The sequence below is a fragment of the Paenibacillus sp. CR_12 genome (assembly GCF_041953985.1).
Classification (GTDB): Bacteria; Bacillota; Bacilli; order Paenibacillales; family Paenibacillaceae; genus Paenibacillus_AQ; species Paenibacillus_AQ lautus_A.
The window spans coordinates 691,632-749,302 of record NZ_JAVFHO010000001.1 but is presented as its reverse complement, the minus strand read 5'-3'; the positions used below and the strand labels follow the sequence as shown (position 1 = coordinate 749,302).

Here is a 57,671-nt window from a genome sequence, read left to right as displayed (position 1 = left end):
GGTTTCTCGGATTGGTCTCGATTTTGTCCCGCAGCCTGCTAATCTGCACCATAACGGCGTTATCGTCGGCCAGGTACATCTCGTCCCAGGCATGCTCAAACATTTGACGTTTCGTAAATACGCGCCCCGGTTCTCCCATAAACAGGTTTAACAATTTATATTCGATCGCGCTGAGCGAAATGGGCTTTCCTTGGATATACAGTATATATTCGCGATGATCCAGCACCAAATCCCCGATGCGGGTGACCGAAACCGGGTCAGGTTCCGACGGCTCATTGAATTCATAGGACCGTCTTAACTGGGCCTGAATTCTTGCCATTACTTCCATCGGGCTAAACGGTTTGGAAACATAATCGTCTGCTCCGAGCTTGAGACCCGTGATTTTATCAAGCTCCTGATTTTTGGCCGATACGAGAATGACCGGGATTTTATAATCCTGTCTAATCGTGCGGAGCAGCTGGTATCCGTCGATGACCGGCATCATGATATCGAACAGAGCGAGATCGACGCGTTGGCTTCGGAGATGCTCAAGCGCAGCAAGCCCGTCGAAGGCTGCCAAAGTCGTATATCCTTCTGCGTCTAAATAGAGTTTCAGCATGTCTACGATATCCGGATCATCATCGACTACAAGTATGGTTCTAGGCATAAAAAGCATCCTCCTTCAAGTAGTATATGGTTCTCCTTGGAAGGTTAATTTCCTTTTTTGAGTTGTCTCGTCAGCATTATTAAACAACAGAAATAACCTCTCACCCGATACGGCGGAGGTCATTTTATTATTGATTCATTAGCGTCCGATAAAACCAAACAAAAGAAGCTGGTTAAGTTCAGCCATCTTGTCGTTATAATTCCCGGCTCTTGCCCAGGAAGCTTGCAGCGTCCCGACGGCATTCAATAATTCCAACAGGGTCTCCAGCGAGACCGAAGAATGAATTGCCCCTTCCTTCTTCCCCAGCTCAATAAATTCCTGAATAAGCTCCAGTCTAATTTTATTGGTGCTTTCGCTGTATAAGCTAGCCAGCACCTGATCTTCGACCGCGCCTGGGGTACAAAGCAATTGATAGTCTTGGTCGGCGCAGATCGCAAGCACGCGGGATAACTTGTCTTTAAACTCGATATCTTGGTTTAACAGCTCCGTGGCCATACGGATGGTATTCTGCATCAGAACGTTTGCGCATTCTTTGACCACCCCTTCTTTGCTGCCAAAATAGTTATACAGCGATACGGACGACACTCCGGATTCTTCGGCAATGTCTTTGATGCTGACGTGGACGAAGCCTTTTTCTTTAAAAAGCTTTAAGGCCGCTTGAACGATCGCATCCTTCTTCTGCTGCGTTCTCACTTCGAATTTGTTCATCAAGATCCTCACTCGCTTCCGCATTCATCACTACACATAGTTTAACATAACCTGTGCAGTTTTTAAATTACACAAGAAATATTTAAAAACTTCTTGACAGTCTTAGCAAGATCCATATAGAATCAAGCTGTAATTTTTAAATATCAAGTCGATTATTTAAAAACTATGATCAATACATTCAATATGCGCTTGAGCAAACTCGTTTTGATCCAAGCGTTTAATCTACAATGGGGGACCTATTATGCGAATATTGGTTTACGGCGCAGGCGTTCTGGGTAGTTATTTAGCCCACGAGCTGGTGCGCGTAGGACACAACGTCACGATGCTGGCCAGAGGACAAAGAGCGGATGAGCTGGAGAAGAACGGCAATGTCATCCGTCATTATTTTCAATTCAAAACTACGGTTCATAACGTGAGGGTCATCCGCGAGCTAGAGCCGGACGATGTATATGACCTTATTTTTGTCGTGATGAAATATCCGGATTTCGAGGCCGTATTGCCTGCACTGGCTGCGAATCACAGCCGCCATGTCGTGATCATGGGCAACAATGCAAGCCCTCAGGATATGCAAACCTACTTGCAAGCCCATAGCCCCGTAACGAAACATGTGGCCTTCGCTTTTCAATCGATCGCCGGCTGGAGAGAGAACGGCCTTGTCATTAGCGTGCGCGGCCCAAGAACCAAAATCAATATCGGAGGTTTAGGCGAGGATCTGTCTTGGCGGCCGTTCATCGATCAGGCTCTGGCAAACACCAAATATGCATGGACCTACCAAAACAATATGAATGAGTGGCTGAAGAGCCATTATGTTATGATCTTGGCTTTGAATTCCATTGCTTCTACATATAACGGGAATTTGCGCAGAGCCGCCAAAGACAGGAAGCTTCTTCATCTTGTCATCCATGCTATGGATGAGGGGCATCAAGTATTGGAGAAAAACGGGTTCACGGTTACGCCTGCCGCTCAAAAGCAGTTCGCCCGCAAAAACAGAAAGCTCTTTTACGTTCTATTGAAGATGATGCTGTCTATCCCGATCAGCAGAATTCTGTTAAGTGATAAGGCGGTGTCGGCCAACGAGGTAACAGCGCTGCAGCAAGCTTTTGCCGAATTAAAGAAAAGCGCGAATATGGCGACGCCGCATTGGGATAAGCTTCAACAATATTCCCTGCCTGAGCGGCAGAGCTCATAGTTGATGGCTATGGATCGATCACGTAGCCAGTATAAGAAGCTTTAGAGTAATTCAAAAAGAATCTCTGCTCAACCAGCGAGCAGAGATTCATGAACCTTCAGGCGTACATTGCTAAACATCCCCTTCACTCTCCCTGATATGGCTGGTGTTTGAAGCAGCCAAGCCTCCTTTTCGCTCGTACGCGAAAATAACCATCATCATGCTTAACATTGCACAGATCATATACATGGTGGAGTAGGACAAATAATCGGCGATCGGTCCCATCGCGACCCCGCCCAAGGATACGCCTAAATCGGCCATCGCAATGAACAAACCGATTAACACGTTGCGGTTGGACGAGGGCAATACAAATGACAAATAAGTCGTTAACGTAGGGTACAGCAGCGCCTGGGCCATGCCCATAAGAATGGCGCCTGCGTACAGCAGCATGCTACCCAACTCTAAAGACAGGCTGATGCATGCCGAAGCCAGGGTGACAAGAAGCATGGTACCCATGATAAACCATGAATGCCATCTGCCATCGGACGGAATTCGTTTTCTCAGGACAAACCGCGAAGCGACTACGACCGCAGCCTGGAGCATCAAGTAAATGCCGGCGCTGCCGCTGTTCAGCTGCTCGCCGTATAAAGGCATAAACGTGGTGACCGCTCCGAATACGATGGATGCCGACAGCATCAAGATACTGCATCGGAACAGGAACCGATTCTTGACGATTTGCCCGAAGGAATGGAACACGCCTGAACGGCTTGTCGCTTGTTCCGGTGGGGCCTTCTCTTTGTCCATCTTGACGCTGTACCCGAATAAACCTGTACAAATGGCGATCGCAACAAGAATAAGCGTGAATGAATCCATGCCGCCCGTCTGCCAGAGGCCTAATGCGAGAACCGGACCGATCACGCCCGGGATATAAGTGAACAATGAATAAAACGAAATGCCTTGCGAACGCTCCTTCTCAGGCAGCGCATCAATGATGCCGATCTGTAATGCCATCGAAAAAAAAGCCGTGCATATGCCTTGCAAAATTCGAGCCATGAGGTATCCCCCTAATCCGGTACAAGTGTACAGAATCAGGGCAGTGCCGTTTACCAACAGAACCAGGCGCAGCACCTTAACGGGCCCATGCTTTTGGATCAAATGCCCGGCCCAGGGCCGAAAGAACATCGTTGTCAGCATGTAAGCCCCCATGACGAGACCGATGGTTGTGCTGCTGGCTCCCCATGCGGCTCCTTGAAGCGGAATGATGACGTTGAGTAAGGCATTGGCGCTGAAATAAAGCAGGGCCAGCATATATAAACGCAAAAACGGCCAAGACATCGCTCCACTCACTATATTTCTCCTCCTGCTTGCGTGTAAACGTTAGAACGCAATCAAATGCTCCAATAATTTTTTGGCATAATCCGACTGAACATGCTTTAATTGCTTGACGTCGATCGTCTCCTCCACCTTGCCGCTCCTGAAAATAAGTACCCTGTCGCAAATATAAGCAGCAGCTTGAATGTCGTGCGTGATGAAAACGTAACTCATCTGATAGATGTCTTTAAGCTCCTTCAATAAGCGGAGGACTTGTATCTGTACGGATACGTCCAAAGAGCTGATCGCCTCGTCGAGCACGATGCACTTGGGCTCCGTGGCAATCGCTCTGGCAATGCAAACTCTCTGCGCCTCTCCGCCGGATAACTCATGCGCATATTTCGTTTTGTAGGAAGCGTTCAACCCGACCTGATGCAGCAACCGATCGACTCGGGCGTCTTGGTCGGAACGTACCTGCCCCTGCGCCGTTAAGGGCTCCATAATGGCTTCCTTCACGGTATAGAACGGGTTGATCGAAGACGTATAATCCTGAAAAACGGCACTCATATTGCCGGAACGCACATGACGATTCCTCACATCGTTTCCTTCGAATAAGACGGCCCCTTGGTCCGGTTGTTCAATACCCAAAATCAATCGTCCAAGGGTAGATTTTCCGCTTCCGCTCTCGCCGATGATGCCAAGGCACTCGCCGCTTCTGCATTCGAAGCTTACATCGTGCAGAATTTGCTGCTTTTTCCTCGAAAACAGGCCGCCTACCCGGTAGGATTTATGTACGTTCTCTACCTTCAGCACGTTACTCCCCCCTCATAATCTCGTTGAAATGGCTGCTCAGCTCAAGACGGGTAGAAACCAGGTGCTGCGTATAGGGATGCCGCGGTGCCGATAATACCTCTTCAACGCTCCCGCTTTCTACAATGACGCCGTTTCTCATGACCATTACTTCATCGGCAATCTTCTTCACGACCCCCAAGTCGTGGGACACAAAAATCATGGAGCCTCCCATTCGCTCGCGGAGCTGGATGAATTGTTCAACGACCTCGTACTGCGAGATGGTATCGAGTGCCGTCGTCGGCTCGTCGGCGATCACGATGTCGGGCGAAAGAACCAGCGTGAGCGCAATCATCAAGCGCTGCAGCATGCCGCCCGATAGTTGGTAAGGGTACTTATTCATGGTTTCGATCGGATGATTGAGCATCACGCTCTCCATCGCTTTTTTCATCGTGGTTTCGACTTGGCTCTTGCTCCAGCCGAAATGCGCTTTTAACGTCTCTTGGAAATGAACGCCGACTACGGAAGATGGATCAAACGCTCCCATGCCGTTCTGCATGATCATCCCAATCTGTTTACCCCTTCTTCTTCTCATTTCTTTATCCGTAAGCTGGTTCAAATTTTCGCCTTTGAACAGAATCTCACCGGATTGACGAATCCAGGGCTTATGCAATCGGATGATCGATCTGCACGTAAGGGATTTTCCGCTCCCGCTTTCCCCTACGATTGCCAGGCAGGTTTGGGGCTTTAACCGAAAAGAGCTGTCACGGATGATCTCTTTGCCCTCATTCGCATCCCATACCCTCAAATGGTTAACCTCTAGCATATTCAACATTCGGTTTCTCCACCTCTGCAATTCGCGGCTGCTTGCCGGAGTTCATTCGTTTGGGATCCAGCGCGACCTGAAGCCCATCCGCCAGAAAATTAAATGCCGATACGGCAATGACGATCGCCAAGCCGGGCGCCAACATCAGCTCGGGATGTGAAAACATAACCTCTCTCGCTTCATTCAGCATCATTCCCCATTCGGCGTGAGGGGCCTTGATGCCCAGCCCCAAGAAGGATAATCCGGAGATTTGCAATATCATGGAACACATCGAACCACTGGCTATGACGGCAATATCCGAGAATGTTACGGGAACGATATGCTTCATAATGATTCTACGATTGCTGATACCGGCAGCTTTTGAAAACTTCACATAATCCATTTCGGCATACTGCTGGACCGACGTTCGGATGACGCGGGCAAACCACGCCCATTTCATGGCAACAAAGGCAATCAGGATGTTCTCAAGGCCTGCACCCAGAATGCCGACAACCGCTAACGTCATGACATACCCGGGAAAAGAAAGCATGATATCGCAAATTCTCATCAGAATCGCGTCCGTTTTGCCTCTGAAGTAGCCCGCCACGAATCCAACGGCCGCACCTACGCCTACCGATGCCAACAAGGCGGCCAGAACCCATAATATACTGGGACGTATACCATAAATCAGCCGGGACAGGATGCATCTCCCCAAATGGTCGTTGCCGAACCAATACGCCCAGGACGAGCCGGCATAGCGCAGCTTCATATCGACATGGTTCGGATCGTGCGGCGCGAATATAGGGGCGAACAGCCCCAAGATTACGATTGCGGCAATAAGGAGCAGTGACAGGCTGGCCAGCTTGTCTTTGCTCAGATTTTTCAGTGCTCTCATCAGATTTCCTTCCTTAATTTCGGATTGAACGCAGCATTGATCATGTCCGACAAGGTGTTGAATAAGACAAAGGCTACAGCCAGTATCAGGACATAGGCCTGAATGACCGGAAAGTCCCTGCTCAATATGGATTTCACGCTCAGTCGCCCAAGTCCCGGCCATGCAAATACATTTTCAATGACTACGGTACTGCCCAGTATAATAGGGATCGCCATGCAAAAGATGGATACGGCGACTTGCAGCGAATTTCTTAGAATATGTTTCGTAATCTTCTTCTCGGGCAAACCGCAAGCTCTCCCATAAACCACATAGTCTTCATGCAAGTGGCCCAGCATGGAGCTTCTTACGTTTCTGAAGTAAATGCCGACATAACTCACCGATATGACCGTTACGGGAAGAATATAGCTTTGATAGGAGTCCATGCCGCTGGTCGGCAGCAAGTCCAGCCGGACGGAGAAATACCAGATCATGATCGAAGCCAGCCAATAAGAAGGCATCGCCGTCAGAAAGAAGGAAACGCCTCTTACCGATCGATCCAGCATTTTACCTTCGTTTAATGCGCAGACAACCCCCAAGACGACGGACATGACGATGATGATGATCGACGAAACCAACGTTAGCTTTAACGTGTTGAGAAACGCCGGGCTGATCAAGGACCACACCGATTGTCCCGTGACGTAGGACTCTCCGAAATCCAATTGAAGACAGGCCATCACCCAGTCGGCATATTGCTTCAGGAACGGTTGATTCAGTCCCAGCTCCTCACGCGTCTTAGCGATCAGTTCCTCCGTGATTTCGGGAACTTCCTGGGCGCGGAGCACCACTTCGGCAGGATCCATGGGCGACAGGTTGATCAATAGAAAGGTCAAGAATGAAATCATGAGCAGAATCGGAACGGACAGCAATAATCGTTTAGCTATATAACTTCCCATAATGACTCCTTATCGATTGATGAGCACGCAGCCTATTCGAAATACATTTGTTCAAAAGGCAGCTCAAATTGGGTTTGCTTGAACGTAATGCCTTTCAAGTTCTTCGGTGCGAGAACCGTGACGCTCCCGCTCGAAATCGGGATAAATACGGCTTCATCGTGAACCGTCCGCATGATCTCGGCATACAACGCCTTTCTGGCTTCCTCGTCAGTCGATACCATAACCTGCTGTATCCGGTCATAGAGATGATCCGCTTCGGCGATCCCTTTGGTCGTATGCAGATAAGAAGCCTCGGAAGTGAACGCAGCGATGGTGCTTTGGGGGTCATACGCCAATCCCCAGGTCTGATTAAACAATAACTCGTAATCGCCCGTAGACCTTCGATTCGCGATGGAACTCGATTCTTCGCCGATGATATCCAGCTTTATCCCGATCTGCATTAGCGCATGCTGAATGTATTCCGCCTGTGTTTTTTGCGATGATGAATTGCTGTCATAATATAAGTTCATGGTCAGCTGCTGCCCGGACTTGGTCCTGGCCTCGTCGCCGCTGCCTTTTTTCCATCCGGCTTGTTCCAAGATTAACTCGGCCGCTCCCGGATCATAGCCGCGTTCCTTCAATTCGACATCCGCATAGTTCACGTTGGAGGAGAACAGCCTGTTCGCCTCGGCTTCGGTTCCTTCGAATATGTCCTTGCTGATCGTTTCGCGATCGATTGCATACCAGATTGCCTCACGCACCGCGGTTTCGCTTACCGGGCTGTCCGATTTGCTGCTGTTAGCGACTATCATTTTCGTATTCATGGCTTCGCTGCGAACAAGCTGATAGGTTCCGGCGTCAACCAGTTGATTCATCGCTTGCACGTCGATGCTGTCTGCCCCCCGATCATCGGTGAATACGAAGTTCACCTCTCCTTTCTGCATGGCCAGAAACGTCGTCTCGCCGGCAGGCAGCACCTTGGCCGTAATTTTCTTGATTTTCGGCGCACCGTTCCAGTATTCTTCATTGGCGGTAAAAACGGCATACTCATCGATTTTATGCTCCGTGAACTTGTAAGGACCTGTACCGTTATGGCCGTTAACGCCATCCTTCGTTTCCCCTTGAATGAAGTCCTTCGGCGATAGGAATACATACGGCCGCGTCATGGACAATTCGACCAGCGTTGGGTAATAAGCTTCGCTTAAGATCAATTGGACAGTGTATTCATCCACGACCTTCACGTTTTTGATTTTGCTCGACAGCTTAATCCAGGCATGTTTTTCGGCATTACGCTGCACGGCGTCGATGTTCAATTTGACCGCTTCGGCATTAAACGGTTCTCCATCATGGAACTTCACGTCTTTTCTTAAACGAAAGGTATAGGTCCGGCCGTCTTCGGAAAGGTCCCAGGATTCCGCAAGCAGCGGCTTGATGCCCTCCTTCGTGTTCTCCACCAGCGACTCGTATACCATGCCCTGAGCCGGCATGGACCCCGTGTACAAATGGGGGTTCATATCATGAATATCTTTTGCTGTCGCATAGATTAATTCTTCCTGGACAGCCGATGCGGATTTGTTTTCCTGATTCGTCTCTCCGCAGCCTGCCAAAAGCGCCATCGTGCATAAAAACATCCATATGATTACGGTTTTTCTTTTCACGGTTTCCCTCCTGTTACCCACTTGATTATGTTAACGTTCATGTATTGGTTAGGTCCTTGCATATCATGGCCAGTTCTTCTCCGAAACTCTGAACCGCGAAGGCGCCGGACAACGACCGGTCCTTATGAGCAAGTGCCACGCTGACGATTTTGCTTTCATATGCTGAAATGAACCGATCGATGGTTGGACATTCCACCTTTAAGAAGCCGGCGATGCCTTGTATGATCTTGATCCGATAATAGTCCTCCTTCGGCATTCTCGGGATATCCAGGCAGCCTTCCAGATTGATAAACAAACTCCGGATCGGCACCGCCGAGAAATCAAAGTACTTTCCTTCAGGATCCGGCTCAGAGAAGGGATCGATCAACAATGAGGCGTAACGGATATACAATAAATACTCTTGATGAATGCTTTCCAAGTGCTCGAAGCTGTCAATATCCCGGCGTGATAAACTCTCATTTCTCACCGGATAGTTATCATCCGTCATAAACTTCAGCAAATTGATGCTTCTCATCCCTAATCGACCCAAAATGTTCATCATTTCTTTCCACTGGGATAACATATTGCGGATTAGTTCCTGCGTAATAGGGCCTTCGGGGAATAGCTTATAGACATACTTGCGAGTACCCGATTCGTCAAAAATGGCGTTTAATGAGAAGTCATTCATGAACAAAGCGGGATGGACATATAACGAAATATTTCGCGCTTCTGCCTCCAGGGGCGTCCTCATGAATTCCACTTCAATGTCCGATTGCTTATACAGACCGCACAGCCTGTCAACAAGATCTGAGCGGCCCCGTGTCGAGCCGATATAGACTTTTTTCTTGACCCCCGTCGTTATGACATGATTGGAAACCCGGTCATCCACCCATCTGGTGTCCCCGATATATGTAGAAAAGCTTATGACTTCCGCACCCGGATTCAATTGCCCGATATAACCGGTTACCAAGCTGTTGGAACCGAACGTCGGGGAGATCAGCACCAAGCTGTTTACTTTTCGCAGAACGTCTTGGTCGATCTGTCGCATGACTTCCAAATATGCGTCGGTGGTTACTGCCAAAATCAGGGTATCCCACTGGCCTTCGATCGTCTCAATTCCACGAAATACGCCGTCCAAACGGTACTCGCCTTCCAAGGCATGATGTTTTTCGTTTTGGATGCTTACGCGAACCCTTTGACCGCTGGCCGAAAGCGATTCAAAGAAATCCGCGGAACGGACCGATTCCCGGCCCGCAATGCCCAAATGACAACGCTCCCCTTTCTTAAGGATCACTGCCAGCTGCAAGGCGGCTGGACCCGTTCCCAATATCAGGACTCGCTCCATATCTCTCATAAGAACACCTCACTTCGTTTAGCCATGTGTTATGGTGCCTTTTTTGTACAACGCGATGTCGAATATATCGTTTTGGCGCAATACCGTATCAACTAGTTTCCATTTGTCGTCATCCGTTTCTTTCATGGGGTAATTGAATAAAGACTTCAAACCGTTTCCGTGCCTCATGGCCACAACGACCTCTTCGTTCGTTAATGGATGTAACCGCTCCAACATGTCGTACTTTTCAGCAACCGTTGAACTGAAAATGATGTGGGTGACCTCTTGTATGTAATCAAGATTTTCTACTGGTGTATTTATCAGCCGGATCTTCAGCTCCGGGCCCAATGCCTCGATAACCTTGACCCCGAGCCCAATGGCCTCATCGTCAATGTCGATGCCGATCACCTCGGCTCCCGTTCGCTTGGCGATCAATAGAGCCGTCATCGGAAATGCGCCGGAGCCAACCAGCAGTACGATCGACTTCGAAGTCACTTGGAAGCTTCCGAACTCTTTCTCGATGCATTCTTCGATATTCCTGAAATAATCGGTGATCCCCGTGTCTCCCTTGATCAATTTCAATGCGCGATATTTCTCCAGGGTCGCTACGCAGCGTGCCGAATACGCTCTCAATTCCTCCGCAAGCCCGTTTAAACCTCCAGTTCCTTGCCGCTCCAGCCCATCCCATATATTGGAGTTGGACTCGTCGGTGATAAACGTTGAATAATCATCGACCAGACGTTCCAGCTCGGTTCGGTGACGGGAAATATGATCGAAGCGGTCTGCGAAGTACTTAAACCTTGTTAAATAATCAGCCAAGGATTGATCAAACATGGTTAGTTTCACGAATTCCCACCCCCGCGATATGGTCTTCATCCAGATCAATGAATGCGATGCCTTGAACCGCAATGCCAACGGCCCCTTCGATTTCCAGATGCGTCACCCGGTTTTGATCAAATAGTGCCTTTACATGAATCGTTCCGCCGGGCTGTTTGATGGAAGCCTCGACATCCCTCTTATGCTTCCAAGCTAAGTAGGCGCCTACGGAAGCCGTTCCGGATCCGCAACCTCTTTCCCACACCGCGCTATTAAGCTCCGGTACATAAATGAGCGGAGTCAGTTCCCTAATGCGGGAGTTGTATAACAGGATCCCGACCATTCTCGTATCGAGAGAGGGTCCGATGTGCTTGGCCATGGCCAACATGCTGCTGTTCATTTGCGCATCGAAACGCTCCACTTCAATCACGAAATGAACAAAATCGTTGTATCGAACGACAACCGCGTCAACAAGGGAGCACCCGTCTTGAAGGACCGTTTGATCAATTGTCACCGGAAGCGGCATGTTGACCCGGCAGCAATAATCCTCCTTGTTTTTTGTTACATAGCATGACACTAACCGCTCCGCGCCTGAAACCTCCAGTCGAAATTCAGTTGTTATATGACGTTTCATCCCTTGAACCTCTGCCAGGTATGCCGCTAAGGCCATGCAAGCATTCCCGCAAAATTCACCTCCTGCCATCCGCAGAAACGCATCCGCATGATCTATCTTGGATTGTTCGATAAAACCAACCTGCTCTGCATAAACATTGTCGTACGACATGATTTTAGCAGCGACGCGTTTATGTTCATCGGGCGGAAGCTTGGTGTTAATGAGAATCGTCATGTTCTGCGTGGGATTGCATTTCACAAAATCGATCTTCTGCTTCATCACGGGCTCCCTCTGTTCCAATGGATTGCCAGTTGGCTTGATATTCTTTATTCGTAATTTTTACGATTTAGAATGATGAGAATATAGCATGCCTTTTTGAAATAGTCAACATTTTTGCACGAAAAAACTCTTTCGACGTCATCATCGGAAGAGTTACTTATGCGTATATTGTCCGAATGCAGCGAATCGTTGAGTAGGATGACAGGCTGGAACAATAAAAATCCCTTCCTCATTCGGTGAGGAAGGGACGTTGTCGAAAGGTTATACCGCTTGTCGCAGCCGCGCAAACAATATGTTGTTTTCCAGATGGATATGCTCAAACGTGTCCTTTTCAAGCATGGCTAACCGTTGAAAGACAAGACGATACGTACCGCAGGCATCAGCCGGAAGCTCGAAATCGGATGTTACGTCCCGCAGCTCCTGCAGCAAGCTGCCGGCATGAGCATGTTCATGCTCCAGTTCGGACACGTGCGGCTTAAGCCCTGCTGCCGCTTGGTGGCTAGGGTCCGCCACAAATTTCAAGATGAGCGGAAATACACGTTCGTCCTCGTCCTTCGTATGCTCTAGCAGCTCCTTTTTCAATTCCGAGAAGAGCACCTGCACGCGAAGCAGCTCGGGATGATGCTCTCCATGCACACGGGCCAATTTCGTTACATAGGGCGTTAATGCCGGTAATTCATCACGGAGGAAGGCATGATGTTTTTGTTGGATGTGATCAATCAGTTCGGATTCCTTCAATGAAGCGGGACGGCTTTCCTGGTAATCGGCAAACTTGCTCTCTACGGACCGAACCTGCTCCAGAACGACGGCTGGATCCAAATGACGCTGCTTGGCTGCCTCTTCCAAAGGCACCTGTCCGCCGCAACAAAAATCGATGCGGAGGGATCGAAATAAATCCGCGGTTTGCGGGATGGATGTCACAATGTCGGATACTTGGCTCTGAAGCGTGAATGAACTCATTATTCAAACCTCCCTAGACTAAATACGTGTTTGTGAACTTTTTCACTCTTACAACTCAAGTATATGAAACTCCGATCCCCGCATATGTGATTGCAGTCATACTGAAATGTAACACTATGTGAACGATAGTACCGAAAGGACCACGGGAGCCAGGACAATAACAAACAGGGATGAAATCATCCCTGTTTTGTTCTCAAAGCTGCCCAGTTTCTTCGTCATCGTTCACATTACTCGGCCTTCTGACCGATGCCTGTCTTCGCCGAGATATTGACTATAAGCTTTAATTCGGGCTGGAAATTCCATTATTCTGCAGAGTCGGTAACCGCGCCTCTCGATGCTGAGGACACTAATTTTGCATATTTGTACAACACGCCCGTGGAAACTTTGAGTGGAGGCTGCTGCCATGCTTGTGCCCTTGCAGCCAATTCGGAATCCGATACGTCGAACGTCATTTCTTGCGTTTCGCTGTCGATCGTGATCATGTCTCCATTCCTCAGCAGCGCGATCGGCCCGCCTACCTGTGCTTCAGGCGCTACGTGACCGACAACGAACCCATGCGAGCCGCCCGAGAATCTGCCGTCCGTAATCAGCGCAACCTCTCCGCCAAGACCCTTGCCTACAATGAGTGCCGTGACCGACAGCATCTCCGGCATACCCGGGCCGCCCTTAGGACCGCAATAACGAATGACTAACACGTCGCCCTTGCATATTTCATCTCTCAAGATCGCTTCGGTTGCATCCTCCTCGCTGTCATACACCTTGGCCGGTCCGACAAAACGCAGCTTCTTCATACCCGACATTTTGGCGACCGCACCTTCTGGCGCGAGATTGCCTCTTAATACGACCAATGGCCCGTTCGGCTTCAGCGGCTTATCAATGGGGCGAATGATTTCCTGGCTGCCCTCTAACGGCGCAGCTTCCGCCAGATTCTCTGCCAATGATTTACCTGTGACCGTTAGACAATCACCATGCAGAAGCCCCTCGGCGAGCAATAATTTCATGACGCCCGGTACGCCGCCGACTTCGTTTAAGTCCTGCATGGCTTGTCGTCCGCTTGGCTTCAGGTCTGCAAGGTGGGGAACTCGCAAACGGATTCGCTCGAAATCGTCCAACGTCAAATCTACGCCAACCGAATGAGCGATCGCAAGCAAATGCAGGAACGCGTTGGTTGAACCGCCCAAAGCCATGACGACGGTTATCGCATTCTCAAACGCTTTTTTGGTCATGATGTCCCTGGGATAGATTTCTTGCTCCAACAAGGAGAGGACCTGCCTTCCAGCCGCAGCGCATTCCGCTGCTTTGTCTGGTGAAATAGCCGGCGTGGAAGAGGAACCGGGCAGGCTCATCCCCATGGCTTCTGCCGCAGCGGCCATCGTATTGGCTGTATACATGCCCCCGCAAGAGCCCGGTCCCGGGCAGACGCTGCATTCCACCTTATGTAACTGCTCCTCCGTCATTTTTCCGTCATGATATTGCCCGACCGCTTCGAAAGCCGTGACGATATCCACGTTCTTGCCATCGAGCTTCCCGGGCTGTATCGTACCGCCGTAAACATAAACCGCAGGAAGATTCATCCGTCCGATTGCCATCAGGCAGGCGGGCGTATTCTTGTCGCAACCGCCGATCGCCACCAGACCATCGAAACGTTCGGCCCCCGTCACGATCTCAATCGAATCTGCGATGGCTTCTCGGCTGGGCAGGGAGAACAGCATGCCTCCGTGCCCCATCGAAATGCCATCCGAAACCGTGATCGTGTTGAAAATAAGCGGAGCGCCGCCATGGTTGCGTACCCCTTGCTTGGCCTCTATGGCTAGCTTGTCGATATGCATATTACAAGGGGTCACTTCGCTCCAAGTGCTGGCTACGCCAATCATCGGTTTCTTAAAATCCGCATCCGTGAAACCAACAGCCCGCAGCATCGCCCTGTTCGGTACCCTGTTGACGCCCTCACTGATTACCTTACTGCGAATGCGTAAATCTTTTTTATTTGTCATCCTTCCTTCTCCCCTCTACTTAGAGTAACCCGTGTAGTTCCTGCATGGGACGCATGAAGTTTTGTTTCATCATAGCTTGAGCCCGATCACCGTCCTTCTGCTCGAAAGCGCTGATGATCGAGGCATGCTCATCGACTGAAGCCTGTGCGGCAGCAATCGGCTGTTTTAAGAACACGTACTTAAACCGCCGGATATGCATCTGAAGCGAGGCACTATATGCAGCGACATAAGGATTATCTGACAGCTCCACGATGAAATTATGAAACTGTTCATCCAACTCCATGGCTTGATAAGCTTGCCCGCTCTTCATGGCATTTTCAAAATCCAGATTCATCGCCCGCAATTGCTGGATCTGCTCCGGAACAATGATGGTAGTGGTCACTTCGGCAGCCAATGCTTGAAGAACGGCCATGGTCGAATACATCTTAAAGATATCTTCCCTTTCAATGGCCGTAACTTTTGTTTCTTTCCCGGGGTGCGTGGACACGAGTCCTTGTACTTCAAGCAGTTGAAAAGCTTCCCGGATGGGCGTTCGGCTTACGCCAAGCGATTCCGCCAATTCGGCGTCGAGCAATTTCTCGCCGGGCTGAAGCGTGCCATCGATAATCCACCGTTGAATTTGGGAGAAGGCTCTTTCTTTTGCGGTCATCCGTACGGGAGAGACATAATTCTTAGGAACTGGCATGGCTCATCATCCTTACTCTTTAAGTTTGTTATATGCAATATATCGCATTCATATATTAAATACAATACTTAGAGGGCTTCGTTTGATAAAAATAACAAACAGAGGAAATACTTAATCAAACTATCCAAACAGCTAAGGACCACCGTTTAAACAAGTGAGGTGTAAACAACAATGCCATTTTCCACATGGACGGGTTCAAACCAATCCCGTAACTCAAATAATGCGAGTTCAGATGGCCGTAACATATCGGAGAGCTTAGAAGAGACCACATCCGAAATCAAGAAAATTCTCGGCGATAACGACGATTTTATGATACATCCCTTCCATGTGTTCGGGCAGCATCCGGCCGTATTGTTTTATTTCTCCGATATGACGGATCACGCCGTCATTAATAATACTTTATTAAGACCGCTTAAATATGGCCCTCGCCATCTCGATGTTTCAGACCTCCCTCGCCATGCGTTGATGGACACTTTGATGAAGGATACGCTTTATCACAGCGAAGGATACGCGGAACGAAAAATCTCCGTGCTCACCGACAATCTTTTAAGGGGACAGTCTGTCGTAGCGATCGAAGGGCTGGACGAGGCCATTATCATTGATACACGAAAAATATCGCAGCGTTCAATAGAACAGCCGGCGACGGAACAGGTGATCCGCGGGGCCCGGGAAGGATTCATCGAGACGCTCGGCACCAACATTTCCCTGCTCCGCTACCGGCTGCAAACGCCGGATTTCCGCGTGAAATCCATGGAGATCGGAACGAAAACGAAATCCAAGGTTGCGGTCTGTTACATGGATGGCATCACCAATCCCGGCATCGTTAAAGAAGTGAATAAGCGCCTGGACGCCATTGAAATCGATGCCGTGCTGGATTCGGGGTATCTGGAACAGTTTATCGAAGACAATCATTGGTCTCCGTTTCCGCAAATCCAGTATACGGAGCGGCCCGACAAAGTCGTGGCGAATCTGCTGGAAGGCCGAGTGGCCATTCTGGTCGACGGTTCTCCGCTCGCCTTGATCGCTCCAACCGTATTCAGCCAGTTCTATCAAACAGTCGAAGATTATACCGAACGATTTCTATTGATGAGCGCAATTCGGCTGTCCCGCCTGGTGGCTTTGGTATTTTCCTTGGTTTTTCCCTCGTTGTATGTGGCGATTATCTCCTTTAATCCTGAGCTGATTCCCACGGAATTTGCGGTCGCCGTCGCAGGCGGACGTGCAGGCGTCCCTTTTCCGGCGATGGTCGAAGTGCTCGTTATTGAAATTTCGATGGAGGTTTTGCGGGAAGCCACGATCCGGTTGCCGCAGCAGGTGGGCGGCGCATTATCCATTGTCGGCGTGCTCGTCATCGGGCAAGCCGCGGTATCTGCCGGGTTCGCTAGTCCGATTACCATCGTCATCATTGCATTAACGACCATCGGATCTTTCGCAACGCCGGCCTACAACGCGGCGCTTGCGCTCCGTCTGCTGCGTTTTCCGCTGATCATATTGGCCGGGATCTTCGGATTGTACGGCGTCATGGTCGGCATCATCCTGATTGCCAATCATCTTTTGTCGCTTAAATCGTTCGGAGTTCCGTATCTAAGCCCATTCGTCCCAGGCAACTTTCAAGGCATGCGGGATCTTCTGACTCGCGGACCGCTGTGGAAGATGAAGAACAGGCCTTCCTTCCTCCACCCGCTTGACACATCAAGGCTCGGTGATCAAATGAAGGAGCAGGTGGATCATTCCTCAACCAATATCATGAATCCCGTCCAACCTAATGACGAGAAAGGTCGATAACCATGAATGAACAGCGCCAAATCACGGTTCTGCAAGCCTCTGCCATTACGATCAGCACCATCGTGGGAGTAGGCGTTCTTGCACTCCCTTTGTCTGCGGTCAAAGCTGCGGATGCCGGGGCTCCGTTCGTTACTTTTTTGGGAATGCTGCTGGCGTTTGTCGGACTTTTCTTCATGACCCGGCTCGGCATGCGGTTTCCGAATGACTCGTACGTGGAGTACACCGAAGTCATCATCGGCAAGTGGTTCGGTCGAATCGCAAGCTTGGTCTCGATTGCGTTTTTTGCGGTTTTGACCTCTCTGGTCGCCAGAGAATTCGGTGAGGTTGTCGTTACGGCCGTCCTGAAAAATACACCGCTGGAGGTAACGGTGCTAGTCATGCTGCTCCTGGCTGCATTTTCTTCACGCCGAAATATTATGACCTTTGCGTACATCCACTTATTTTACAGCCCCTTTATTCTGATACCTGCGCTTTTGATCGTCGCCCTTTCATTAAAAAATGCAGACTTGGTCAATGTTCTCCCTCTATGGGGAAATGAACCCGGAGGCATACCGGCAGGCATTATTACGCTCTCCACCGTGTTCCATGGATACTTTATTATGATGATGGTCATTCCGGCCATGTGCAAACCTGAAAGAGCGATGCGGTCCAGCCTTTGGGCCATGGTAGTAACCGGCGCTTTGTATATTTTGATCGTGGCTGCCACCGTGGGTGTGTTCGGAGCCGAGGAAACCAAAAAGCTGTTGTGGCCGACACTGGAGCTTGCCAAAGCAACTTCATTGCCTGCCAATGTGCTGGAACGCTTGGATGCAGTCTTTCTAGCCGTATGGGTAACGGCTGTTTTTACTTCCTTGTTCTCTTGTTACTACTTTACGCTTTACTCGATAAGCAAGTTATTCCGGTTAGCGGATCATGGGATGTTGTCCTTCTTCATCCTCCCCTTTCTGTTCGTGTTGGCCATGCTGCCCCAGAGCTTGATTCAATTGAATGAAGTGAACGGCATGATATCCAAATATGGACTGCTGATTACTATCGCGTATCCCGGAATCCTTCTGATCATCGCCATTCTGCGCAAAAAAAGAGGTGCAGCCAAATGATCGGGGAAATTTACAGCGGTTATTTGGATGTTGCCATTCTGATCTGGCTCTTCTGCGGCTTGTTCAATCTGTTCATCGACACGAATAAGTACAGACAATCGAACATGACCAAGGAAAAAAAAGTATCCCGCGTGCTGGGTTGGATCAATATCGGTATCGTAACGGTTTGGTTTCTGGTTATCGTCCTTGTTAAAGTCTTCGTGTGAGTTTAGATGTCTGAGTTCAGGAGGATCTCAATGAGTAAGAGAGTAAACGCCGGCTTTAACCTAAAATTCATGATCCTTCTTCTCCTCTGCTCACTTCTAACAGGCTGCTGGGATCGGATGGAGATTGAGGAACGCGCGGTCGTTCTAGGTATATCAATCGACTCGGCCGGCAAGGATGCCGAGATTCGTGAAGATGAAATTTCTCATCTTCGAGGGAAATATCCCGCACCGAAACAAGAAATGATCCAGTTATCCGTTCAAATCGCTCTTCCCGGCAGAATACCGCTCGGACCCGGCGAAGGCGGTGCTTCAGGCGAAGGCGCCCAAGAAACTGTGTGGGTGCTTGATGTTGTGGGACATACCGTCGATGATGCGATGATGAATCTCCAGCAGCAAATATCAGGCAAATTGTTTTTTGGACATCTCCGTGTCATCGTCGTTTCTGAAGAATTTGCCAGAAAGGGGATGGAGAATTTAAACGACTATCTTCACCGAAACGCAGAAGTTCGCCGTATGGCCTGGCTGATGGTATCCAAAGGGAAAGCGAGAGAACTGATGGAAGCAGCTCCGAAGCTGGAGCGCGTCCCGGCATTGTATTTGTCCTCCACGCTGGACGACGCCGTTAAGCATGGCAAGTTCCCGAGCGACTATATCGGAACCTTCTGGAACAATTCGTCGAAGAAGGGCCAGGAAGGATTTCTGCCTTACATCCAAATCATGAAGGGCGATAACGTGGAAATCAGCGGCATGGCTTTTTTCAAAGGTGCTACACTGGTCGGCGTGACTAAACCGTTTGAAATTGCCGGATACTTGGTCATTAAGGGAATCAGTCCGGCAGGTTATCGCGGAATCATTCATGTTGGAGACGACTCTCAGGTCGTCACCATCCATGCAACGAACCGGGAATCGGAAATCAAGGTAGACATCAAGAACGGGCTTCCTCATTTTACGATCACGGCAGTGACGGAAGTGAATGTCGAAGAGAAAAACACGGAAACCCTCCCGCTCAATAACTCGCATATTCTTGAGGAAATTGCTCGGGAGAATGAACGATCCGTTAAAGAACTCATGCTCGGACTAATCCAAAAAACGCAAAAAAAAGAATCCGATATTTTCGGATTCGGCGAATTGGTACGAGCCAGAAAACCTTCCTATTGGAATAGCCATGTCAAAACCGCAGATCAATGGAGTGAAATTTATAAGCATACAACCTTTGATTTCCGTGTAACATCGAAAGTCCGAAGAGTCGGCATGAAGGCCGAATGATGGCGCTGAATGCGTGCGACAGGCGACGCGGATCAGCAGACACGATGGGTCCCCACGGCGCTGCTTTATTTTATCCAGGCGTCCGGGCCGACATCACGGGCAGTGAGCGGAGGATTGGACCGCTGTTTACCTGAGTCATACTCATCTGCACCTACGTCCGGGATATACCGAAGCTGTCCATCCATGTCCTCCGCTGCAGCATAAGGAGCCAGGGCAGCGTCAACGGCGGGGCTATAGATGGATAACCGGATAAGTCCGTCCTTGCTGCGCACCAAACGAAGGTCTTGTTTGTCCATCTCTCTGTCCACGATCGGATTGTTCGAGATCGGTGCATTCCCCTCGAGTTTATTCCCCTTGTACTCCACCCGCTCCTGATCGGGTGCTTGAATAACCGCATCGGTTTCATGGAATATCGTACTTGCATGGCTGAATATCAAATTGTTGTATATCTTAGTTCCTACGGGTTGATAGGTTCTGCCGCCGAGATTGAAGGCCGTCGTTTGGTTGCCGACATTCACGATGGTATTGTTGTAAATCTGTACGTTGTACTGCCTCCAGTGTCCGCGCAGAAGTTCAGTCCTTTGCTCGGCCGGCAGGTCCCCCAGCCTCGCGGTTTGTTCCTGGCTTCCACCCCAGCGCACCACCGGATTCGTACTGCCTTCCGGCCCGCCGTCATGCGTTCCGCCATCAAGGCGAATCACTTTATCCGTAAGACCTTCCATGTAATTGTTATAGATTTTGTGATCGTTGCCGTATATCCGGAACCCGCTGCTGCCCGGTGTCACCCCATCGCCGATGAGATGGTTGCCGTAGAAGCTGTTGCGGTTTCCGTGTCGTGACACGATCCCGCCGTATGAATTGCGAATCGTGTTATACCGTATGATATTGTCACTGCTCTTCACCGATATTACTTCGTCTTCGCCATGAAACCCGTCGAACAAATTATGCTGAATCGTAATATATCCGGAGGAGAGGGATGTACTGGAAAGACCGAGCCTGATGGCCTCCAGCCCGTTGGTTACCCGCGGACCGATTCCGTGAAAATAATTGTATTCAATAACATCGTATTGCGATATATGCTGCCCGCTATGCCCTTCGCCATCATATATCACGACTGCGCCAAAACCTTTCTTCGGTCCGATATCATTATAAGCGATCCGGTTATGGCTGCTAGTTCCTTCGACCCGGATATAATGTCGGTGCGTGCCATTGTCCGTTATCAGCTTCGGATCTTCATATGGCGTTAACCCCTCATATACTTCGCCATTCGGATCATACTGATCACCGCTGTACCGGCAGCTGTCCTCGACATCGAGCAGGCACCATACATTCCTGTTTTGAGCCTCGAATCGATAAGGCTGACCTGTTTCATTCAAGGCAAAGCTGTTGCCTAATATGGATATCCGGCTTGAGCTTTCCAATTGAATGCCCGGGTGTACCCCCGTAAGCGCCCGATGTGCCAACCCACGGTCAGTCAAGGTCTGTATTCCATTCTCATCGCCGATCCCGTTCCGGAACGTGAGCCCGCTGACTTCAACATAACTTGAATTTTCAATGTGCATGTAACTATTGCCGCTGATGACGGCTTTGCCGGACTTTCCGGTTATCCGAATCGGATAGGCCGCAGAGCCGTGTTTATCCTTCACAATAAATGGACCGTTCTGCTCATAGGTCCCATCCTTCAATTCAATCAGCGTGCCGGCCACTGCCTGATCCAGCGCCTGCTGCAATTGTTCCGCCGTACGAACCGAAACTCGCTTCAGCTCCGGGGGCTTCACGTCCTCCTCCTTCACTTCGCCGGCGTTGGGAGGAAGTGGCGGTGGCGGCTCTTCCGGTGATTCACCCGGCACTTTCCCTGCATAAAGCTCTACTTCCATGATGCTGTTCCAGTTTCCCGAGCTGCCGCCGGCGTTATTGCCATATCCAATCAACCGCAAATACCTGGCTTTCACCGGACTTTGCAATACATAAGTTTGCAAGAGGCTGTCTTCCGGCTGCAGCTGCCGGCTGAATTGTCGTTCAAACACAACGGTGCTGGATTGAAAATCTTCGGTATGCGAAGCTGATATCTCAAAACTGGACAGACGCTCTCTGGCATTCAAAAAGGCAATATTCACATACGTGACCGTCTGTTCCGTGCCCAGATCAAACTGCAGCCATTGTCCTTGACCGGAAGCGGACCAGCGGCTTTGCTGGCTCTCCGCGTCCTCGCCCCATACCCCGTCCAACACATTCCCCGGCACGTAATTCGTGCCCGGTTGGTAGCTGCTAGCCGTTACCGTGCTCTCGATCCGATTCATGCTGCTCCCTCCTGCATCACTCAATGCCCCTTGGGCTTCTGAAGGTGTTATCATCAGTGTTCCGATCAACTGGATTATAACCAGTCCCATACTTATCGATCGGAGAGACCGTAGGTTTAATGCGGTGAATAACGTTCTCATATCCGTTCACCTCGCTTCGAATATTAACGTACCGATAACCGATCAGAATACGCGATGGGCCCAGCCCCGAAGCTTCGCGAGTGCCTCAATGTAATAATAATCCCCATATATAAGCGATACATTGATATTGGTATCCGCCGGCTTATGGCCGGTTCCGCCAAACAGGATCCCCTCATGCTCAGGGGCCTGGAAAGCTGCATACTCCGTCGACAAAACCGCGATGATTCGTTCAGCGGCTTTCCGGTACACAGCGCCAATCTCCGGGGTTGTCAGGGCAGCCAGCTCCAATAATCCTGAAGCGGCAATGGCCGCGGCCGAAGTGTCGCACGGCTCGGTTTCGGGATCCGGTACGCGGAAATCCCATGGCGGGACCCCATGTTCTTGTAATGAGGCTATAAAATGATGAGCTACCTGCTTGGCGGCTTGCAAGTAATTTAAATTGTTCGTGTATCGGTAAGCGTTGGCCATCCCATACAACGCCCACGCATTCCCTCTGGACCAGCAGGAATCCGGGGCATAGCCCTGCCAGCCTTTATACTCCAGCAGCTCTCCGCTTTCCGGATCAAATACGGCAACATGGCAGGTGGATCCATCGGCACGAATCATATGCCGTAATGCCATGTTTGCGTGGGCATTTGCGATGTGGCGGAATCGAGGGTCTTCTCCTTCTTCGGCAGCCCAATACAAAAGGGATAAGTTCATGAGACAATCGATGATGGCCCATCCCGGAAGATCCTTGTTCCATGCCCTGATGTATTGGCCGGCCAGGTTAAACCGCCCGGCCAGAAAGTTGGCAGCCGCAAGCCCTCGCCTTTTGCCGTCTGCATCGCCGGTCAACTTGTATTTCATGACGGATGTCGGCAAATACTGAAATCCCACATCATGGTGAAAGCGGCTTTCTTCCAGCGTCAAGCGCTCCATCCGAATATCAAAGTCCCACGCCGCTTTCCGATATTTCGTATCTCCGGTCATATCGTAAACAATCCACAGCATTCCCGGCCAAAAACCCGAGATCCAGTTATCCAACGTCAAACCGTCGTATTCTCCGTCCTTGGCCGCATGCGGTGCAAGATCTGGCTTTCTGGCCAATATCCGGTCCACCTTCATGCGAGCACCATTCCACCACGTATCCAAGTCGAGTTGAGGGCGGGTCTCTATTTTACTCATCCTATATCCTCCTATCGCTATCCTTTAATGGCACCAATTAGAGCGCCCTTCACGAAATACTTCTGCAGAAACGGATAAACCAGCAGAATCGGGACCGTCGCCACGATAATGGTCGCATGCTTCAGCGTCTCGCCGATGACGGCGACTTCCCCGCCGCTCGCACCGCTTGCCATAGAACTTGCATCGTTCAGAAGCAGCAGCTCCCGCAGGACGAGCTGCAGCGGATACAAGGAGCGATCCTGCAGATAGATCATGGCCTGAAACCATGAATTCCAGTGACTGACGCCGTAATACAGCAGCATGACGGCGATAACCGGCATGCAGAGCGGCATCATGATTCGGAATAAGATGACAAATTCATTGGCTCCGTCGATCTTGGCCGATTCTTCCAGACTATCCGGCACCGCCTCAAAAGCCGTTCTCATGATTATCAGATTAAAAGCAGATATGGCCTGTGGAATAATTAAAGACCACAGCGTATTGGTTAGCTCCAAGCCTTTTACTGTAAAATACAGGGGAATCAAGCCGCCGCTGAAAAACATCGTAAATACGATAAACAGCATCAGCTGCTTACGATATCGCAATCCCTTCCGGGACAGTGCATACGCTCCGAACGCGGTCAATGTAATATTAAGCACCAAGCCGCCGGAAACGATAAGGAACGTATTCATGTATCCTTGAATAATCATCGGATTATCAAACACGAGCCGATAAGCGTTAAACGTCATATCCAGCGGCTTCCACAGAATCCCCGAATGCTGCATGTAACGGGTTGGATCACTCAAGGAAGCAAACAGCACGTAGATCAATGGATACAACGTACATAATGTGATGATGGTCAACAAGGCGTAATTAAACATATCAAACAGCTTTTCGCCGACCGATCGATTCCCTGCTCTCCATTCCATTCCCTTCACCTCCTACCACAAGCTGGTTTTGTTCATCCTGCGGCTCAGCCAGTTTGAGCCGATGACAAGCGTGAAATTGATGGCCGAATTGAACAGCCCTACTGCCGAGCTGAAGCTGTAATTGAATTCCTGCAGCCCGACCCGGTACACATAGGAGCTAATGACGTCTGCGGTATCGTAGATTGACGGGTTATAGAGCAGAATGATTTTCTCGCTGCCGACGTTCATCAGCCTGCCGATCTCAAGAATGAACAGAATGACTATCGTTGGCATTATCCCCGGCAGCGTCACGTTCAGCATTTGCCTCCACCGGTTGGCTCCATCGATCTTCGCGGCCTCATATTGTTCTTGGTCGATACCGGCCAAGGCGGCAAGGTAGATGATGGTCCCCCAGCCGATGTTCTGCCAAATTCCGGAGGTTACGAAAAGAGTCCGGAAATATTCGGATTCCAGCAGAAGGGAGACCCGTTCCCATCCGAAAAAGGCCATGATATCGTTGATTAACCCGTCACTCATCGTGAATTCCTTAATGATGCCGCAAACAACGACCAGCGAAATAAAATGCGGCATATAGGTTATGGTTTGAACCGTGCGTTTGAAAGCGGTTTTTCTGATTTCGTTCAGCAGGAGCGCCAATATAATGGGGGCCGGAAAGCCAAAGAGCAGTTCATAAAAGCTGATTAACAGCGTATTCTTGACAACTCGCCAGAAGTAAATGCCGTTGAAAAACGATTCGAAATGCTCCCAGCCGGCCCATGGACTTCCCATGATACCAAGACGTGGGGAGAACTCTTTAAAAGCTATGGACGCCCCGTACATCGGAAAATAATGAAAAACCGCGAAATATAGAAGTACCGGAATCAACATGATGTATAGGAAACGATTTTTGCTAATGTCCTTCAGCAAGCCCCATTTTCGAGGATTCAGTCCTGCCGTGTTTGAAGGAATTGACGTGCGTGTCGGAGGCGGAAGTTTCGCCATGCCGTTCTCACTCCTCATGTACGGTCTATTGAAGTAACAAGTTATCGGGGGAATGAACCGCTCCATTCCCCACGCGTTATGATTTCGTTATCTGCTGTTGTATCGATCCAGTGCGCTTTGATAGATTTCAACCGCCCGCTCAATACCCAGCTTCTTGAGCTGCTCCACATACTTGTCATAACTCTCCATCGGCTCCTTGCCGACAATGAACTTGACAAACATTTCCTCTTTATAGTTGCTTACTTCGGTTAGAATCTTGCCAAGCTCCTTGCTTTCTTCGGCGGTTGGCGTCAGGAAGCCAGGCAGTATATGCTTCTCGGCATCCGTCTTCGACCATACTTTCACGGCCTCATCCTGCTCGGGGAACGTATTCCAGTTCCGACGTTCATCCGCTTCGTATGGACCATTCGGCTTGGAATACTGCGATACCATCTGCTGCAGACTGTACTTCTCATTGTTTTTAATCAAATCGGTATACACCGGAGCGCCGTTCTCCATCACATAGCTCTCCCCTTCAATGCCAAAGTTATAGAGCAACGAGCCTTCTTCGCTGTAAGCATAATCAAGCCAGCGTACGATCAGCTCGGGATTTTTGGCAGCCGTTGTGATGGCCTTGCTCGGTCCCGGATTGTACTTGAAGTCCCGTTGTCCGATAAAGGGAATATCGCCCGGATTGAGCGTTGGATATGGAGCGCCGACCAGCTTGAATTTCGGATCCTGCTCCTTCATGGCGTCCATCCATTTGCCCATGCCGCCGCTGAGGAGATGTACCGTGGCCCCGGTCTGCCCGGTCAAGATCTTGTTATCCAATGCTTTCGTATCGGTGAGCGCAAAATCCTTGTCAAACAACCCTTCCGCGAACCATTTGCGGAACAAGGCCAGGAAATCCTTGTATTGCGGATCCATAGGACCATACTTTACCTTTCCTTCATCATCTACATAGAAGGAGTTCGATGTCTTGTAAGCTCCGATGAAGGCATCGCGAATCTCAAAATTTCCGCCGGTATACGTCACGCTAAGCGGCGCAGTGGCTCCTTTTTCGTCGCGAAAGGCGATTAGCGTCTTCTCCCACTCCTCTATGGTCGTCGGCACGGGCAGCCCAAGCTCTTCCAGCCAATCTTGGCGGATCATGGGCCCGCGGAAGACGAGCCCGGACGGATTGCGGATCATGGGAAATACATAATACTTGCCGCTGTCTGTTTTGACCATGCGATCAAGCGTCGGGTCCGCTTCGAGTTTTTTCTTCAAGTTGGGCGCATATTGATCAATCAGATCATTGAGTTCCAGAATCACGCCGTCCTGGATGGCTTTCTCCGGTCCGCCCGGATAAGAGCCCGCACTTCTTCCGGTCCAATCATATTCAATGACGTCCGGAAGCTCATCGGAGGCAATCATCAGATTGAATTGCTCGGTGGTCTGCTGATCATTCGGATGAATGTACTCGACCTGCACTCCCGTTTGGTCGACAAGCGCCTTCCCGAACGGTGTATCCGCAAGATTGGAATAGAAGGTTACGGCATTCATGTTCAAGATTTCCCAAGACGTGATCGTTTCGGTTGTGTTCAGCGGATACGATGAGCCGATTGCGGTTGACGCATCCTTCCCGCCGTCGTTCGGCTTTGCCTCCGGCGTATTCTCCTTACTCCCTGACGAACAACCCGCAAGCAGCAAACTAGTTAACAATACGGCGGTCAATCCTGACTTCAAATTTCTCAGCAAGCTGTCTTTGGCCAGCATACGATGTACCATCATCATTCCCCCGATTTTAGGATAAGGATCAGATCGGCGGTCTTGCCGACCTATCCGATGTCATTGTTCAATAAAACCGAATCCGTTAACATAGACAAAATCTAAAATCGCAGGCAATTTCTTAAAAATCGATGTTTCGCCATCTCAAAATCCGGTTTATAGCGCGGTTTTCTGGTATTTTCCGGGGGTAATGCCTTCGAATTTTTTGAAGATTCGCAGAAATGTGCTGACATCCGCGTAACCGACCCGGCCCGCGATTTCATTTACGGTAAGTTTCCCATGGGCCAGCAGTTCTTTCGCCTCAGCCACACGAAGACGGTTGATGGAATCCAGCAAGGTTTCTCCGGTGTAATCCTTATAGAGTCTCGAAACGTAAGACGGAGTCCGCTGAAAAGCATCGCCGATCATCGAAATATTCAAACTCGGGTCATAAAGGTTCTCTTCGATATACAGCCGGACATCTTCGATGAAATAACGATGATGATCCCGTTTCTCGGCCAGAATCCATCCGCAGACATCCCCGAGCATTTGTTTCATCCGATCCTTCATCTCCGGAACATGATCGCACTCGAGCAATGGATTCACTTCAATGTAATGGTCTTCCCATGTTCGCTTGCTTCCCGCCTTCACTTCTTCAAGGGTATTCAGCATCGTGCTTGCCAAGTTGTACATCAGGCATTTGGCAAGTGGAACCGAAACCGGGTGCTTGGTAAAATTGGCTTGAAAAATATCTTCAAGAATCGCTTCCGCTTTGTCGTAGTTCCCGCTTTTCACCACATAAACGAACTGCTGCTCAACACTTAGAGGATAATAGAAACGGTGGGATTGCTTACCTTTACTCATCAGAGTATCGCTGTACTGGATAAACTGGCCGCTCCCTATCACAATGCGGTACTCAAGCGCGGTTAGAGCCTCTTGATAAGATTGAGCGATGCCGTGCAAGCCCGTATGGACCTGTCCTACGGCCAGCGTAAGCTCCGTTTCGATATGTTTGCCCATGAAATCCTGGACCTCGGCCAGCATTCGGTTCAGAACGGATAGCTCCTGCTCCTCAGGGATTTCCGCTCTAAAGTTAACAATACAAGCAAGCACATCGTTCATTTCCGTCGTAAAAGCGACCGCTTCATTGGATGCCGTATCCTCAAGGACATTCGTCAGCACGAAATAGAGCATTTGCTGCTTCTGATCCGGGAGCCCACGGATGCCAAACTGCTCAAACTTGCCAAAATGATCGATCGATATCAGCATGACGACAGATCGCTCCGATCGAAACCGGATATCGTGGGCCGGGAGGGCGCTCTGGAGCGATTGATCATGATCGGCGTACCCCTTCAGGAGGCGCCGCAGCAAATGAGCTCGAATCGTATTGCCATGTTTGCGAAGCTGCGTTTGTATATCTGCTTTTTCATGGAATTGATGTTGAATCGCCCCCTCCAGGAATGCGTATTCATTGGCCCCCCGGTCAAATCTGAGGCCGAATTGCTTGGATAAACTGTGCAGCATCAATTGAACCGGCATATAGTTTCGGCGTAATAACAATCCCGTGACCAAGCCTCCAATGATCAGGCATAGGGCTATGCTGAGCCATGTCAAAAGGCGTAAATTTTTCATTTTCTCATTAAACAAAGCCGCCGGGAGTACCGATACATATTTCCAGCCGGTGACTTGGGACGTAATATAGGAAAGCGCGGTCTGCCCCGCATCCGATTTCATATAGATCATTCCGCTGTCTCCTTGCAAATGTTCATAACGCAGATTTGCAGGTACGGCCAGATCCTTGTCGGATGCAGCGATGTACCGGCTTTCCGCATCTATAATGAACATATTGGCACCCTTTTGCTGGGGAACGCTCTCGATTAGTTTCGAATCCTTGATCAAGAACAGGACAACGGCCGAAGGCTGGGCCGGAGAGTTGAATACGAGGGAATGGGCGAACACGACAACCGGGAAGCTCTCCATGCCGTCATTAAACACCATGGGCTTGTAACCGTTTACATATCTTTGCTCGAAAAAATCCGTCCACTGATCATAGGAGGTGTCGTCCGGCTGTCTCAGCTTTTGATAGAGGCCCCTGCCGTTCGTGTGATCAAACGTTGATATAACCGTATCGCTGTTCAGGTACATGACGTATATATCTTCGATGGAATCGTTCGCATTTTTATACGTTCGCAGGCTTTCGGATATCTTGAACACATCATAATATTGAGGATCGCGAAGCGGGAGCTCCACGCTGGAAAATGCAGAAATCTCCTTGTTTAACGCAATTTCCAGGCTTAATCGCTCAAGGCTCTTCAGCTTGCTGTCAATGGACATTTCCATTTGCTGAAGAAGTAACCCGTTTGCCCGGTTGGTTTCGCTCCTCACTTGATGGTACGAGATCGAATAGAGTACAAAGCTGATCAGGACTGGCACCATTAATACGGTAATATAAGAGAACAGCCATGCCGTAATGACGCTGCGGTTATATTTGCGAAGGGTGCTGAACATGCGATTATTCCTCCTTATCACCTGCTGTTTATGATAAGAGCAGCCTTGATGGGGATAAGGCTGCTCTTCGGACTAGATCTGTAGTTGGCTTTCGGCATTTATACGGTTAACGGGGAATTCCGTACAGCCTCCATGGCTTGCGGCTGCCGAACATATTGCATTTCCCCTTCTCTGCAGGAATGGGCGAGATCTTGAAAGGCGAAGATCCGCTCCAATGATCGCTGTATATATAAGCTTCTTCTCCCGCCTGCATAACCAGATGGATCCATCCGTCAGCCTGGATCGGACATACTGTGGACATGCCCCCGATCTCCAATACCAAGCCGGCATCCGGTGATGAAACCATATCCGTTGCGATTCGGCACGATCCACCCGCAAGACTGCAAATATGTATCCAAGCGGTACGCCCCTCCTCCCGAACAGCACTCACAAGAAAGCCGCCTTCCGACCGCAGCCGATGAAATACCGCCTCCGGCCACTCCTCAGGAACAGCGGGGAAAACGCTGATTCGCTCCCCTCTGCTCTGGAGCAGCATATCATGGATCGACTCCGCCCCCGCGAGCGGCGTTTCGATGACCGGTCCCGCCTCTTTATACATGGTGTTCGGCTTGATGAGATGCATTAAGCTTCTTAAATACGCCAATGCTTCATCGCCTAGTCCGAGTATGGCTGCAATCGAGGCTGCTCCGGTGAAGCTGAATCCGCGCAAATCTCCTTCAAGTCCGATCCAATGGCGGAGCGAGCGAAGGATAAGCTCCCTCTCCTCTTCGGTATCGCCTACGAGTTGCAGCGGAAATGCTGCCAGCAGGTGGCTGAAATGCCGGTGTCCAAAATCCAAGCGCTGATTCTCGCCGATCATATAACCGGAACTATCGACCGGAAAGGGTACCAATCGGTCCAGGACATCCCGCCAGCGATCATGCAGTGAATCATGAATGCCGAGCTTATCCGTGATGCGGATTAAGGTTTCACATCCCCAGCGCAGCAGGGCTAAATCATAATGGGCATCGGCAATCTTCAACTGCTTGAAGGAGCCGTATTCAGGCGAAACCGTCGGTGGTAAATGAAGTCGGCCGTCCTGCCCTTCCTCAAGAAGATGCAAATATAAACACACACTGCGCCGCAGGAGTGGATAGACCACGTCTTGCAGCATATTGTCGTCCATGGCATAACGGCAGTGACGCCAGCAGTTATGCATGACCCACGTTAAATTCCCCACTTCATCCGTGACCGGGCTGTGCAGGTTATAGCTGGAGCTCCGGCCGAGTCCGGCCGAATCCTTACGGTAGGCTTTGGGAACGTTTCGGATCAGCTGCTCCTGATGCTCCTGCAATGAGCGAATCAGCGACATGCCGAGATGGAGACGATTCGCCGTATAGATTGGGGAATAACTCATCTGAACATTCATATTGAACCATAACCCCGGCCATGGCGTGGAAGTGAGCCACGGACCTTGATTATCGATAGGGAGTGAGTCCGCACGGGTCGCAGAAGCCAGCTTATACATCTGAATCCAGTAAAAGCTCTCCAGCTGCGTATCCGGTATGGATATGAAACTCTCCGGGTAATAATGATGCCACCATTGGCGATGGGCATGCAGCCAAGCTTCCCAACCGATGGTTGAGAGGGGGACAGCCCGAAGCTCTTGAACCGCTTGATCGCGAACGGTATTATCCACCCCTTTCATGACGGTTAAGATACAGGTTTGCCTGTTCCATTTCCCCAACTTTCGTTCGGTCGGATCAGGGCGGCATGTAAGCCAAGCTGTAGTGCAGCCTTCCCCGCTTCCATATTCCTGGACGCCGATCGATATCTCGCCGGATTTCAAATGCTGAACAGTGGTTTCGGGAATAAACTGGTTGAGATTAATCCCGTCCGCATTCTTCAATACGGGGTCAACCTCCGGATAAGCGTACCACTTCAGCTTCGCATCGTGTTCCCCTTCATCTGCGTCCAGCTCCACAAGAAGTACCGGAGCCGTTGCATGAATCAGCGCGCGAATCCTGACCTCCCCTTTGGTTGTCGGTATAACCGCTCTAAGCTCAGCATTCCATAAATCCAATCGGATTTCGCAGGGCTGATAAATCCAGCCCTCCAGCTCCAAAGCGAGCTCGCCGATGGGCACGCGTACCGAAAAATCCCGATTACCCGGGCGTGATGCGGTGATATCCGACCGTCCAAGCACAAAGCGCAGCACGTTCCGTTTATCCCGGTGTTCCTCGCTATACATCATCGCGCCCAGCATGCCGTTTCCAAGAAACGCCCCTTCATCCCAGCTGATCGGACGCGTCGACCATAACATGTCGTGCCTGGACATAAACACCGGCCAATCAATGGCTTCCTCAATGCGGCTATTCACGAACTCCCTCCTTTTGCAATGGAAAGTTGTTGTCTAGGTGCGCCTGCTTAAACCCCGATGGCGTCATCTGCGTATACTTTTTGAAAACGTCGCTAAAATAACGGCGCTCCGCATAACCAAGAGACTCTGCAATTTCCTGGATCGGCCGATCCTCCAAGAGCAAACGCTTAGCCTCCTCGATCCGTATCTGGGTAACATAATGACTAAATGCCATCCCCGTCACTTTCTTGAACAAGCCGGCAAAATAGCTGGGGCTCAGGTGAACCGCCTTCGCGCAAGCACTAAGGCTGATGTCCTGATCCAAATTGGAGTTTACATATTGAATGGCATCCTGAATGATTTTCACGGCCGCGGAACGGCTCTGATTCTCGATGCGTTCACAGCCCAGCGTTACGATGTGATGCAGCACCCTTCTCATGTCCGCCAAGGATCTCTCGGAGCTCACCCTTCCTTCCCGAACGATCGAGCTCAAATCGGCCAATTCATTCATCGGTACCTTCTCTTGTATCGCCCGAAGCATCATATATGCCAGCTCATAATATAGGCTGATGAAATATTCCGGTTTGGGAAGCGGTATCCTGTCCTTAAACTCGTCGAGGATGTGATCGAGTCTCATTATGGCTTGACTGACGTTGCCGGATTGTATTGCGTACACCATCTCTTGTTCTGCACTTCGAATGCTGCGCGGCAAGGACATTTCCGTGTTAGCCACCTCTTCATAGGAGATAACCGCATTGCCGCCGGTATAGAAATGATACGACAGTGCATGCAAAGCTTGATCATACGATGCATACAAGTCGTGGATATACGAAACGATTCTGCCAATTCCTATGGATACCGTTAAAGATGTATATACGCTCACATGGTGACAGCACGCCTCCGCTATTGCTGCCGCTGAATCTGATAACGGCGCATTCAACACCGCTACCAGACGGTTTGCCGAGTCCCGGAATACCAGTCCCCTAGTATATAAAGCGATGGTTTCTTCCGTAATATTTTTCAACGCGAACCTGGCAAGCTCGAGTTCGTTCATCGGCGAATCCCGATACTTGTCGTCATAACCGTCGATTTCAAGAATCATAACGAGCAGATGCCTGGGCTCCAAATCAGGCTTAACATATTCCCACCGTTGCTTCGCTTCCTGCTCATTCACCTTATGATGCAGCAGCCATGCAAACAATTCCTGACGCAGAAACGGCATACTCTCTTGAACCCGCTGCTCCAAATCAGCGATATGATGCTCTTGGTTTCGCAGCGCCTCGATCTCTTCTTTGGCCTTTACAACAATCTCCTCAATATGGGCCAGCGAAAAAGGCTTGGTAATCAAGTTGAACGCTCCAAGCTGAACGGCTTGCTTCGCATATTCGAAATCACTGAAACCCGTCATCAAGATGACCTTGCTGCGCGGCAGCAATTCTTTGACGCGCCGGGTCAATTCCAAACCGTCGAGCTTCGGCATTCGAATGTCGGTCACGATGATATCCGGTTTGCTTGTTGTGATCAGGTTCAATCCGTCTTCTCCATTTATGGCCGTTCCGCATACCGTGATCCCATGACGTTCCCAGCTGATTTGCTTGGATATGCCGTCGACCACGCTCTGAATATCGTCAATGAAACATATCGTTGTCGATATAACGCTCATCGTCCTTAAGTCAACTCCCTTCGGGTACTGGTAAACGGGGGATGATGATCGAGACCCGAGTACATAGGTTAGGTTCGCTTTCCATATGCAAGCCAGCCTTGCTTCCATACTGAAGTTGTAATCGCAATCGAACATTATGCAGCGCATAACCCGATGAAGCAAAGGCAGCCGGGTCCCGAAGCTCTGGATCCGCTGCGTTATTTTCGCTAAATCCTAATCCGTTATCCTCCACGATGAAATATAGATGGGTATCATCCTGTTTAACTTGGATCCGAATAATTCCACCATCATTGCGATCATTAAAGCCATGCAGGATGGAGTTTTCAACCAGCGGCTGCAGCATGATTTTTAGGATCGGCTGCTGCATATCGACCAGGGGATCTACCTCGATGGAATAGGTAAACAGCGTTTCATAACATCTCTGCTGAATTTTTAAATACTCCTCAACGTGGAGTAACTCGTGCTCAATTGACGTCATCTCCTTGCCTCGATTGAGGCCGAGCTGGAACAGCTGTGACAGGGACAGCACCATTTCCTGAACATCCTCCAATTGATTCAGCTGGCTTTTCCAATAAACCGTATTCAGCGTGTTATATAGAAAGTGGGGATCAATTTGAGCCTGCAGGGCTCTCATCTCGGACTGACGTTTATCCGTCTCTGCCTGCTTCACCACGTCAAACATGTGATTAAGCTCTTCCAGCATCCGGTTAAAGCGATAACCGACCTGCGTGATCTCGTCATTGTATTCGCTTTCATAACGGACGTTAAGATCGTTCATCTCCACCCGTTTCATTAACGATTGCAGATGGCTTAACGGTCTTACGAGCAAACGTGTCAGCATATTCGCAAAAGCAAAAGATACAAGCAAACATCCCGTGATCACCCCGAGAATCGTCAATTTAATGCTGTCCATCTGCTTCATCAATTCAGCTTTAGGCAGAAAGCTGAATAGCGTCCACTCCTTCACTCCACCCAGCTTGGTAAAGTTAACCAGGTATTCATCGCCTTGGTCCGAATATTCGAAGCTTCCCTGCTCAACTGTTAAAGCAGCCATATACTCAGGATCCTGTTTCAACTTATCCGTTATGACGGAATCTTCGATTAAAGCATCGCTCCCATCGGATGAGGCCAGGAGAAGGAAAGGCTTACGATTTGTGTCCTCCGAAACGATTAATGATCGAATCGAGTCGATTTTGATATTCGCTACAACATAACTATCATCGATGTAATGGGATGGGATACCCTCCATTACAAAGGAAATGACCTTCTCCCTGCTGGCAAAGAAAAGATCCTCATGACCGGCCACCCATAGCTTGCGCCGCTCGCTTTTGATATACGTATAGAGCGCCGAATCATAAAACGAATGGGAGAAATTACGCTGCTGACTCGTCTGATAATAGTCTCCCTCACGCGTTGCGATAAGAATGGAATCGATAAGAGGTTCCGTGAGCTTGGTCTGTACAAAAGTCGATTGCAGCCCGGACAGATGCGTATAGTAATTCTCCGAGCCCGAATAGCTGCTGTCCATCCCTAACGCTCTTCGGTAAGCCGTATTGACCATCATCGAGTAAACCGCTTGCGAGATATGATTCAGCTTCTCATCCAATACCTTCGAAGTTTTAACGATCGTATCCTGACTAAGCTGATAAGCGTTGTCCTTCACGACTTCCTCGGCGATGACGTAGCTAAGCGCGCCTGCGGTGGTGACTGCAAAAATAACGATAAGCATGAACGCGATCCAAATTCGGCGTCTGAACGATAGTCGGTAGAGCATAAATCAACATCCTCCGTCTCTATTTTCGGTTGTGGCAGCAGTTGTCCTTTTTGAATAAGATCAATCACTTGCCATAAGACGATCCTGAGGATGCAGCGGATCAAACTCCGGGATGGCTTGCATATTCACTCTGCCGGCAGCCCGTTCCTGATCCAATGCGGCATTGTAACGCGCGTTCAAGTCTTCAACCAATCGATCAAGGTCACCGCCGATCATGATATACTTTACGAATTCGTCCTCCCACTCCCTTCCGTTTGGTTTGAATCCTTGAGGCGACGCAGGCCATATCCCGTCATAATCGCCTGGTATAAAGCCGTCGATGCCCTCGATGTCAGGCTTCTTGGCTTTCTTGGCTATCGATTCCACGGATAGAATGCCAAGTCCGGCTTCCTGGTACCCGATCAGGACTTCATCGCTGTACATATAGCTGAGAAACTTCCATGCTTCCTCCTTATGCTGCGATTGACTGCTGATCGATAGCCATCTCGTCGCTCCCACTCCCTGATTGATCACTCCTTTATAGGTTCCGTCAATCGACGGGGGAAGTGCTGCCCCCCATTTGATCTTTGCCGGAAATTGAAATTTATAAATGCCGGGTTCCGAAGAATAGGACAGATACATCCCGATCTTACCGTCGGCAAACTGCGCCCGGAGCGGATCGATATCCAGGGATTCAGCTCCCGGCAGCGTGCTGCCATTCTCCATCATGGCCCGGAATGCGCCAATAATCGGTTTTAAGCCTGAGAAGTCATAGGTACCTGTTGAAAAGTCATAACCATCGCCGCTGATACCGCTTATTTCAGCTATCGGAACGGCGGAGCGGCCGAGGGCGCTGGCCGGAATTTTATAGGGCAGCGCGAACCCGTAAACGCCTTCTGCTTTTCCAATCTCGGTGATTCTCCAAGCAGCCTCCACTAACTCGTCAAGAGATTTCGGAGGAGAGGTGATGCCGGCCCGCGCAAACAGCTCAACATTATAAATAAGCCGTAAGGTGGATCCGCTGTTAGGAAGGCTGTATATCCATTGATCGAATACGTTATATCCTTCGATAAAGGCCTGCTTCCCGAACCTGCTTCTGATTACGGGCGTTATATACTCGTTCAATGGTTCCACGTAGCCTTTACGGGTCATTTCAGCGAGATCGATCGGGGTGAAGATGTCGGGTGATTGTTCGCTGGCAAAAGACAAATCCAATGATTGGGCAAAATCATCCGCCATCACGGTCATCTCAACCTCAATGTTATCGGGATTCTCTTGGTTATAGCGATGAATCACCTCTTTGATATAGTTCGCGTCATGTCGCCCCGTCGACCAGAACTTAAGCTTTGTCTTTGCACCTGTAACGGCCATTTTCGAAGCTGCCGAGTGCGAAAATATGCCGTCCGTGCCCTGCCCGCTGCTGCGCTGCATGCAGCCTGTTACGGCCATGCTTAGGCACGTCAATACAATCAGCGGTAATCTCCAAGTTATCATGCACACTCCCTCCCTGTGCTTGTATCGTAGCATAACCTATTTTATCGATATAGACAGGACGGTAAAAAAACTGTAAAGGGAAGAAAATCGATTTATCTCCTAAATGCAAAGAGGCTTCCACCAAGCAATTGCTTGGTGGAAGCCCCCGGTCATGCTGAGATCCAATTAGAACTTATTCTCCCCGATGCTAGTACCTATCGCTTGAATACCACATCGGCTGCAATCGGCAGATGATCCGATGCTTCGGTTTGGATCACGCGTTGATTGGCATGCCGGACGTTAGGGGAAGTCAGAATATAATCGATGGTTGCCGACGGATTGATGACAGGGAACGTATAGGCATCGTCTATTCCCTCAAAGCTGTTTACGAATAAACCGCTGTTTAACAGTAATTGAAACTCTGAACTGTCCGGTTCCGCATTAAAATCCCCCAGGAGAAGCGCAGGTCCCTGGGAGCCGGAAGCAAGGTCAATGATTTCCTGAGCCTGTGCCGTTCTGCTGGTGACATCCAGCCCGAGATGCGTGTTGTAAACATCTACATGGATTCCTCTCAGATTAACGACGGCATGAAGAACGCCGCGCTGCTCCTTCCCGAAGCTGCTTAACCATGTATTCTCGGATCGGAGTATCGGATACTTGCTCACGATGGCTGTCCCGTATTGACGGTTGTTTGTTTGTCCTTCCCCCGGTTCCAAATCAAGATTCGCGCCGTAAGCGTAATGATAGCCGAGCAAATCAGCCAATTCCTTGGCTTGGTCTTTAAAATCGCTTCGTTCCCCGTAATGCCGATCCACTTCTTGAAGCCCGACAATCTCAGCGCCGGAGTCGCGGATCACATCCGCAATTCTCTGCAGGCTCAGCTGACCATCGATTCCTACCCCATGATGGATATTGTAAGACATTACGGTGGTGCTTACTTCTTTGCCTTGACCCTTTCCCGCTGCCATGACGCCCGTTGCAAACAGGGGAATGAGGAACAAACAAGCGATTAGCGAAATGAGGCTTTTTTTCATGAACGAATCTCCTTCCAATAGTCAGATTAATATCGTAAGAATCAAATTGATTATATACGGGTTTTATTTTCGCCAGATCAAGCCAAGAGCTGCTCCTTTAAAATGGTAAAAAAGAAACAGACTAGACACACTTAATATGGTCCAGCCTGTGACCTGCGACTTACATTCGCTTGGTTGATCGCAACTATTCAATGAGTCAAAACCACATGGGCGTCAATTAAAAATGCTGTCCGGAACGTAATATACCTTCTGCGTATTCTGCTTATTGACCGGATCCGTAACGATCGTAAAATATACGTTGCCGTTCTTGGTCTGAACTCCTTCGATTTCATGGTTGCCTACATTCGTAATTTTCACGAGGGTTTTGAAAGTCCCGGTATTCGTCATCATGGCAATCTGCGGGGTTTCGCCTTCGGCTCCGCCTGACGTATAGATTTTCGTTTGGCCGAGCATATCCGCCCCCTGGAAGGATCCGTTCGGTCTAACGATGCCGCTGCCCGATTGCGTGAAGCTGCCAACCGCTGCGTTCACCGCGGCTGCGCTGTCCATCCGCACCTGTTCATTGCTGTCAAGCAGCTTATTGAGCGCGACCGTGTCATAAATGGACCAGGTCACGGTTCCTTCCTTCGTCTGAACGCGGAACACCGTATGCGTACTGTTGCCGCCGCCATCAACCCGGTAGGTCTCGCCCAGCCTTGCTCCCGTTTTATTGGCGTAATTCATATAGGTAAAGCGATGCAGATCCGTATAATCGACCGTCTTGCCGGCCGAATATTGCAGTCTCGCTACCTGAAGCGACCAGTAATAATCGGTTGAAGGATCCGCTTTTGAACTGAAATAGAAATAATTGACGCCGTTGTACGTATACATATCCAGCGTTTGACAGTGCCCCGTGTTGGTGACGGTCATTTTATCTACAAAAGTAGCGTCATTGCCGTTAATGAGCAATCTTGAAAGATAGCAGGTTCCCTTGGAACGCTGCGTGACATACAGATATTTATCCGCGATGTAGGCTTTTTGAACAGCCACGTTGTGTTGAAGTCCCTTTAAATTGTAGGCAAGCGTTGCCGAAGCGTTGACGGTTTTCTCTGGGGTTGCCGCGAACGCGGGCAAACCGGACATACAAAAGATAAGCATTGCAAGGATGAAGGACGTGAGTAATTTAAATTGCCTTTTCTTAAGGCTCAGCCCTTGAACGTCAAACATCAATCCACCTCCATGAATATGATAGAATACCGTGAGTTCCTCGGCGCCCCCTTTCCTAGGTAGTGAATGTACACTTTGAGTTTACCATTTCCCCCAAGGATTTCCTGTGCTTATCATACTTAAAGTTTTAGGAAATCATGGTCCTTTAGCCCTTTTTTTTCGATTAAATGCCCAAGAGATCATAAAGAAAAGGAGCATCCGCTTTAAGATTCGGCGAATGCTTCCTTTGTCTCTAGCAGTTTAGGGATGAATAACAACGGATACAACAAAAGGTACAGGTTGGGCACCCACCACATGAGGTCGAAATCCGACTTGATGATCCAAAAAACGATCGCCTGCAGCCCGGAACAAAACGTCAGGGTAAGCGAGATTAAGGCGAGATTTTTCCATTTCGCATTTCTTCGTTTATGTAAATACAGACTGTACATCCCGGTAACGGATATGAATATGTCCAGCGGAAAGAACGACCAATTCCAAATAACCAGCAGCTCATTGGTATAATCCTGATATAAATACTCTTTAGGAATTAAGGCAAGTGCGGTAATGACCCAATACATAATAAATGCGATATCCGTCACTAAAAACAAACCTTTTAATGTTTTGCTCAAGGCATACCCTCTCTTCTCCTTCGTGGTCTATCGTTGGCTCAAGTTTCCCTCTTGATGATACCAGCCAAAAGAATCTCTCCCATATCGCGCAGGCCCTCCTGAAGGGTCATGCTGCTCCTGTTTGCCGCCGAGTCCTCCATTAACCGATAAAAGCCCCCTACATACAGATCAATGAATATTTTGGCGTTAAACGGCCGGAGCAAGCCTTGACGAATGCCTTCCTGAAATAATTCGGCAATGCTGCCCCATTGCTCATTTAGAAATTGGTCGAGGCGGTTCCATTGGTTAGGATAATAACGCTGCAGCTCCGTGATGAGGTTTAGCTCGATAAACTGAAAATCAGCCGGGATAAGAATCAGACATCGTCTAAGTTTCTCCAATGTGCTGAGGCTCGCGTTATTCATGATTTCCTTCTCTTTATGCTGAAGCTCATCGATCGCCCCCTCGAGAATTTCGGCAATTAGCTCATCTTTGGAAGGGAAAACGCCATACAGAGTTTTCGTGCTCATTCCCAACTGTTTGGCCAGTTCACCCATCGTAAATCGCAATCCGCTTCTCCGGATTTCCTTGCTTGCCGCCTCGACAATTCGTTCTCTCATAGAAATTCACCCCCCTACCCCGGAAAATATATAAACAATATCATTTTCCGCATTTTCCTTACATATTATCCCGATTCCTTCTTTGTGTCAAACGAAAGGCTGATCACAACGAAAAGAGACAGCATGGAATGCTGTCTCCAAAAACATCGATAGCTTAGACATGTAGGCAAACCCTTTGAAATAGGCTTACGCTTCAGGCTTTTACCTTCAACTCAACAACACTGTTCTCCCAATCCGAGTGGCCGCCTACAACGATGTTAACTCGGCAAGGGACGACATCGTAATCCATGTTACGGTTCCAGATGGCCAGTTCCTCGAAGCCGAGCTCGAACGTAACGGTGGTGCTGTCCCCGGGCTCCAGCATTACCTTCTTGAATCCCTTCAATTCTCGAAGTCGGCGGGTTATCCCTGATTGATCGGCTTGTATGTAAAGCTGTACGACTTCGTCCCCCTTCAGCTTTCCGCTGTTCTTCACCTCCACGCACACCTCGACACGACTTCCGGAGCGAAGCTCGTCAAGCGTCACTTCATTCTGGGAGATGGCCGGAGATCCATATTCAAACGAGCTGTAACTCAAGCCGAATCCGAACGGATATAACGGTTTGGACGGCATATCGACATAGGGACGAGGGCGCCCTGCGTTTTTCTGATTGTAATAAACCGGCAATTGACCTACGGAGCGCGGAATCGAGACGGGCAGCTTTCCGCTCGGGTTCACTTGGCCAAACAGGATTTCTCCGATGGCACGGCCCCCTTCGCTACCGGGATACCAAGCGCACAGCAAGGCATCGCTAAGCTCGGCCACCTCGCCGACGGCGAGCGGACGTCCCTGAATGAGCACGGTGATCACCGGTTTGCCGATCGCGTGAATTTCCCGAACCAACTGCTCCTGTATCCCGCCTAAGCGAAGTTCGGCTAGATCGACTCCTTCCCCGCAGTCCATTTCCGTCGGATCCCCCTCTGCTACGATCGCTGCGCCGTTATTGTCAAACGTGCCCCCGAATTGACGAGCACTGCTGCCGCCAAGCACGAGCACGACCGCGTCCGCGGAACGGGCCGCTTCGATTGCTTCAGGCAAGCCCTGGGTGGACATGCCTCGAACGCTGCATCCTGGAGCGAAGACGATGTCCGTGCCTTCGGGAGCAGCCATCCGAATGCCTTGAAGCGCCGTGACTCCGCTGCCCTCGCGCTGAACGCTGGTGTAATCCCCGAGCTGGTTGTAGAGACGGTCCGCATTAGGACCGATGACCGCCAGCCGTTTGATACTGCTGTGATTCAATGGCAGTACGGCTTCATCGTTTTTAAGAAGCACAACCGCTTCTCTTGCAACGGAAACGTTCAACGCTCGGGCGGCTGCATTGTTCACGGTCGAAGCAGCCAAGCCCTCGTCAACGTACGGCTGCTCGAACAGCCCCAACCGGAATTTCAGGCCAAGCATTCGACCAACCGCGCGGTCGATGCTCTCCATATCGGCCTTCCCTTGCTTCACCGCTTGTTCAAGCGTCGTGAATGACTTGTCCCACAGGCTTAGATCCACCCCGGATGAGAGAGCAAGCGCCGCTGCCGACTCATAGTCTCCCGTAATGGACACCAAACGGTCGATGGCCGTTCCATCCGCCATGACAATCCCATCAAATCCCCATTCATCTCTCAGAATGCCGGTTAACAGCTTATCATTGGCATGACATGGAATGCCGTCGAGTTCATTATAGGCCGCCATGACGCCAGCCGCCCCTGCCTTGATCCCCGCCTCCGCGGCAGGCAGGTGGATTTCCCGCAGCTCGCGCTCGCCTGCGGGAACCGGGCCTGCGTTCCGTCCGCCCTGCCCTGCTCCTTGAGCGCATAGATGCTTGAGCACGGCAGCTGCCTTATCGTGTCTCTTCCATTCTTCCGGGTTTCTTCCCTGCATGCCAAACACAACCGCCTCCGTCATTCGCGCAGCCAGGTAAGGATCTTCTCCGTAACATTCCTCGGAGCGTCCCCACCGCGGATCCTGCAGGATGTCCAGTACCGAGACCAAGCCTAAATGCGCGCCTCGGCTGCGGATCTCGGAGGCCACATGGGAATAGGCGCTTTCAATTAATTCGGGATTCCAGGTGGAACCGATGGCCGTATTGACGGGCAGAAGCGTTCCGTCTAGCGCTTGATGGCCGTGGGGGCATTCCTCCGAGAGCAGGACGGGAATGCCGAGCCGGCTGTGTTCGATCACGTAACGCTGAATGGCGTTCGCCACCTTCGCGTTGTCCTGCGTAGGAATCCCGTTCTCATAGGTCACCCCGGACCAAGGATCCGCCCGGAACAGACCGTACAGCGCCCCCATGCCGGCCCCCCATTCAACATGCTCCTTGAATAGGTCGGTCAGTTCAAACTCCGTTTCGGTCCCTTCGCTTCGCCGATATGCCATCCAGCCGTACAAGTGCTGGTTCAGCTGCCCGACCTTCTCCCGCAGCGTCATTCTGGACAATAAATCCTCTACGCGCTCGTCTACGGGGAGCGCAGCATTCCGATATTTCTCCATATTCCCCATACTCCTTCCATCCTGGTCGTCATGCTTTTAATCATTCTTTGATATTCAAGACCCGATATTTCTTGGGCGTCATGCCCGTGTACAGTTTGAAGACGGATACAAAATACTTGTATTCTTTGTAACCGACGCGGTCGGCAATCTCAAACACCTTGTCCTGCGTCGTCAGCAGCAGCTTTCTCGCCTCGTTGATGCGCAATTCGTTCATGTATTCGCTGAAGCTTTTTCCCGTGCTTTGTTTAAAAATATTGCTGAAGTAGCTGGGCGTAATCTTTAAATACGCTGCCACTTCCGACGCTTTCAGGTCGCTCAGATAATGATCCGCCATATACTTCTTGGCCTTCTCAATGATCCAGAACGATCTGTCGATGCCGACCCTGTCGATCAGCTGCAGCAGATCAAACACTTCCGTGGATATCGCCAGACGAATCGCGTCGGGATGATTGAACACCTCCAGGTCGATCGTTCTCTCCAGGCCATGCTCCAGCTGGGTCAGGCCGCTTTGACGAAGTCGCTGCCGCAGCATGATGGACAGTTCATCACACACGTTCACCATATCCGTCAACAGGTACCGCTGATCCCGGAAGAATCGGAACATGCCGTCGATTAGCTCTTCCAGCATTTCGGCATCCTGCTTGAATAATGCCACGGACAGTTTCGAGACCATGTCGGCACTGTCGAAATCGTGCTTGGACCGGCCGTTATCCACCTCGGACTTATATTCGCGATCCAGCAAGGGGCGCTGTTCCAAGGCATAATAAGGCAGTAACGCTCGCACCTGCGAGCAGATGGCTGCCGTTTGGTCCAGGGAAGCGTAAGCATCCGATACCGCGCCATACAAACGATGCTCTTCCGGCCAGGCATCCAGCATCGCCTGCAGAATTTCATCCCACTGCCGCTTCGGGCGCGGCTGATCCGTCATTAGCAGGGTCAACAGCAGATTTTTATGCACAAACACGGATACTTGACGAATTCCGCTGGTTTCGAGGTTTTCACGAACCGTCCGGATCCATACATGCTGCAGCATCGTTAAATCCTGTTCCGATACGGAAGCTGCAAGGTTCGAGAACTTCTCCAGCTGCGTAGCCATGAGTTTATATTCGGCACCGTTTACTAAATCGCCGGGCACCGCCTTGGCCAATGAAGTTTCATTATGCGCTGCCATGTCGGAAAGCCACAGCTCCGCATCCTTCGATGATCCGTCGACACGGATATCTTGGTTGCGAATGTCTTCCACGATTCCGGTCACGGCGGCCACCAATTCGTCAATATCGACGGGCTTCAGCAAGTAATCGGTTACATCAAGCTTGATGGCTTGGCGGGCATACTCGAATTCCTCATAACCGCTGATCATGATGACCCGAATCTGAGGATGACGGAGCTTCAGCTCCTTAGCAAGCTGAAGCCCGTCCATTCCCTCCATTCGGATGTCCGTCAGAACCAGATCAATCTCGTGTTCCTGCACCACCTGCAAAGCTTCATTGCCGTCATAAGCCTCGGCGACGACCTCGACTCCATAATCCGCCCAGTCAATGGTATAGTGCAAGCCCTGACAGATCACCGGTTCATCGTCAACGATCAGCATTTTTACTGTCTTCACGTGTTGCATCGTACGATTCACCACCGTAGGTTTCAGAATATGGAAGCTTGAGGCGAATCAAGGTTCCTTGCGATGAAGCCTCAATCACTTCCAGTCCGTAGCGTTCTCCGAAAAATAGGTATAAACGTTCATGAATGTTGCTGAGCGCACCTCGTGTGCGGCCGGCTTGGACTCCGATTCGCAGGGATTCCCTGACTTCTTCCAAAGTAGAATCGTCCATACCCCGGCCGTTATCCTGCACGTCGATCCAAATCTCGTCCTCCCGCTTATACGCGATGACCGTTATTCTGGCGACCGGCTCGCGCCGATCAAGGCCATGCTTGAGAAAATTCTCGACCAAAGGCTGAATGGTAGCCTTCAAGGTAAGCGAATTCGCCAGATCATATTCCATGTACAGCGCATATTTCAGTTTACGCCCCAGCCGTCTCTGCTGCAAATACAAATAAGAGCGTACGAATTCCATTTCTTTAGCAAGGCTGGTCTCGTAATGGCCATTGTTCAGACTGGAACGCAGGAATCGGGACAAAATTTCGATGAGCTGGCTGGACTCGACGGCCTTCTCCAGCCTGGCGGTCCAGCGGATCATATCCAGCGTATTATAGAGAAAATGCGGATCCATCTGCTCCTGCAGCAGGCGCAGCTCGGATTCGCGCTCCCTCAGTTCCAGCTTGTATTTATGCTCGATCAGTTCCTGAATCGTGGAGACCATATCGTTAAACCTGCGGTTCAGCTCGGAAATCTCATCCTTGGAACGAATGGGGACCCGAGCGTTGAAATCGCCGAGCTTTACGCGATTGGTCTCAATCTTCAGGCGCAGGATCGGCCTGATAATCGTATAGTGGAACCCGATCAAGGCCGATAAGCCCAACAGGAGAATTCCGATGAGAATAACCTGCATCAAGATGGATACGCCGCGTACATCCTGATCCAACGCAGCCTTGGGCACCATGGAAACGATCGTCCAATCGGTATTCTCCATCCGTTGATGAAATGTCAAATACGCTTCCCCGTCGTGTCGGTACGTGGAAGAGCCCATCGTCCCGGCGGTTATGATATCCGTAATCGCTTTCCCATCGCCGATATCCAAGGATAGCAATTCTTTGGAGGGCAGTACGATTTGTCCTTTGGCATTCACAATAAATACCATGCCTTCGTCCCGCGTCAACCCCCGCTGCAGCTGTTTAAGAATACTGGCTTCATCCATGCGGATGACGAGCCTAGCCAGCGGGAGCGTGATCTCGTCATAGGAATTCAGAACCCGGAACAATGAGACGAGGTTTACTTCACCATACCAGCCGCTGGTGGAAGGATAGCCGTTGCTCCACACGATTCCGCCTTTATGCTCGTCCGCCAGCCGGTTCCAAGACTCTTCGTTGCCGTGAATCGGCTCGCCCATCTCAATGGAATTGCCGTTAAACCCGGTAATCGAAATGGATTTGATATAGTTTTTGGACATGAGCTGAAACGTCAGGAATCCTTCGAGATTCTGCTTCAACTGCTCCGCCCTCCCGCTCTCTGGCGGTGGATCAAGGCGCAGGTATTGGCGCATGTCATTGCTCAATATCAAATAATCGGCTATATCCTCGATCATGGCCGTTTGTTCTTCCAGCTGGTTCGTTACGATCTCCAGGCTGCGCTGGCTTGATTGGATAAATTGGCCGCGCAGCACTTCGTTCAGCTTGTCTTGGGCCAGGACGCCGACCCCCAGCGTAGGCAGAATGACAAAAAAGAGGAAAATGACCAGAGCCTTCTGTTTCAGACCATAATTCCCGATCCAGCCCAAACTGCTGCGCATGTCCATTCCCTCTTTCGATGACTTCATGATGTTGAGCTGAAACCGGATTAACCTTTAACTGCGCCTGCCGTCATGCCGTTAACGAGCTGCTTTTGCAGGAGCAGGTAAAAAATAATGATCGGTATAAGCGCGATCGTCAACGCAGCCATTTGCAGCGTAAGGCTGGCCGTCTCAATGCCGACAAAGTTGGCGAGCCCAAGCGGCAATGTTTTCAGCGACGATGAACTGATCAAGACGAGTGCGAACAAGTACTCGTTCCAATTATAGATAAAGTTCAAGATCACGACGGTTGAAATCGCCGGACGCGTGATCGGTAATATGATCGACCAGAAAATCTTGAATACGCCCGCGCCGTCCATGACGCCCGACTCCTCCAAATCCTTCGGAAACCCTCTCATGAAACCCTCCAGGATAAAGATCGTCAAGGACAAATGGAACGCCGTGTAAGGAAGAATCAGCGATAAGTGGGTATCCAGCAAATGCAGATTCCGCATGATCAAGAAAATCGGAATCAAGGTCGCATGAATCGGAACGACCATGCCCAGCAGAAATATCGCGTAAGTTGCACCGCGCAGCTTAAAATTGAACCTTGCCAAGAAGTACGCCGCAAGCGATCCAAGAAGGACCGTCACGACCAACGATACGACCGTTACGATGATGCTGTTAAGGAAGTAGGTATCCATATTCGCCACTTCCCATGCCTTCGCGTAATTGGAGAACTGCAGCTCGGTCGGTATGGAGAACGGGTTCGCAGCATATTCCTGCTCGGTTTTGAACGAATCTACGATCATCCAAAAGAAAGGGATTATATTAATAATAGCGAATATCCCCAAAAAAGTGTATGCCGATAAATGGAACCATTTCGTTTGTCTGTACATCTCCTCCCTCTCCCTTCTATTCCTTTTCTCTCGCCAATCGATTTACGATCGTGATGACGATAAGGCTAAACAGCAGAATCAATACGGACACTGCACTGCCGTAGCCGAATCTCATATTCATAAACGAGTTGTTGTACATATAGACGGTCATAACCTCCGTCGCATGTGCCGGTCCGCCGCCCGTCATGATCTGGATCAGATCGAACACGCGGAACGAATTACTGATGCTGTAGACAACGGACACGAGCAATGTTCCTCGGATCATCGGGATCGTAATCCGCATGATCCGGCTTAGTCCAGTCGCGCCGTCCAGGGCAGCCGCCTCATTGACTTCATCGGGGATATTCTGCAGCGCGGCCAATAGAATGATCATATATAAGCCGCAGTTTTGCCATATATAAGCGATGCTGATGGAGATCATGGACCAGAACGGATCCCCCAGCCAATTTTGCTGCCAGCTCTCAAGACCCAGAACGCCGAGCAGGTTATTCAGCATCCCGTATTCCGTGTTGTACACCATGCCCCAGATCAGGGATACCATAACAGATGAAATGACGACCGGCAGGAATCCGATGGTCCGGAAGAAGCTGGAGCCCTTGAGTCCTCGATTCAGCAGCAGGGCCAGCAGCAGGCCAAGCGGAATCTGACCCGCTATCCCGGTAAACATGATAATGATGTTGTTCTTAACGGACAGCCAAAAAATATCATCCTTGAAAATATCTACGAAATTGTCCAGCCCGATAAAACGCATGGGCGTGATTCCGTCCCAGTTCATTAATGAATAATAAACCGATAAGCCGATGGGAAATATGGCAATACATATATAGATAATGAGTGCTGGCGCCAAGCCCAAGAATATAGCCCATTTCGTATGCTTAAGCGTATGCATTGGCGTAACTCCTTTCTTTCTGCCTTTAATAAGAAAAACCCGCTGCCGGGTTTTTCTTTGTGCCATCATGATCTTGACTTAAGGAAGGAAATTCGCAATTTACTTCATGCTGTCGAAAGCTTCCTGAACCTCTTGGGCGAGCTCCTCCGGCGTCCCTCTGCCGATGGTCAGCGCCTGCAATCCGTTCTGCATGACGTCGGTAACTTGCGTCGGAATGACGCTGTCGAACACCGGCGCCGTTCCCTTGTTGGTCAACTCCAGCATCTCCTTGAGATACGGGCTCGCATCTTCAGGAATTTCAACGTTGGCTGGTACGACAACGCCTTTACTGATCAGATCTTTGTACAGGTCCTCATTGACAAAAAACTTAATGAATTCCTCGGCAGCCGCTTTCTTTTCATCGCTCAATCCTTTTTTAATGGAGATGCCGTACTGAACGACGCCCGCGCTTTTCACCGGATCGCCGGATCCGCCAGGGACGCTTGGGAAGAGCGCAATGCCGAATTTGTCCCCTTCCTCGTTGTTGATGCGGATTCTTCCGTCAACGGTAGAAGAAGAAATATGCATCGCTGCTTTGCCTTGAATGAAGTAGTCCTGCCCTTGGACGGAATCCATGTTGTTCGCATCCGTATTGAATGCTCCCAGCTTGGACAGTTCGTCGATGACGGCAATCGCTTTCACGTATTCGGGATCGGTAAATTTGGCTTCCTTGCTCAGAATTTTCTGCAAGAAGTCACTGCCTACGTAACGGTCCCCGATAATCGACAAGAAGGACGATTGAAGCGGCCATTTCTCTTTGTTGCCCAAGGAGATCGGCGTAATGCCGGCTTCCTTCAGCTTTTTCACCGCATCGATGAATTCGTCGTAGGTAGCCGGAAATTGGTCATAACCGACCCCGGCGAACATCTCTTTATTGTAATAAATAATGTCCACGAAGGTTTGTTTGGTCGGCACGGCGAATTGACTGCCGTTCTGGTTAAATCCGGCCAACGCGTCCTCAGGCAAAATATCATTCCAGTTATCCATCAGGTCATCCAGCGGCATCAGCAGATCCCCGGCTACCAGAGGAGCCAGGTCGGCACCAGGCCATACGACGTTGATATCCGACAGGTTGTTGGCGGCAGCCAACGTGCGCAGCTTCGTTTTATACTCCGTTGCCGCTACCCCGTCCTGCTTGATGATAATGTCGGGATGCTGTTTTTCGAATTCGGCGATCCGCTCTTTGTACACCTCGTTATCCACGTTCGGCGATGTCCATGGATGCATGATGTTCAAGGTAACCTTTTCCGGCTCGGCAGCGTCTTTCTCTCCGGAGCCGCAAGCGACGGTTGACATGAGCAGCAGCGCAGCTGTTCCGGTGAGCAGCATCGTTCTAAGCTTCTTAGACGTTTTCATTTAATATACCCCTCTCTTTATACGTTACATATCATGTTCTTATATTTAACAATATAAGATATATTAATTATACAATCGGGTTAGCGATCCCAATATCCGCTAAAAAAACGATTTCATCTAATTTTTTTAAGTCATTTTGGACAAAACGGGCTTCTTATTCATCATATTTCTCTCAAATGCGTAAATTTTCATTACATTAAATTCACGTTTTTCCATTTTAATGGTATCGCTTACATCTTTGGTTCTACAGAAAGCGTGGCATTGAACTAAGTCATTTGCCACGCCCTGAAGCGTCTTTATTGCGGTTCGTTCAAAATATAATCCACTAAGTCATCCAACGGTACCGTTGCGAGGGCAATTGCCGTATCGGTTACGCCGTAATAGATATAGAGGAGACCGTCCTTGACGACATTGCCTGTCGGGAAAATGACGTTCGGGATCTGATAGCCGAATTTTTCATAATACGTCTCCGGCTCCATAATGAACCGGCGGGTTCTGGCGATGATTTTCTCGGGATTCTCCAGATCCAGCAGCAAAGCCCCCACGCGATACACCGTATCTTGGTCTACGCCGTGGTAGAGCACCAGCCAGCCTTTGTCCGTCCGCACCGGAGGCGTCGAGCCGCCGATTTTTTTAAACTCCCAATCGTTGTTCTCGGCTTTTGCCAACAGCTTCGGCTCGTCCCAATGCACCAAGTCTTCGGAGTAGCTGATCCACATGGCCGCTTTTTCGGTTCCGTATTCCTCCCCTACATATTCTTCCGGTCTGCGAAGCAGCACATACTTGCCGTTGATTTTCTCCGGGAACAGAATGTTGTCGCGATCATTGATATCAAGCGGCGTTGTATCGCACAGGTACTCCCAATGAATGAGATCCTTCGAAGTCAGGATCCCGGACCGCGTCAGCCAATGGCCTTCCTCTTCGCCCCAGCCGTCCGGATATTCGGGAATCGAGCGTTCGGGGATGCCGGCTCCCGTCGGGTAATAGTTCATGGCGCACGGGCGCAAGGCATAGTTCAAATAAAAGGTGTCGTCGATCTTGACGATTCGCGGGTCCTGGATGCTGCCATAGGGGAATCCCAGCTGGTCCGGCGTTACCACCGGTTCGTCCAGCACATGGGTGAAATGCACGCCGTCCGTGCTTTCCAGCAAACCCAGGTAGTTCTTGCAGGGAGTCAGGGATCCTGCCGTCCGTTCAATCATATAGAATTTTCCGTTATCGATAATGACGGCCGGATTGAATACCGTCACCTTTCTCCAATCGTAGAGTCCAGGCACTACTATCGGATTTTCCGCATGCCGGGTGATTTTCATGGATAAGCCTCCTCATGATTGCTATGTAAGTGTTATCAAGCTGCTTTCTTTAACTCATTATAAGAGGCTTGGTCCATTCATAATATCCTGTAAACTTTCAATATTATCCGAAATATTGTTATCAGTGATGCTTGGCAGCATAAAAAAAACCAACCCGGTATACCGGGTTGGTCTTCGTCATGGAAGGGATTAACTATGCACCAGTGCTTTTAAGCTTAAACCTAGCGTTTCTGAAGTCGTATCTTGAATTTCTTCGAAGAGGGCCGGATTCTTCGAAAGCGACATCCCGTAAGAAGGAATCATTTCCTTGATTTTCGGTTCCCATTCCTTCATCTGCTGCGGGAAGCATTTCTGCAATACCTCAAGCATCACGTGAACGGCCGTCGAAGCCCCGGGCGAAGCACCGAGCAGGGCTGCGACCGAACCATCCGCGGCACTAACCACTTCGGTCCCGAACTGCAGCGTGCCCTTTCCGTTAGCCGTATCCTTAATGACTTGTACGCGTTGGCCCGCCACGACGATTTCCCAATCCTCGCTCTTCGCGTTCGGGATGAACTCGCGCAGCTCTTCCATGCGCTTCTCATTCGATAGCACCACCTGCTGGATCAGGTATCGGGTCAACGCCATTTCTTTAACCCCCGCCGCCAGCATCGTGAAGACGTTATTCGGCTTGACGGAACCGATCAAATCGAAATTCGAACCCGTTTTTAGGAACTTCGGCGAGAAGCCGGCAAACGGACCGAAGAGCAGTGCTTTTTGGTTATCGATGTATCTTGTGTCCAGATGGGGCACCGACATCGGAGGAGCTCCAACCTTGGCTTTTCCGTATACCTTGGCATGATGCTGCGCAACGACTTCTTGATTCTTGCAGACCATGAACAGTCCGCTTACCGGGAACCCTCCGATATGCTTGGATTCGGGGATGCCGGTTTTTTGCAGTAAATGCAGGCTGCCGCCTCCGCCGCCGATAAAGACGAACTTGGCCGTATGGAACTCGGTTCTGCCGTTATCGATATCCAACACTTTTACTTTCCACGAGCCATCGGGAGTACGCTTGATATCCTTCACGCTGTGCTTGTAGTTGACCTCCACGTCTTTGTTCTTCAGATGCTCAAACAGCATGCGCGTTAAAGCGCCAAAGTTAATGTCCGTCCCGGAATCGATTTTGGTTGCCGCTAACGGTTCGTTCGATGTGCGCCCTTCCATAATAAGCGGAATCCATTCCTTCAGCTGCTCGGGATCCTCGGAATATTCCATTCCTTGAAAGAGAGGATGATTTGACAGCGCTTCAAAACGTTTTTTCAAAAAGGCCACGTCTTTTTCGCCCTGAACCAAGCTCATATGAGGTATAGGCATGATAAAGTCCTGCGGATTGCGAATCAGATTGCTGCTTACCAGATAAGACCAGAACTGCCTTGAGACCTGGAACTGCTCGTTGATGTTGATCGCTTTGCTGATGTCTATAGATCCGTCAGGTTTTTCGGACGTATAGTTAAGCTCGCATAGTGCGGAATGGCCGGTCCCCGCATTATTCCATTCATTGGAGCTTTCCTCCCCCGCGCTTGCGAGTTTCTCGAACACTTTGATCTCCCATTCGGGCACCAGCTCCTTCAGTAAGGCTCCCAATGTCGCGCTCATGACGCCGGCACCAATCAAGATTACGTCTGTTTTTTTGTCCATGTTGCTCATTATACCCTTCCTTATCCCATATATTTGAAAAAAGAGTAGGCGTCCCTGCTAATAATGTCGATAAAAAGCAAGGCGTCTTCTGAAAACACACCTTTTCTGTGTCAATAATCACCATATTATAGTCTATTATAAATATTGATAGATTAAAATATCTACTATTATCTAATCATTATAAACGATTTCAAGTTGTTAACAAAGTGAGAAGATCCTCCACAATATCCGACAACTGATAATCCGGCTAACGTCATAACAAAAAAAGCCGCGAGGATCGCGACTTTAAGCGGGTTTCGACATGGTTTTCCCGTGTTGCGGCTATTTCACGTTGCCGAGCAGCAGATTCGTCTGAATCTCCAATTGCTTTTCAAGCGAGATCAGGTCGCCTGCGGAGAACTGGTTGATATCCAGCGTGAAGATGCGGTTGTTTTTGTAAGCCGGAAGGGATTTCCAAAGCGCGCTCTCCAATATCTCGTTGGCTCGTTCCCCGCCCCCGTCCGCATCGTAGACGGTCACGAACATGTAATCCGCGGCCATGTCCGGCAGCGATTCCAGCGAAATGTCCAAACCGGCGCCTCCGTTTACGACCTGCCCTTTCACGGCTTCAGGCGGCTGATAGCCGAGACCGGAATAGAGATTACGGGTTCCGCGGCCAAAGCTTTCTCCCACAACCCAGAAGTTTTTCGCCCAAATCTCGTAAACGCCAACGGTTTCTCCTTCCTTGACTACGCCGTTCAGTTTGATCCTGGCCTCAGCGAGCTTCTCCTCGTAATGCCGGATCGCCTCCTCGGCTTCCTCCGATTTCCCGAGAAAGTCGCCGAATTCCCGCAGCTCAGCATACAAATCTTTGGCTCCCCAAGGAATGACAATCGTCGGCGCGATTTTGGCGAATTGTTCATAATTCTTATCCGAAGGCCGAATAATAAGGTCGGGATCAAGGGACACGATTTTCTCAAGCGCCGCTTGATCATCGCCGATATCCTCGATTCCGTCCGTCAAGTCCTGCAAAAAATATTGATTCAAGCTGGCCGTACCTGCCCCGACCGGCTTAACGCCCAAGGTCAACAAATGGCCCAGGTATTGCGTCGCAACGATTCGCTTCGGTTCCTTCGGAATCTCGATCTCTCCCATAACCGTTTCGAATATTCGTGTTGCTTCTGTTTGTTGTCCCGCTTGGTTCACCACCTTCTCGCTTTGCTGTCCAGAATCCCCGCATGCTCCCAATACGATGACCAAACTTCCGATCAGAGCCAGTTTCCATCCTTTAAGCCACTGCATCCATTAAACCCTCCACCTATTGATAATGATTATCATTATTATATTGATAGGGAGAAGGCTCGTCTATTGCGCTCCGTTTGCGGTTCTATGGACATTTGTAAGAAGTTCGGTTTGGATGCTTAATTGCTGCTCTAACGCTAACGGGTCATTATGCTTAAACAGCTCCAGATCGAGTAAGAACACTTTGCCGTTGCGAACGGCGGGCAGGCTCCTCCATTCCTTGGTGTTCATAACCCGTTTTGCATATGCTGCACCTCCTCCCGCTTCCCACACGGTTACGAATATATAATCCGCCGCATGTGCGGCAAGCATATCCGGCGTTAATACCAAGCCGATTCCTTCTCCCAGGACGTAATCAGTCAGCGGCTCCGGCGGCCGAAAGGAAAAGGTCCGGTATAAATTGCGAAGGCCTCTGCCATAGGCGACATTGACCGCCCATAACCGGTCCTGCCAAAACTCCAGTACAACTGCCGTCGCGTTATGAGTACTGATTCTGTTGGCGACTATCGAGGCTGCAGCTTCCTCTTTCGCCCGAAACGCAGTAATCCAGTTCTCCGCCTCCCGCTCGCGATTCAGCGCTCTGCCCAACCGGAGCAGCTCGTCTAAGGAGTCTTCCTGCCCCCATGGAAGGTAGATCGTTGGAGCAAGCCGGGACAAAGGCTCGCTGTTGGGTCCGGACGTGACGATCAGATCAGGCTGCACGGAGGCAATCGCATGGTGCGATTTGGCATCTCCGATATCCGCTACATGCTTAAGCATTCCCCTGTAGGGGCGGGCGCGCAGCAGATTCGATGACGTTCCCACGGGCGTAAGTCCGAGCGCCAGCAGGTGGCCCAGATATTGCAGCGCCACAATACGCTTCGGCCGCTGCATATAATCGCGTGGAGAGTGGCCGAAATGCTGCTTGAATTTCCGGCTTAAATACATGCCGTCTTGGTATCCGACCTCCCGTGCAATGCGGTCGAGATTGCGATCGTCGCCGTCAAGCAATGCCTCTCTGGCTTTCTCGAGTCGCAGCCGGGTTAAATACTCCGTGAAACCGGAGCCCGTTGCTTTTTTGAACGATACGGAAAAGTGCTCCGGCGTAAATCCAGCCCTCTTTGCCATGTCGTTACGCGTTAAGGCTATGTGATAATGCTTCTCCATATATTCAACTGCAAGTCTCATACGCTCAAGCCAATCCTCTTCCCGATTCTTATCGTTCGTTGATCGCAGCAGCGCGCTCAACAACTGTTTGAATACCGCGTCGATGCAAAGACGAGCTGCAAGTCCTCCGCCTCCTGCTTGATCTTGCATTCGTTGGCTTAGTTCTTGAATCAGGACAAGAGCTTCGTGCGTTGCGGCGAAGGGAAGCTTGCCGGTGTCCATCAGTGCAGACAAATTCTTGATGTATACCCTGTTGCACGCGGTGCTCTCCTTGAGATCCCATACTTCATAACGCAATTCGTAAACCTCCAGCGGCACCGGCGAAGGCGGCGTCCGTTGAATGTCGACGATCGAACCCGGCGGACAATAACAGACAGCCTTCGCCTTCAGTCGGTGTTTTCCTCCGTTCAAATATAAGTCGCCGGAGCCTTTATGGATCATGTATAGGGTATGCGTCTCCATGAAACCCCCGACTGGCTCTTCGGCGTGACCTTGCTTTATGTACCGTACTCCCAACAGCGAATATTGCGTTTCTTCCATGCTGGCGCTCCTTCTGACGAACTCCTGTTTTAACCTATTATAATCTCGTTGATAATCATTCTCAATAAAACAGTGTGTTCAGCTCTAGCTGAATTCTCTCTTATAACTGATGTGATCTGATGAAATCAGAAAAAATAAAAGCGCCATTTCCTTGTGGACTTGGCGCTTTTATGGATTTAGTGAGGGGCCATTTTGCCTGGCATTTGCGACTGGATCGGAGCCGTGGCGTAGCTGTTCTGCATATACTGCATATCTTGCTGAGGCAGCTGCGGCACTTGATAGTAGCCGTGCTTGTTTTGATACAGCGAAATTTCATACGCCATTTCGATGCAGTTGGGAAGGGAATCCGCTAGGACGCGGCGCACAACCGGATTCGTGGATTCCATCGCTGCATTCGTTTTCATGGTAGCGCCGGATTTCACGGCGTTCAGCATGCTGAGCGCGATGGTTTCATCATTGATCTCGGCAGTGGACTGCATCGGTTTTTTCGGTTGTCCCGGTTTCATGCCGTAGATAAAGTCGTTCCCTTGCTTCATTTTATAGCTTTGCGTCGACTTGGATGGATCTTGTCCTGTTTTGAAGCATTCTAAGGTGATATTATATTCATCCGCCATAAATTGCTTTTGGCGCTGCAAGATATCCCGAAGCTCCGGATCCTGCACATGTCCGCTCAGCATGGTATACGTGTTCATCGTATTAATGGCCCCTGCCAGTACCTCGTGTACATCGAACATTTCATGACCGCCATGGTTCAATTGCGGTGGAATCATGCCGGTTTCCATGTTCTGATGATTTTGCTGTTGTTCGAATTGCATTCATGTACCTCCTATGGGTTTTTCGATTTTTATGCAGCTATAAATCCACGGTGGTGGCGCTGCGAACGGATTGCATTTGCAGTCCAGGTTTATTGTTCATTACATGAATCAAAAGTATTCAGGCAGTCGACTTATTTCTGATCCATATCGTCAACAGCAGCATGAACGGCAGGGCAACCTGGAAAACCGGGGTTACATAGGTCACGACAATCTTCACGCCTAGCCATATGTCGCCGGACCCAAAGCATATTCTCAGATACGATTACAGTTCTCGGGTTGGGGACTACTTTTATTTAGCCATTATCCATGCTGCCTTCATCGGGAAGCAGTTTATTTAATAAACATTCCTTACCTCAAATAAAAAATCGACCGTTTCTCCCTATCTGGAAACGGTCGACTCCCAAGATGCTTTTCGGCGTTGCCGATATATGACTTATGCCGAAGGATCGGTCTTCCCTTCGTCTTCAATCGCTACGATTTCACACAAGGTTCGCAGTCCCGTCGTATAACCCAACCGCCCTTGCGAATGATCCCAATAGTAGTAATCCCCGTGCATCCATATCAAATCATACGCTTCGCCCAGAGCTGCATGGCGGACAACGAAAGGTCGAACGTTGTTATAAGTCGAGTTTTCGGTGACTTGATTTATTTCGGTGATCGTCCCGTCATGCGCAATGACGCATTGATGAATTTCGAAAACCTCACCGTATGTACCCTTTACAGGGATTGACATGTACACGATGGAAGGGTTGTTATGATCCAGCGTCATACCCCCGGAATAGCATAATTCTCTTTGATCATTTTGGTGGAACCATCGTCCGCCATCCGCCAACGGTGTAATCCGCCAATCGGAGCCGGACCACTTAGCGTAACAATAATGGTGGCGATCCTTATCCCTACTGATCCTAACAAACAAGATCACCGGGTATCCCTCTTTATCGACGGCTATATCCCAGTTCCAGTTGCGTATGCCCGGCTGGCGATCGACCAAGTAGGCCGGATCGGTTTCTTTGTTATCCAGCTTCAGCGGCCCGCGGTGCAGATCTGCGAGCTGATGTCCATCAGCGCCATGCAGCGTCAGGGTATTCACGTCCAAATACGAATAGTACAATGAATTCGGAATCATATTGTCCGGATGCGTATAGGTATACGTCATCATAATTTTGTCTTTGCCGTTCGTTTCGTACTTGGCATACGGCCTTTTTCCGGTTTCTTGTTCAGAACACCTGGAATCCACGATCTGTTTCGGTTCCATGTCGCAAGTGACGTCGCCATCCGGATCCGGCAGCGTGTACCTAGCGACGGTCGGGTGCCAATTCATGCCCCGCCACAACAGATAGAAATAACCGGGCTGATCCGTCATCACGAAGGGAGAAGGATAGGTGGTGTTCCCATATCCCGTGGTAGCGATGATTTTTTCAGGCCCTAAGGTTTCTAGATCGTCAAGACGGGCTGTGACGCGATAATAAAAATAGGGGGTTGTCGAGTGCTCGGCATAAAAAAT

At 50.0% G+C, this 57,671-nt stretch carries 45 protein-coding genes (2 of these 45 cut by a window edge); 5 read left to right on the top strand and 40 right to left on the bottom strand.

Annotated elements, in window-relative coordinates; all coding sequences use genetic code 11:
- Together RB297_RS03330 and RB297_RS03325 are read right to left on the bottom strand one after the other, a co-directional pair.
- On the bottom strand, positions 1-646 hold the 5' portion of the coding sequence (locus RB297_RS03330; RefSeq protein WP_192572026.1) for a response regulator transcription factor. It extends 68 nt beyond the left edge of the window; the window shows 646 of its 714 coding nt (coding positions 1-646); it begins with the start codon at positions 644-646; the stop codon falls past the left edge of the window.
- A gap of 138 nt (positions 647-784) precedes the next feature.
- Positions 785-1,354, bottom strand: a complete 570-nt coding sequence (locus RB297_RS03325) for a TetR/AcrR family transcriptional regulator (RefSeq protein WP_375119729.1) — start codon at positions 1,352-1,354, stop codon at positions 785-787.
- Between the two features lie 241 nt (positions 1,355-1,595).
- On the opposite strand from RB297_RS03325, the gene RB297_RS03320 reads away from it, so the two are divergent.
- Complete coding sequence (locus tag RB297_RS03320) at positions 1,596-2,543, top strand: ketopantoate reductase family protein (RefSeq protein ID WP_375119728.1); 948 nt, start codon at positions 1,596-1,598, stop codon at positions 2,541-2,543.
- 111 nt (positions 2,544-2,654) lie between these two features.
- On the opposite strand, the gene cntE is transcribed toward RB297_RS03320, so the two are convergent.
- The 12 genes from cntE to RB297_RS03260 form a co-directional block, all read right to left on the bottom strand.
- Positions 2,655-3,869 carry a staphylopine family metallophore export MFS transporter CntE gene (gene cntE / locus RB297_RS03315; protein ID WP_375119727.1) on the bottom strand — a complete coding sequence of 405 codons (1,215 nt, stop codon included), beginning with the start codon at positions 3,867-3,869 and terminating at the stop codon, positions 2,655-2,657.
- Between the two features lie 30 nt (positions 3,870-3,899).
- Complete coding sequence (locus RB297_RS03310; protein WP_375119726.1) at positions 3,900-4,646, bottom strand: ABC transporter ATP-binding protein; 747 nt, start codon at positions 4,644-4,646, stop codon at positions 3,900-3,902.
- A 1-nt stretch (position 4,647) separates the two neighbouring features.
- Entirely contained in the window at positions 4,648-5,457 is an 810-nt protein-coding gene (cntD, locus tag RB297_RS03305; RefSeq protein ID WP_375119725.1) for a staphylopine uptake ABC transporter ATP-binding protein CntD, read from the bottom strand.
- Entirely contained in the window at positions 5,435-6,322 is an 888-nt protein-coding gene (cntC, locus tag RB297_RS03300) for a staphylopine uptake ABC transporter permease subunit CntC (protein ID WP_375119724.1), read from the bottom strand. The genes cntD and cntC overlap by 23 nt, the downstream gene beginning before the upstream one ends.
- Positions 6,322-7,254 carry a nickel/cobalt ABC transporter permease gene (gene opp1B, locus RB297_RS03295; RefSeq protein WP_213578432.1) on the bottom strand — a complete coding sequence of 311 codons (933 nt, stop codon included), beginning with the start codon at positions 7,252-7,254 and terminating at the stop codon, positions 6,322-6,324. Before opp1B ends, cntC begins: the two co-directional genes overlap by 1 nt.
- 32 nt (positions 7,255-7,286) lie before the next feature.
- Positions 7,287-8,891, bottom strand: a complete 1,605-nt coding sequence (gene cntA, locus RB297_RS03290; protein ID WP_483874346.1) for a staphylopine-dependent metal ABC transporter substrate-binding lipoprotein — start codon at positions 8,889-8,891, stop codon at positions 7,287-7,289.
- A 37-nt stretch (positions 8,892-8,928) separates the two neighbouring features.
- Positions 8,929-10,224 (bottom strand): opine metallophore biosynthesis dehydrogenase, encoded by a 1,296-nt coding sequence (locus RB297_RS03285; RefSeq protein ID WP_277748844.1) that lies wholly within the window; start codon positions 10,222-10,224, stop codon positions 8,929-8,931.
- Positions 10,225-10,242: 18 nt separating this feature from the next.
- Positions 10,243-11,049, bottom strand: a complete 807-nt coding sequence (locus RB297_RS03280) for a class I SAM-dependent methyltransferase (RefSeq protein ID WP_375119723.1) — start codon at positions 11,047-11,049, stop codon at positions 10,243-10,245.
- Positions 11,030-11,911 carry a histidine racemase CntK family protein gene (locus RB297_RS03275; RefSeq protein WP_375119722.1) on the bottom strand — a complete coding sequence of 294 codons (882 nt, stop codon included), beginning with the start codon at positions 11,909-11,911 and terminating at the stop codon, positions 11,030-11,032. Before RB297_RS03275 ends, RB297_RS03280 begins: the two co-directional genes overlap by 20 nt.
- Positions 11,912-12,172: 261 nt before the next feature.
- On the bottom strand, positions 12,173-12,871 hold the full coding sequence (ric, locus tag RB297_RS03270) for an iron-sulfur cluster repair di-iron protein (RefSeq protein ID WP_375119721.1): 699 nt from the start codon (positions 12,869-12,871) through the stop codon (positions 12,173-12,175).
- A 302-nt stretch (positions 12,872-13,173) separates the two neighbouring features.
- Positions 13,174-14,865: a dihydroxy-acid dehydratase gene (gene ilvD, locus RB297_RS03265; RefSeq protein ID WP_375119720.1), complete on the bottom strand. Its 1,692-nt coding sequence runs from the start codon at positions 14,863-14,865 to the stop codon at positions 13,174-13,176.
- 19 nt (positions 14,866-14,884) lie between these two features.
- Positions 14,885-15,550 (bottom strand): GntR family transcriptional regulator, encoded by a 666-nt coding sequence (locus RB297_RS03260; RefSeq protein ID WP_096773563.1) that lies wholly within the window; start codon positions 15,548-15,550, stop codon positions 14,885-14,887.
- 171 nt (positions 15,551-15,721) lie between these two features.
- On the opposite strand from RB297_RS03260, the gene RB297_RS03255 reads away from it, so the two are divergent.
- The 4 genes from RB297_RS03255 to RB297_RS03240 are packed head-to-tail and all read left to right on the top strand — an operon-like array spanning position 15,722 to position 19,904.
- The gene (locus RB297_RS03255; RefSeq protein ID WP_375119719.1) at positions 15,722-17,335 is read left to right on the top strand and encodes a spore germination protein; all 1,614 of its coding nucleotides are present in this window, start codon (positions 15,722-15,724) and stop codon (positions 17,333-17,335) included.
- Positions 17,336-17,337: 2 nt separating this feature from the next.
- Positions 17,338-18,432 (top strand): GerAB/ArcD/ProY family transporter, encoded by a 1,095-nt coding sequence (locus tag RB297_RS03250; RefSeq protein WP_375119718.1) that lies wholly within the window; start codon positions 17,338-17,340, stop codon positions 18,430-18,432.
- A complete protein-coding gene (locus tag RB297_RS03245) occupies positions 18,429-18,638 on the top strand; it encodes a CLC_0170 family protein (protein ID WP_096773560.1) in 210 nt (69 codons plus the stop codon). The genes RB297_RS03250 and RB297_RS03245 overlap by 4 nt, the downstream gene beginning before the upstream one ends.
- A 30-nt stretch (positions 18,639-18,668) precedes the next feature.
- On the top strand, positions 18,669-19,904 hold the full coding sequence (locus tag RB297_RS03240) for a Ger(x)C family spore germination protein (protein WP_375119717.1): 1,236 nt from the start codon (positions 18,669-18,671) through the stop codon (positions 19,902-19,904).
- Positions 19,905-19,969: 65 nt separating this feature from the next.
- Here RB297_RS03240 and RB297_RS03235 read toward each other — a convergent pair whose 3' ends face one another.
- From RB297_RS03235 to RB297_RS03110, 26 genes are all read right to left on the bottom strand, one after another.
- On the bottom strand, positions 19,970-22,204 hold the full coding sequence (locus RB297_RS03235) for a chondroitinase-B domain-containing protein (protein WP_375119716.1): 2,235 nt from the start codon (positions 22,202-22,204) through the stop codon (positions 19,970-19,972).
- A gap of 183 nt (positions 22,205-22,387) precedes the next feature.
- Positions 22,388-23,512 (bottom strand): glycoside hydrolase family 88 protein, encoded by a 1,125-nt coding sequence (locus RB297_RS03230; protein ID WP_375119715.1) that lies wholly within the window; start codon positions 23,510-23,512, stop codon positions 22,388-22,390.
- 17 nt (positions 23,513-23,529) lie between these two features.
- A complete protein-coding gene (locus tag RB297_RS03225; protein ID WP_192572057.1) occupies positions 23,530-24,420 on the bottom strand; it encodes a carbohydrate ABC transporter permease in 891 nt (296 codons plus the stop codon).
- A 12-nt stretch (positions 24,421-24,432) separates the two neighbouring features.
- Entirely contained in the window at positions 24,433-25,401 is a 969-nt protein-coding gene (locus RB297_RS03220) for an ABC transporter permease (RefSeq protein ID WP_176502390.1), read from the bottom strand.
- A gap of 87 nt (positions 25,402-25,488) precedes the next feature.
- The gene (locus RB297_RS03215; protein ID WP_375119714.1) at positions 25,489-27,156 is read right to left on the bottom strand and encodes an extracellular solute-binding protein; all 1,668 of its coding nucleotides are present in this window, start codon (positions 27,154-27,156) and stop codon (positions 25,489-25,491) included.
- A gap of 150 nt (positions 27,157-27,306) precedes the next feature.
- On the bottom strand, positions 27,307-29,637 hold the full coding sequence (locus RB297_RS03210) for a helix-turn-helix domain-containing protein (protein ID WP_213578410.1): 2,331 nt from the start codon (positions 29,635-29,637) through the stop codon (positions 27,307-27,309).
- A gap of 106 nt (positions 29,638-29,743) precedes the next feature.
- Positions 29,744-31,996, bottom strand: coding sequence for a glycosyl hydrolase family 95 catalytic domain-containing protein (locus tag RB297_RS03205; RefSeq protein WP_375119713.1), 2,253 nt, complete (start codon positions 31,994-31,996; stop codon positions 29,744-29,746).
- A complete protein-coding gene (locus RB297_RS03200; RefSeq protein WP_375119712.1) occupies positions 31,989-33,638 on the bottom strand; it encodes a response regulator in 1,650 nt (549 codons plus the stop codon). Before RB297_RS03200 ends, RB297_RS03205 begins: the two co-directional genes overlap by 8 nt.
- Before the next feature lie 10 nt (positions 33,639-33,648).
- Positions 33,649-35,412, bottom strand: a complete 1,764-nt coding sequence (locus tag RB297_RS03195) for a sensor histidine kinase (RefSeq protein ID WP_375119711.1) — start codon at positions 35,410-35,412, stop codon at positions 33,649-33,651.
- Positions 35,413-35,472: 60 nt separating this feature from the next.
- A complete protein-coding gene (locus RB297_RS03190) occupies positions 35,473-36,885 on the bottom strand; it encodes an ABC transporter substrate-binding protein (protein ID WP_192572063.1) in 1,413 nt (470 codons plus the stop codon).
- Between the two features lie 194 nt (positions 36,886-37,079).
- Positions 37,080-37,898, bottom strand: coding sequence for an endonuclease/exonuclease/phosphatase family protein (locus RB297_RS03185; RefSeq protein WP_277748836.1), 819 nt, complete (start codon positions 37,896-37,898; stop codon positions 37,080-37,082).
- Positions 37,899-38,111: 213 nt separating this feature from the next.
- The gene (locus RB297_RS03180; protein WP_036663222.1) at positions 38,112-39,104 is read right to left on the bottom strand and encodes a phage baseplate protein; all 993 of its coding nucleotides are present in this window, start codon (positions 39,102-39,104) and stop codon (positions 38,112-38,114) included.
- Between the two features lie 203 nt (positions 39,105-39,307).
- Positions 39,308-39,712, bottom strand: coding sequence for a YvaD family protein (locus tag RB297_RS03175; RefSeq protein WP_375119710.1), 405 nt, complete (start codon positions 39,710-39,712; stop codon positions 39,308-39,310).
- A 38-nt stretch (positions 39,713-39,750) separates the two neighbouring features.
- Positions 39,751-40,311 carry a TetR/AcrR family transcriptional regulator gene (locus RB297_RS03170; protein ID WP_213578405.1) on the bottom strand — a complete coding sequence of 187 codons (561 nt, stop codon included), beginning with the start codon at positions 40,309-40,311 and terminating at the stop codon, positions 39,751-39,753.
- A gap of 193 nt (positions 40,312-40,504) precedes the next feature.
- Positions 40,505-42,829, bottom strand: coding sequence for a glycoside hydrolase family 3 N-terminal domain-containing protein (locus tag RB297_RS03165; protein ID WP_375119709.1), 2,325 nt, complete (start codon positions 42,827-42,829; stop codon positions 40,505-40,507).
- Between the two features lie 40 nt (positions 42,830-42,869).
- Positions 42,870-44,444 (bottom strand): response regulator transcription factor, encoded by a 1,575-nt coding sequence (locus tag RB297_RS03160; RefSeq protein WP_375119708.1) that lies wholly within the window; start codon positions 44,442-44,444, stop codon positions 42,870-42,872.
- Positions 44,407-46,230 carry a sensor histidine kinase gene (locus RB297_RS03155; RefSeq protein ID WP_375119707.1) on the bottom strand — a complete coding sequence of 608 codons (1,824 nt, stop codon included), beginning with the start codon at positions 46,228-46,230 and terminating at the stop codon, positions 44,407-44,409. Before RB297_RS03155 ends, RB297_RS03160 begins: the two co-directional genes overlap by 38 nt.
- Positions 46,231-46,277: 47 nt before the next feature.
- Positions 46,278-47,108 carry a carbohydrate ABC transporter permease gene (locus RB297_RS03150; RefSeq protein ID WP_009592052.1) on the bottom strand — a complete coding sequence of 277 codons (831 nt, stop codon included), beginning with the start codon at positions 47,106-47,108 and terminating at the stop codon, positions 46,278-46,280.
- A 16-nt stretch (positions 47,109-47,124) separates the two neighbouring features.
- Entirely contained in the window at positions 47,125-47,997 is an 873-nt protein-coding gene (locus tag RB297_RS03145) for a carbohydrate ABC transporter permease (RefSeq protein WP_015735068.1), read from the bottom strand.
- A 99-nt stretch (positions 47,998-48,096) separates the two neighbouring features.
- Positions 48,097-49,392, bottom strand: coding sequence for an extracellular solute-binding protein (locus RB297_RS03140; protein WP_375119706.1), 1,296 nt, complete (start codon positions 49,390-49,392; stop codon positions 48,097-48,099).
- Between the two features lie 296 nt (positions 49,393-49,688).
- Positions 49,689-50,705, bottom strand: a complete 1,017-nt coding sequence (locus RB297_RS03135; RefSeq protein WP_009592050.1) for a glycoside hydrolase family 130 protein — start codon at positions 50,703-50,705, stop codon at positions 49,689-49,691.
- A 189-nt stretch (positions 50,706-50,894) separates the two neighbouring features.
- Positions 50,895-52,394: a malate:quinone oxidoreductase gene (locus RB297_RS03130; protein WP_015735059.1), complete on the bottom strand. Its 1,500-nt coding sequence runs from the start codon at positions 52,392-52,394 to the stop codon at positions 50,895-50,897.
- 312 nt (positions 52,395-52,706) lie between these two features.
- Entirely contained in the window at positions 52,707-53,666 is a 960-nt protein-coding gene (locus tag RB297_RS03125; protein WP_375119705.1) for an ABC transporter substrate-binding protein, read from the bottom strand.
- Positions 53,667-53,729: 63 nt separating this feature from the next.
- Entirely contained in the window at positions 53,730-55,352 is a 1,623-nt protein-coding gene (locus RB297_RS03120; RefSeq protein WP_375119704.1) for a helix-turn-helix domain-containing protein, read from the bottom strand.
- 176 nt (positions 55,353-55,528) lie between these two features.
- Positions 55,529-56,167 carry a spore coat protein gene (locus RB297_RS03115; RefSeq protein WP_015735056.1) on the bottom strand — a complete coding sequence of 213 codons (639 nt, stop codon included), beginning with the start codon at positions 56,165-56,167 and terminating at the stop codon, positions 55,529-55,531.
- A 433-nt stretch (positions 56,168-56,600) separates the two neighbouring features.
- On the bottom strand, positions 56,601-57,671 hold the 3' portion of the coding sequence (locus RB297_RS03110; protein ID WP_375119703.1) for a BNR repeat-containing protein. 300 nt of this gene lie beyond the right edge of the window; the window shows 1,071 of its 1,371 coding nt (coding positions 301-1,371); its start codon lies off the right edge, out of view; it ends in the stop codon at positions 56,601-56,603.

Bases quoted from the DNA above. Each gene is read 5' to 3' on its own strand.
- RB297_RS03240 (WP_375119717.1), top strand. From the start codon at position 18,669: ATGAGTAAGAGAGTAAACGCCGGCTTTAACCTAAAATTCATGATCCTT.
- RB297_RS03275 (WP_375119722.1), bottom strand. From the start codon at position 11,911: ATGAAGCAGAAGATCGATTTTGTGAAATGCAATCCCACGCAGAACATG.
- RB297_RS03125 (WP_375119705.1), bottom strand. From the start codon at position 53,666: ATGCAGTGGCTTAAAGGATGGAAACTGGCTCTGATCGGAAGTTTGGTC.
- ric (WP_375119721.1), bottom strand. From the start codon at position 12,871: ATGAGTTCATTCACGCTTCAGAGCCAAGTATCCGACATTGTGACATCC.
- RB297_RS03140 (WP_375119706.1), bottom strand. From the start codon at position 49,392: ATGAAAACGTCTAAGAAGCTTAGAACGATGCTGCTCACCGGAACAGCT.
- RB297_RS03220 (WP_176502390.1), bottom strand. From the start codon at position 25,401: ATGGCGAAACTTCCGCCTCCGACACGCACGTCAATTCCTTCAAACACG.
- RB297_RS03135 (WP_009592050.1), bottom strand. From the start codon at position 50,705: ATGAAAATCACCCGGCATGCGGAAAATCCGATAGTAGTGCCTGGACTC.
- RB297_RS03180 (WP_036663222.1), bottom strand. From the start codon at position 39,104: ATGTTTGACGTTCAAGGGCTGAGCCTTAAGAAAAGGCAATTTAAATTA.
- cntC (WP_375119724.1), bottom strand. From the start codon at position 6,322: ATGAGAGCACTGAAAAATCTGAGCAAAGACAAGCTGGCCAGCCTGTCA.
- RB297_RS03325 (WP_375119729.1), bottom strand. From the start codon at position 1,354: ATGAACAAATTCGAAGTGAGAACGCAGCAGAAGAAGGATGCGATCGTT.
- RB297_RS03235 (WP_375119716.1), bottom strand. From the start codon at position 22,204: ATGAATCGGATCGAGAGCACGGTAACGGCTAGCAGCTACCAACCGGGC.
- RB297_RS03285 (WP_277748844.1), bottom strand. From the start codon at position 10,224: ATGAGAGATATGGAGCGAGTCCTGATATTGGGAACGGGTCCAGCCGCC.
- ilvD (WP_375119720.1), bottom strand. From the start codon at position 14,865: ATGACAAATAAAAAAGATTTACGCATTCGCAGTAAGGTAATCAGTGAG.
- RB297_RS03150 (WP_009592052.1), bottom strand. From the start codon at position 47,108: ATGTACAGACAAACGAAATGGTTCCATTTATCGGCATACACTTTTTTG.
- RB297_RS03130 (WP_015735059.1), bottom strand. From the start codon at position 52,394: ATGAGCAACATGGACAAAAAAACAGACGTAATCTTGATTGGTGCCGGC.
- RB297_RS03260 (WP_096773563.1), bottom strand. From the start codon at position 15,550: ATGCCAGTTCCTAAGAATTATGTCTCTCCCGTACGGATGACCGCAAAA.
- RB297_RS03190 (WP_192572063.1), bottom strand. From the start codon at position 36,885: ATGATAACTTGGAGATTACCGCTGATTGTATTGACGTGCCTAAGCATG.
- RB297_RS03225 (WP_192572057.1), bottom strand. From the start codon at position 24,420: ATGGAATGGAGAGCAGGGAATCGATCGGTCGGCGAAAAGCTGTTTGAT.
- opp1B (WP_213578432.1), bottom strand. From the start codon at position 7,254: ATGGGAAGTTATATAGCTAAACGATTATTGCTGTCCGTTCCGATTCTG.
- RB297_RS03120 (WP_375119704.1), bottom strand. From the start codon at position 55,352: ATGGAAGAAACGCAATATTCGCTGTTGGGAGTACGGTACATAAAGCAA.
- RB297_RS03210 (WP_213578410.1), bottom strand. From the start codon at position 29,637: ATGTTCAGCACCCTTCGCAAATATAACCGCAGCGTCATTACGGCATGG.
- RB297_RS03170 (WP_213578405.1), bottom strand. From the start codon at position 40,311: ATGAGAGAACGAATTGTCGAGGCGGCAAGCAAGGAAATCCGGAGAAGC.
- RB297_RS03320 (WP_375119728.1), top strand. From the start codon at position 1,596: ATGCGAATATTGGTTTACGGCGCAGGCGTTCTGGGTAGTTATTTAGCC.
- RB297_RS03245 (WP_096773560.1), top strand. From the start codon at position 18,429: ATGATCGGGGAAATTTACAGCGGTTATTTGGATGTTGCCATTCTGATC.
- RB297_RS03200 (WP_375119712.1), bottom strand. From the start codon at position 33,638: ATGAGCGTTATATCGACAACGATATGTTTCATTGACGATATTCAGAGC.
- RB297_RS03155 (WP_375119707.1), bottom strand. From the start codon at position 46,230: ATGCGCAGCAGTTTGGGCTGGATCGGGAATTATGGTCTGAAACAGAAG.
- RB297_RS03145 (WP_015735068.1), bottom strand. From the start codon at position 47,997: ATGCATACGCTTAAGCATACGAAATGGGCTATATTCTTGGGCTTGGCG.
- RB297_RS03195 (WP_375119711.1), bottom strand. From the start codon at position 35,412: ATGCTCTACCGACTATCGTTCAGACGCCGAATTTGGATCGCGTTCATG.
- RB297_RS03250 (WP_375119718.1), top strand. From the start codon at position 17,338: ATGAATGAACAGCGCCAAATCACGGTTCTGCAAGCCTCTGCCATTACG.
- RB297_RS03230 (WP_375119715.1), bottom strand. From the start codon at position 23,512: ATGAGTAAAATAGAGACCCGCCCTCAACTCGACTTGGATACGTGGTGG.
- RB297_RS03160 (WP_375119708.1), bottom strand. From the start codon at position 44,444: ATGCAACACGTGAAGACAGTAAAAATGCTGATCGTTGACGATGAACCG.
- RB297_RS03165 (WP_375119709.1), bottom strand. From the start codon at position 42,829: ATGGAGAAATATCGGAATGCTGCGCTCCCCGTAGACGAGCGCGTAGAG.
- RB297_RS03115 (WP_015735056.1), bottom strand. From the start codon at position 56,167: ATGCAATTCGAACAACAGCAAAATCATCAGAACATGGAAACCGGCATG.
- RB297_RS03185 (WP_277748836.1), bottom strand. From the start codon at position 37,898: ATGAAAAAAAGCCTCATTTCGCTAATCGCTTGTTTGTTCCTCATTCCC.
- cntD (WP_375119725.1), bottom strand. From the start codon at position 5,457: ATGTTGAATATGCTAGAGGTTAACCATTTGAGGGTATGGGATGCGAAT.
- RB297_RS03255 (WP_375119719.1), top strand. From the start codon at position 15,722: ATGCCATTTTCCACATGGACGGGTTCAAACCAATCCCGTAACTCAAAT.
- RB297_RS03215 (WP_375119714.1), bottom strand. From the start codon at position 27,156: ATGATGATGGTACATCGTATGCTGGCCAAAGACAGCTTGCTGAGAAAT.